Raw genomic sequence first — 57,671 nt, forward strand, 5'->3', positions numbered from 1 at the left:
GCCATGTCAAGTGTGATTTCCACAACTTGGTTTCGTTTAACAGAACTTATCTTTTGGAGATGATTGATCACTGTCTCGGCTTTTGTCCCTGCTACTATTGCTCCTTTTTGACCTTTAGCAGCTTTATTTGTCACCACAGTATAGAGTTCGCTTATTGATAAATTGACTTCATCAATAGATAAATATTGCCCCATATTTTCGGGGAATAATAACCATTCACTAGATTGCTGTCTTTGATTCCAGGTAGTAAAATTACTGAGATGTTTTTTATATTGTCGTTGTAGTTTCTTTCCGTTGATTCCAAAGAAGAAGTCAATAGTTTGACAATCATTTGCTTTAGTATCTATTAATCTCTTTTAAAAAATCCGCAAATTCTTGAGTCATGCGGGTTCCTTGTGCTATACTATTCCAATCACGTTTAATTATTGCTTGAGATTCTTTATCAGTCCATCTTCGTCGTTTAATATGTAAATAAACCGAATTACTTCTCAAAGTGAAATCTTGAATAGTGATTTCATTTAAGGATCTTTTAGGAATAAGTTGATGATTGTGATGTTCTTTTGGAAGTTGTACCTTTTCTCTCCGAAGTAGAGTTGTGTTTTCTCTTGTTCAATCTAGGTTTCAATAAAGTCAAAGTTTTACGGTTAATTAAGTAACTATGATTTTCAGCAGTTCTAGATACTTTTTTAAGACTTATTTTTTAACGGTACATCCCGGAAATATGTGTCTCTTCAATTTTTGAGATTGATCTAAATAAAGCCAACTACAGTTCAATATTAGGCTGTATATCTATTAACTAAAAAAGGCTTATACATAAATAATTGTATAAGCCTTTTTTTAAATTATAACGACAGTTTTTTAAGAGAACCATCTTTTTGACCAGTGTTTTTTTACAGGCTCTATATCTTCTCCATAACCATAGCCATAACCATAGTTAAAATTAGCTTTGCCTTGCATTCCATTTAATACATAAACAACGTTTTTTAATTTATTTTTGACCATTAAATCAGTCGAATATCGAATTAACTGTTTCTCTGTATAGTTATAACGGGTTGTATAGACTGTTAAATCAACTAAATTAGAAATTAGAAATGTATCATTAACATAGATTGTAGGCGCTGAATCTATAATAATGTAATCGTATTCTTTCTTAGCTTCATTCAACAACGTCTCTAACCTACCATTTGAGAGTAAATTTGATGAATTAGGAGGGATGATACCTGTAAACAATAGGTGTAAATCATTATTGTATGGATTTTTTGTGACTAATAGGTCTTTCCAATTAGTATCAATTTCATGCAAATAAGTAGACAAACCTTTATTATTATCTTCCATATAGAAAGCTTCTTTAAGTTTTGGCTTCCTCATATCCGCACCTATAATCAATACCTTTTTATTATAACTCGCTAATGCCAAAGATAAATTAGAAGAGATATATGTTTTTCCCTCTCCTTTTATTGAAGAGGTTACCAATATCACTTTTCCTAATTTGTTTTCATTAAGTGGTAACGAAAAGTTAATGTTGGAGGATAAAATTCTGAAAATTTCAGAGTGTATCGAACGCTCGTCTTTGTTTTTAAAGATTGGTTTATCTTCAAAATAAGGGATTTCAGCGACAACTGGAATGTTTGAAATTTGAAATTCAACTTCATCTTTAGATTTTATTTTGGTATCAAAAGTGAAATATAGATATAGTCCGCAAAATGGTAATAGCAGGCCTAACATTAGTGCTATAAGATAAAAATTAGATTTCTTTGGTGAAATAGGGTTTTTACTTCCATTTGCAAAATCAATTACTTTTAGAGAGGGTGAGGTAATTGCAAAAGCGATAGCCGACTCTTCTCTTTTTTGTAATAATAATAAATATAGTTCTTCTTTAATTTTTTGTTGTCGTTCAATTCCTCTTAGAAATTGTTCATCACTAGGGATTTTAGTAATCAGTCTATTAGCGTTATTGAACTCTTTTTCCTGTTGGGACAGACTAATTTTTAATTGCTTAGAATAGGTTGAAATTGATTGTTTGATATTGTTTTTTACCATTCCTATTTTGGAATCTAATCCTATTAAAGTTGGATTTTGGCTTCCAGCTGTTTTAAATAATTTATCACGTTCAATCACTAAAACATTGAATTCCGCGATTAATGTGTTGATAATTTCATTTTCCAGTCCTAGATTGGCAGGCAGAATGTTGGTCATGTTTTTGTCATCAATGGCATCTTTTAATAAATTGGATAGCGCTAATTGAGTTTCTACTTTAAAAAGTTCTGATTCTGATGCCGCCTTTTTTTCCATGTCCAAAGTAACATCCGCCTGAATAAAACTTAAATTATTAGATTGTTTAAATTGTTTCTTTTTATTCTCAATACTGTCTAGTTCTAGGCTTAGATATTTGAAACGGTCATGAATAAAATCAATGGTTCTTTTAGAGACTAACTGTCGGTCGTTGATACCATCTTCATTAAATATTTCAATGATTTTATTAACAACAGCTACTGATTTTTCAAAATTCTCATCTTCTATACCTACTATTAATATTTCGCTGTCACTTTTTCCATTCGTAGTCACATTTAATTTATCGGAAAGCATATTAACAGCACTTTTAGTCGGTATAATAGCTACACGGTAGGCTAATTCACTATTGATATTATCGTAATTAGGGTTGGGTTTAATTTGAATTTTTTGGTTATTAATTTTTGTAGTGGCATATTGACCTTTTACCTCAATCGTTTTTCCGTCAGTCTTTATAGTATATCCTTGTTTGGTTATTTCAATCTGAAATTCAATGGGTGGAAAATCTTTATTTTCTAATGGTTTTATTATGATAGGGATATTCCATAATTCAGTATTAACAAACTTTCCCTCATGGTAATATTTCGTCGTTAAATTTAAATCACTTACTACCGGCTCTAAAATTTTCCTGGAGGTAATCACTTCAATTTCATTATCTAAGTTCACTTTTGAACCAGACCACAAATCTGCGGCATCCTTAGGCATAAGGGAGGTTTTACTGTCATCCAGAATTTTTATTTTAGATTCAATACTATAGATATTCTTAGTATATCTTAAGTAAATAGTCATGGAGACGAGTGCTATAAAGGTCGTCACGGCAAATAATTTCCAATACTTTAAATATTTGAAGACTAAATTTTTTGTTGCAATTTGATTGTCAAAACCGAATTCATTTTCCATTAATTTAAAATTTGATAAGTAAAAAACTTGTTAACAATATAGACACTATTGAAAGTAAAGCACTAGGACTTGAGATCAGTCCGGCAGATTTAATCTTAGCCTCGTTTGGATTTACAATGATTACATCGTTTGGTTTGATATAGTAATAGGGTGAGCTAAACCAATCGGTTGACGTCAGATCAATATGAATGATTTTTTTTTCATCGTTTTCTTGACGAATCAGCATGATGTCATTTCTCCTTCCGTTAATAGTAAGATCGCCAGCTAATCCTATGACTTGTAATAAGGTTATATTTTTTTCTGTAAAATTGTAAGTACCAGGCGTGTTCACTTCTCCTAAAACAGTTATTTTTGAATTTAATAATCGAACAACTACAGTTGGGTTTTTCAAATGCCCTTGTGTAATTAATTTATTGGTCAAAAATAATTCTAGTTCTTCAGTTGATTTATCGATTACTGTGATAAGTCCTAATACAGGCAAAGTGATTTTTCCAGAATTATCTACTAAATAACCTACATCTGTAATAGAGGCTAAATTGTAGGGTGCTGAAGATTCAATATCTAAAGAATAAATTTTGACACTTAAGATGTCATCAATATTGATGTTTTTATCGATTCTGATTGCTTGCTGGTAATTCTTTTGCTCCGAATTTTGAAAGTACAATATATCCTTTTTTGTAGAACAAGAAAAAAAAGTATTAGTGACTATAAAGACGAGTAGTAATTTAAGACTAGTTGACATCGCTTTTTGTTTCATTATATTTAATTTGGTGTATTATAGTTTAAAGTCATAATGTAATGTTGGAAATATTTATAGTCAATATTACATTATAAATATCAAATTTAATGATTCTTCAATTTTAAATTTGCGACAAAAGTAGTACAAATTAAACCGAGATTGTTTTAAAAGTAATAAGTGTATTAAATGATGGGATAAGTGGTTTTGGTTTTGGTAAAGTAAATCAAACAATAGAAGAATTACATCCCACGTTTTATGTTAATTATTAATTTATAGATTTTAAAAAAAAAGCTTATTTTTTTGTAGTTAAATTATTGCAGTTTAGTTGTTTATGTATATCTTATTTGAACCTAGTGTTTTTATTTTAGTGATGGAGTTAATTTTAATAAATTTCATTTTACTGTAGTATCCAAGTTATTGTTATTTATATAAATTACCAATGTATTTATGATTCAACGGATAAACTTAATAAAATAACTCATATCAATTTCAAAATTGATTATGTGGTTTTTTTTTACAGCGTTAATTAGTATCCTAATCAAATCAACATAATTGGATGTTAAAAAGGGTTCGATTATATTAATACTCTTGAATTAGGATAAATTAGTCGAGAACTTTTGAGATATTTATTAATAACTCGTCATAGGTTTTTTATTTGTTGGTTTAGCATTAATTATTAAAATGATCCTTTCATTTGTATACAATTTGAAAGGTTGTATTTAAAAATGGGATTAAGATAAAAGAGTTATCCTATTTAACTATTTTTTGTATTGAGGTAGGAATGCGCATTCGATTTGTTGTACTGTACTCCTGTGTAATTATTTTAATGTGTTTAGGAGTTATGCTCGTTTGATTTTATTCATCAAGGAATTAATGCCTGATTAACGTTTAAAATTTTATTCAAATCGTCTAATTTTCTTTTAGAGACTGGAACAATTTTATTGTTTTCCATTTCACAGTAGCAACCATCAGATTTAATGACGTTCATTAGTTTATCGATACTAATTATATATTTATGGTGAATGCGACAAAATATTTCTGGGTTTAATATTTTTTGAAATTCGCCAAGATTCCTCGTTGCCATTTTAGTGGTTCCATTGTCCAAATGCACGATAGTATATCTACCGTCTGCTTCAAAATGCACAATTTTTTTTGTTTTTATTAATTCAATTTTTTTTGTAGACGTGATAGTTATGAAATTTTGATAATTATTTACCGGTCTCACATTTTCTAAAGTATTCGACTTTTGTTGAATTGTATATATTGTTTTTATTAATGAAATCATGAATTCACCAGTATCTATTGGCAATAATATATAGTCGCTAATATTACATTTTAAAAATTTTAAGGCATGGTTTTCTGAATTACTTAAAATAATTATTTTAGAATTATTTTTAACTTTATTTTTTAGGAAATGTAATGATTCTTCTATGAAATTGGATATATTGATTACAATCAAATGGTAATATTTTGTTTGATATTTTTTATCTGCATCAGTGAATTTATCACAATAATCAATTGTTAAAATAGCATTCGGGATTGTATTTAGTAAAGGGTAAATTTTATTTTCGTCTTTTTTATCGTCTATTATTAATACTGATAAATTCATTCTTTTTTAATTATAGTTATTTATGAAGCTCAATTAAATGTATCGTAATTTTGAAAAGTTTTTGGTCCTTTTTTTATAGAGGAGATTGTTTTTTGTTGGTTATATAGTTAGGTGTTTTTTAACTTTATAGGTCTCATTTTAATGTATTTAAATGGCTAGTAATAGTTGTTACTTTATATTGTTTAATTAATATTAATCGTTCGTTGTATAGCTTCGGTGTTAATTATAAATCAGTTATATATAACATGTACCTTGAAACCTTTAGGCTTAAAGGAATAATTATTTTCGGACTTTTTTTCCCAGTGCGAATCATTCTAACGGATAAAAAATAATCATCAAAACTTAATTATAATAAATAGTTTTATGATTTTAAATGCTTAAAACATTTGTTACTGTGATGTAATGTCAACTCTTGTTGTTGCTCAACAACGAATTGGTCTGCCAAATATAATGAAAAACCTTGGTGGTTAAGACGATTATTAGTACATCAATTTATTTTAAAAATGATTTATTTTATATAAATACAATTTATTATGATGGTACTGCATTAGATTTGTTAAAATTGATCGCCTAATATTTGTGTGTTTTTTTTCTTTCAAATATATAAGTAGTAGTGATTTTTATTTTTTAGCACTTATAGTAATTAAGATGACAGTTATTTTTAAAACTACTACATTTAATCAAATAATAGCTATTGTTTAGTTATTGGTTTTATTATATGTTAATTTCGCGCCAATTGTTTTAATATATAATAATGTTGTGATTCGTAATTTATTCTACACTTAAACTGGGGGAAAAGTTGTTTAGATATTTACAAAGAATTGGTAATGAACTGTATTGCCCGATGATTTTCAAAACGATATAATGGACTGATGCGAAGAAATCACTTGAAGTGCCTTTAGTTAAATACTATTTTTTTTGTATAAATTTCTAATAAGGTGAAAATGTTTTTTTTTTTTAACTCAGGAATGATAAGGTGGAAATTATAAACGTTGTTGGGTATTTAAGATCGATAATGCGTCTAGGTTACTGATTTACTAAGTCTTTTTTAAGTTTCGTTGTTGAAATAATTGTAGTTATTTTTAATTATTTGAAAGTGTTTTTTTATTAATGTTTCACAAATGTGATTCATTTGGCGGAGCCGTTGTAAAAACAGCCTAAAATGGCTGTTTTGTCCCTGAATTTCATCATAAATAAGTATTAGATTACTTACTTATTAATCTAGATTTTTAATTGAATTCAAATATGATATAAGCGTTTATATAAAATTATTAAAAATGTAATTTTTATATAAAAAAAAAAGAGACCTCTAACTATAGATGCTTTTATTTCTTTTTTAATAGATCAAATCGTTCGGCTGTCATTCAGTAAATGCTTGCTCGAACTATTAATGGAAGATGGGATTAAGAAAAGAAGCTTTTACTTAGAACTCTTTTAAAGAGTAGTTTTATAAAACATATTAATTACAATGTCAAATACTATAAAACACGAACAACGAATAATAAAATATGACTACACAAGCAAAAGTGGCATTTATTACAGGGGTTACAGGTCAAGATGGAGCTTATTTAAGTGAATTTTTATTAAAAAAAAGGATATATTGTTCACGGATTAAAAAGACGTTCTTCTTTATTTAACACTGATAGAATTGACCATTTGTATCAAGATCCACATGTGGACAACCGTAATTTCTTTTTACATTATGGGGACATGACCGATAGTACTAATTTAATTCGTTTAATCAAAGAGATAGCACCGGACGAAATTTATAATTTGGCAGCGATGAGTCACGTTGCAGTTTCATTCGAAACTCCCGAATATACTGGTAATGCAGATGGATTGGGAACATTGCGTATTCTTGATGCAGTACGTTTGTTAGGACTGGAGAGAAAGACCCGTATTTACCAAGCTTCTACTTCTGAGTTGTACGATAAAGTACAGGAAGTACCGCAATCAGAAACGACTCCTTTTTATCCACGTTCCCCTTATGCAGTAGCTAAGATGTATGCGTTTTGGATTACAGTAAATTATAGAGAGGCTTACGGTATGTATGGCTGTAATGGAATTTTGTTTAACCATGAATCACCTATTCGCGGGGAAACTTTTGTAACCCGTAAAATAACCAGAGCGACTTCTAGAATTGCTCTAGGATTACAAGATAAATTTTACTTAGGAAATCTAGATGCTAAACGAGACTGGGGACATGCCAAAGATTACGTTCGTATGATGTGGATGATTTTACAGGCGGAAGAAGCAGAGGACTGGGTTATCGCTACAGGGACAACCACTCCAGTTAGAGAGTTTGTTAGAATGAGTTTTGCTGAAGTAGGAATTGAATTAGAGTTTACAGGAGTAGGAGTTGATGAGAAAGCATTTGTTAAAGCATGCAACAACCCTGAATTCCAAATAGAAATTGGAAAAGAAGTTCTTGCAGTTGATCCTAAATATTTCAGACCAACGGAAGTTGATTTATTAATAGGGGACCCTACAAAAGCAAAAACAAAGTTAGGTTGGGAATGTAAATACGACTTGGCTGATTTAGTAAAAGACATGATGCAATCCGACCTTAAATTGATGAAGAAAGATCAGTTTTTAAAGGATAATGGATACACAACACTCAATTATTTTGAATAAGAAAATCTTTTTAAGTAACGATTTATTGAAGTTACAGTTTTACCAATGCTAAATAAAATAAAATCACATCCACAGTATGATAAAGTACTTCATTGGGGGAAATTAATTAGCATTACGGGTTCTGCTCAAATCATAGTACAAGCTGTAGGTTTTCTATCGGGGATTTTGATTATACGCTTATTACCAATTGAAGAATATGCTCTGTATACTTTGGCTAATACCATGTTAGGAACCATGACTGTTTTGGCTGATGGAGGAATATCTACAGGTGTAATGTCTCAAGGTGCTAAAGTATGGCAAGACAAAGAAAAGTTAGGTGCAGTTTTAGCAACAGGACTAGATTTAAGACGTAAGTTTGCTATAGGAAGCCTGATAATTGCTAGTCCCATATTAATTTACTTATTATTGCATAATGGTGCTTCTGAGTTGACTACTTTTCTTATTGTAATTTCTTTAGTCCCTGCTTTTTTCGCAGCTTTATCCGATTCATTATTGGAAATTGTACCAAAATTACATCAGGATATTTTACCTTTACAAAAAAATCAGGTTTTGGTAGGACTGGGGCGACTCTTACTTACTGTATTAACTGTATTTATTTTTCCTTGGACTTTTGTTGCCATATTAGCTAGTGGTTTATCTCGTATTTATGGAAATATTAAATTACGTAAAATAGCATATAAATTTGTTGATATAAAGCAACAATCAGATCCAGTAATACAGAAAGATATTTTACAAATGGTGAAAAGGATTTTACCCGGAGCCATCTATTTTTGTGTTTCAGGTCAAATAACGATCTGGTTGATTTCTTTTTTTGGAAACTCTAGTTCGGTTGCGCAACTAGGTGCCTTAGGGCGGTTGTCAATGTTACTTTCACTTTTAAGTGTTTTGATAGGGACATTAATTATACCACGTTTTGCACGGTTATCAGAAAACAGGAATCTTCTATTAAAGCATTATTTTCAGATTATGTTACTCTTGTTTTTGTTTATGATTGTTATTGTTGCAATTGTTTATATTTTTCCAGATCAAATATTATGTGTGTTAGGGAAAAATTATTTGGGACTACAGCGGGAATTTCTATTGAGTATAATTGGAAGCTATTTTAACCTTATAGCAGGTGTTTATTTTTCGCTTTATACTAGTAGGGGATGGGCAATTAATCCTCTGTTTTCAATTACAATTAGCTTAATGGCTGTAGTTATTGGTGCATTTTTATTTAATGTATCAACTTTATATGGAGTGTTAATTTTTAATATTTTTATAGCTATAACTCAGGTAGTTATAAATAGTGGTTATTGTCTAAAAAAAATAATATTTAATAAATGAAATCAGTAGTTTGTACCCTTTTTGAAGGGAATTACCATCATGGTGTTGCAGTTTTAATAAATTCTTTATTCAAAAATGGATTTCGAGGTGAAGTTTGTGTAGGTTATCGTGGAGAACTTCCAGAATGGACATGTAAAGCAGATAAAAATATTGATTTGAAATGGGAAAATGCCAGCCGATTAATTATAACAGATGACTTAATTGTAAATTTCTTACCTATTACTTTTGATTATCATATGACAAATTATAAACCTGATTTTATTATAGAATTATGGAATAGTATTGCTTATGATGCAGATGCAATATTTTATTTTGATCCAGATATTATTATTAAGTGTAATTGGAGTTTTTTTGAAAATTGGGTAGATCATGGTGTTGCATTAGTTCATGAAATTAGTTCTAATGACATGCCTATTAATCATCCTATCCGTGGTATGTGGAAGGGAATAATAGAAGATAATAATGAGAAAGTATGTAATGATGTTACATCATATATAAATGCGGGTTTTGTTGGATTAAGGAAAAAAAACATTCAATTTGTTGAGAAATATTCTAAATTCGTACATCTTTCTAAAAATAAGTATAATGTAGATGTCATAAATTTAAATTTCACTAGCAGGACTGATCCTTTTTCCGCAAAAGATCAAGATGCTTTGAATATTGCAGCGATGTGTTGTTCTGTACCCTTATCTGAAATGGGGCCAGAAGCAATGGATTTTATTCATGGTGGTTTTACAATGTCACATGCAATTGGTAGGTCTAAACCATGGAATAAATCTTTTGTTTTATCGGCTTTAAAAGGAATACCTCCTTCTTTGCCTGATAAAGTTTTTTGGCAAAATGTGGGAGAACCTATAGTTACTTTTGAAAAAAGAATAACCAAATTAAAAATTTTAAGTATTAAAATAGCTTCTTTTATTGGTCGTTTTTATAGAAAAAACTAATTATGAAAAGATTTTTTTCTGAATTTCGCTTATATATTTGTAATCATTTGATTTGTCATATTCCAAGTCATAGAGTTAGACTTTGGTTTTATAAAAACATAATGGATTTTCACATAGGTAAAGGAAGTACTATTTTTATGGATTGTAAATTTGATTGTGCAAAAGGGTTAACAATAGGCAATAATTCTGTTATTAATGCAAATTGCCGTCTTGATTCTAGGGGGGGACTAGAAATAGGGAATAATGTCTCCATTTCAGAAGATGTAATCCTTTTAACGGCAGACCATAATGAAGATCTTCTTGGTGTTGTTAATCGCGAAAAAAATGTGTATATTGATGATTATGTGTGGATTGGTACACGAGCAATGATTTTACCAGGAGTAAATATTAATAAAGGTGCCATTATAGCGGCAGGTTCCGTTGTTACTAAGAATGTAGAAGCACTTGTAGTTGTGGGTGGGATTCCAGCAAAATTTATTAAAATTCGCCCTGAAAAATTTGATTATACAGCAAATTATAAACGCTTATTCCAATAGGTTTTAAATGAAGTTTACTTATTTTACTCAGCAATCATTTTTTGTTCTTCGATTTAGATATTTAAAAAAAATAGCTAGTTTTTTTAGAAAAAAGCTATTGCAAATACAGGGGATGAGAATTGCAACTGGTGTAAATGTCCCTAAAATTTATACTACTTGGCCACACAAAGTTTTTCTAGGCAAAAATTGTATTTTGGAACACAATATTAATTTTAAATATGATGGTATTTGGTCTAAAGAACCCTCTATTATAATCGAGAATGATGTTTTTTTAGGTTTTGGATGTGAATTTAATATTAGTAGTAAAATTGAAATAAAACAATTTGCAATGATTGCTTCAGGTTGTAAATTTATAGACCACGATCATGGTATTGCACTTGATTCAGTGATGAATGGACAAAGCCCAATTGAAAAACCTATTGTGATTGAAGAGTATGTTTGGTTAGGATGTAATGTTATTGTGCTGAAAGGGGTAAATATAGGGAAAGGAGCTGTTGTTGCTGCAGGGGCTGTTGTTACTAAAAGTATTCCTTCAAATGAAATTTGGGCTGGTGTACCAGCAAAAAAAATTGGTAAACGAAAATAAATAAGAGTTTATAATATGCGAATTTTAACTTTAAGCAATTGTCCATTAGAGGAGTCTCAAGGCTCTGGATATGTAATATTAAATACAGCTAGATGTTTAGTAGACCAAGGTCATGAAGTTGATTTAGTTTCTGAGGAAGAGATTATCGTGTTTAAATTTTTAAAAAGCAGAGCTAGAATTTATAGAATTATGCTTGGTATGGCTTGGTGGTTAATTACACATAAAATAAAAAAATATGACCTTTTTATTTTTTATGGTGCTGAATCATTTTTAGCAGTTTTCTTGTTGAAAAAGTTATTTAGAACGAAATCCTTGTTGATATTGCATTCTAATGGTTTGGAGTTAATGGTAAGTGATAATATAAAAAAACATAGAATTAACCAAGAAAAGAAAAAATGGTTTCATTTTGATTTGTCCATGTCCTATAAGTATTGTTATAATACTGTTGATAAAATTATAACAGTGTCAAAATCTGAAAAAGAATTTGCTATAAATAGATTAGGATTGAAAAGTGATAAAGTATTTTATAATAACCTCGCTTTACCAGCTATTTATTTTGAAACAGAAATCACTAATGAAAAACAAGATATTATAGCATATTGTGGTAGATGGACAATTGACAAAGGTGCGCCAGCTATGGCTGAAGCAATAAATTCGGTATTAAAAAAACATTCAAATTATAGATTTAGGATGATTGGGGTCGGTGAAAATTTTGTTGTAAGCGATTTTTTCTGTGATGAAGTTAAAGAACAAATTGAAATCATATCATTTGTTGAGGATAAAGTTTTGCTTATGAATTTATATAGCGAATGCTCAATATTCTTATTTCCCTCACTTACTGAAAGCTTTGGTTTAGTAGTTGTTGAAGCAATGTATTGTGGTTGTGCAGTAGTTTGCGGGCCAACAGGATATGCAGCAGAAATCATAAATAAAAAAGAAGGAATAATATTAAATAAAATCAGTAAAGAAAATATCATTAAGGCACTAGATTTATTTATCTGTAATGAGAAGTTTAGGAAGGAAGTAGCTTTCAATGGTCAACAAAAGGTCAGTGAATTGACTTGGAGTAATTATTCTATTCGACTTAATAGTATAATGAAAACGGTTTAGTTTTTAGAATGTTTTCCTTGTCAAATTATCATATTTATATCGGATAACAGGTGCAGTTGATACAAAAGCAATTCCTTCAAATGAAATTTGGGCAGGAGTTCCCGCAAAAAAAAATAGGTGAACGAAAATAAAATATTTTTAAACATGCAAATTTTAACTTTAAGTAATTGCCCATTAGAAGAATCTCAAGGATCTGGATATGTTATCTTAAATACCACTAGATGTTTAGTTAAGCAGGGACATCAGGTTGATTTAGTTTCAGATGAAGAAATTTTAGTATTTAAGTTCTTGAAAAGTAGAGCTAGAATTTATAGAATTATGCTTGGTATGGCGGTTAATTACACATAAAATTAAACAATATGATCTTTTTATTTTTTATGGTGCAGAATCATTTTTAGCAGTTTTTTTATTAAAAAAGATATTTAGAACCAAATCCTCAATAATTTTACATTCTAACGGTTTAGAACTATTAGTGAGTGAAAATTTAAAGAATAATAGTATAAATGAAGAAAAGAACAAATGGTTTCATTTTGATTTATCCTTTTTTTTTATGTATTGTTATACTTCAGTTGATAAAGTTATAACAGTTTCAAAATCTGAGTGTAATTTTCTTATAAATAATTTAGGTCTGGATAATAAAAAGGTATTTTATAATAACCTCGCATTACCCGAAGTTTATTTCAATAATGGAATTCCTTTTCAAAGTGAAAATATTATTACGTATTGTGGTTCTTGGATAAGTAGAAAAGGTATTTATCCAATGGTAGAGGCTATGAAAATAATTTTGCAAAAACATAAAAATTATAAATTTAGAATTATTGGAGTTGGGGAAAATTTTGAGGTTCTAGAATGTTTTAGTGATTTCTTAAATCAAATAGAAGTAATACCCTTTGTTGAGGATAAAAAAGAATTAATGAATTTATATGGACAATCTTCTATTTTTTTATTTCCATCCCTAAGTGAAAGTTTTGGTTTAGTAGTAGCAGAAGCCATGTATTGTGGTTGTGCTTTAATTTCAGGACCAACGGGTTATGCTGCAGAGATTATAAATGGACAATAAGGAATAATATTGAATAAAATAAGTAAAGAAACTATTGTTAATGCATTAGATTTATTGATTGAAAACAAAGAATTTAGGGAGGATTTAGCTTTCAATGGCAAACAAAAAGTTAGTGAATTAACTTGGGAGAATTACTCTATTATGCTTAATTCTATAATTAAAACTATTTTATTTTTTTATAAAAATATTATAATTGATCACCAAATAATATCTATTATTTGAGACTTTACGTAGTACATATCTTAATATTATACTTTGCATTTCTTAGGGTGATTTTGTGTAAATCTGCTTGCGAGTTGAATTTTATGTAAACAGATGAAGCTTTAATAAGGCAATAAAAAATTTTATTCAAAATTATATTAACTACAATATTAAAAAAAAAAAACATTTTCTAATTCAGTTCCAATTTAATGATTCCAATTTATAAAAGATTACTATATTCGATAGGTTTGTTTTTTACTAAAACGACTCCTGTCTCATCTGAGGGACTTAGTGTAATTATTTTTAGTAAAGATAGACCAATGCAATTGGACGCTTTGTTACGATCAATAAAACATTGTGTCAGTGGAGAGTTCCAGGTAACAGTACAATGGCAAACGTCTTCTCTTAATTTTGAAAAAGCTTATGGAGAAGTTTTAGAAAAAAATGCTGATTTAATTTTTGAACACGTAAAAGAGAAAAATTTTAGAGAAGATTTAATAGAAGTTATACAAGGAGTTGAATTTTCACGATTGATGTTTCTAGTTGATGATATTTTATTTATCAATCCTTTTTCTATATCATGGTTAAATGACATTAATTTAAAAAAAAATGTGCCAAGTATCCGGTTATGGTCCGGTATAAACTACACACAGCCTAGTGACTCTATAAGTCCAGCACCTACATTATATCCTTTTTCAGTTAAACCTTGGTCTTTCTTTTCTTGGATAAAATCTTCTGGTTATTGGTCTATGCCACTATCCGTAGACGGAAATATCTTTCATACTAAAGAAATTTTATTTTTATTAAAAAGAGCTCAGTTTAAAGCGCCAAATACCTTAGAAAAAGCTTTAGGCCCTTATAGGTTTATGTTTAAATATCGCAATGGAATTTGTTTACAGTACCCAGTACTAATAAATTTCGCACTAAATCGTGTTAATATTGAAAATAGCGATTTTCCTTGTGGTGAAGAGTATACTTCTGAGAAATTGCTCGAGTTTTGGAACTTAGGCCGACGAATTGATATTGAAGCTATGAAAGCTATAGAATCTAATAGTTGTCATATTGTTTGTGATCCTATTTTTATAGATTCAAATAATTAGATTTATGAAGATTTTATTTTTATGTAGTTCTATTGAATCTGGCAAAGACGGTGTAGGTGATTATACAAAACATCTTTGTGGTGCTTTAATTAAAAAAGGTCATCAAGTAGCTATAGTAGCTTTATGTGACAAACATATTGAAGGCTTAGTAAAAGAAACAATAATCTTAGGGGATTTTTCATTTATAGTGACACGTATTTCAATTAATTCGTTACAGACTCAAAGGTTTGCTTGGACTCAGGAGACTATAAGAGCTTTAAATCCAGATTGGGTGAGTTTACAATTTGTACCTTATGGTTTTAATCCAAAAGGTTTACCATTTTGGTTGCCCTTTTTTTTAAATCGACTTAAAGGAAAATTTCTATGGCATATTATGTTTCATGAGTTATGGATAGGTAGAAAAAAAAATGTTGCATTTAAAAATAAAGTTATCTCCTATTTACAGCAAGTCATTATTAAGCAATTGTTAAAAAAAATGAAGCCACAGGTTATTCATACACATTTACCAGTTTACAAGGATAATTTAGAAAAATTAACATCCAATATAATACCATTACCTCTTTTTTCAAATATTAATCCACCAATTAATTTTTCACAAAACATTTCAGGTAATAACTTTAGATTTGCCTTTTTTAGTCAGGTGGATATAACTACTGAAATTATCCATTTTATAAATGTTTTTAATGTAGGACTTAAAGAACTAGGTTTTTTTCCTGAACTGATCATCATTGGAGGTAATGAAAATATGATGTCAGGATATATAGAAGAATTTAAAAAGAAATGTCCTTTATTAACAACTGTAACTTGTACTGGTTTTTTAGATGATAATGAAATTTCAATTGAGTTGAAAAATTGTAATATAGGGATTACTCCCATACCCCGTCATGCCCTTGGCAAAAGTGGAAGTACAGCTGCTTTTTTAGCACATGGAATTCCAGTTGCGGTACCTATTATTGCAAAAGAATATAGCGAAGAGGGTATTGGATTTTTTGATAAGAATTGGGGTGGTGCAATTATAACCAATCCAAATGTAAACGAAATTAAAAATGCACAAAAAATAGCTCAAAGTTATAAACACATGTTTACTGTAGAACAGATTGGTACTTTTTTTATAAATGATTTATGGTAAAATTCTTTGATGTTAAAACTAGTATATATCTTGATATAGTAAGATTTTTATGTGCGTTTGTTGTGATGGTTACTCATTGTTGTCAAGTTATATTTGAAATGAATTTTAATAGTCATTTTATTGGAGATATACAACACGGAGCTGTCATGATATTTTTTGTTTTATCAGGATATGTAATTGCCTATACTACGACTGTTAAAAAACGAACAATAGTAGAATATACTATTGCACGATTAAGCCGACTATATTCAATATTTTTTCCAGCGATAATATTGACTGTGATATGCGCTTTATTAACTAAGGCAGTAAATCCAAGTTTTTACGAAATTTATAATAATGGGAATGAAATACTTCGCTATATATTAGGCGTATTTTATTTAAATGAAATTTGGTTTTTATCCGCTGCCCCAAGGATGAATGGAGTTATATGGTCACTTGGTTATGAGTTTTGGTTTTATGCTGTATTTGGTATATTCTTTTTTAAGAAAAAGGGATTGAAAGGTTTTTTTTTACCATTTCTAATTTGTTTGTTAGTTGGTCCTAAGATTTTATTAATGATGGTTATTTGGATGTTTGGTTTTCTTGCATTCAGAATACAAAAAATTATAATATCTACTAAATTGTCTTGGTTTTTTGTGTTTGTATTTTTAGTGATATCTATTTTGTGTATGAGTTTTTTTTCTAGTATTCCTTTCAAGTTAGGGACATATCCATTATTTTGGGCAAGTCAATTTATAACGGATTACGTCGTAGGTGTCTTTTTTGGAATCTCAATTTGGTTTCTACCACTTAAGACAAAGAAAGTACAAAGTTCTCAGATCATATTAAAAAACCAAAAAATATTTAGAACCATTGGAGATTTAACCTTTCCTATTTATGTGTTACACTGGCCATTATTAATTTTATTCAAATCTTTAATGCCTATAGGGTTAGGTTTAAATATACAGTTTCTTATAATTAGTTTATCTACCTTTTTAATATGTATTTTTGTTGGGATGTATTTAGAATCAAAAAAGCAATTGTGGTCACTATTATTTAATAGAATTTTATTAAAATTAGTTGGGAAAAAAGATTTTGAGACATGATAGATATAAGATTAATAAGACGTATTAGAATTAAAATTACTACTGGATTTTGGACTGTTTTATTTTATTTTAAGGCAAAAGTTATATGGAAAATTCAAATTGGTAAAAATTGTAAGTTTAATGGTAAAACAATACTTGTTTTGAAAAAAAGAGATTCAATGGTCAAAATAGGTAATTATTGCCGTTTTGTTTCTGAATCGGATAATATTAACCTGATTGGTATAAATAGACCTTGTATTATTAGTACTCATTCTGATCAAGCAGTTATTGAAATAGGGAATAATAGCGGTTTTAGTGGAACAGTAATAGGTTGTTTCAAAAAAATAACTATAGGCAACAATTTTAAAGGAGGGGCAAATACATTTATAACGGATTTTGACTGGCATCAAGAAGATTTACGGAGTGGAGAGCCTAAAGAAGTCCATATTGGGGATGATGTATGGTTAGGTTTAAATGCAATAGTTTTAAAAGGTGTAAGAATTGGTGATAATGTTGTAATAGAGGCAAATAGTGTAGTAACAAAAAATATTCCTCCAAACGCAATAGCTGCTGGAAACCCATGTAAAGTTTTATATATTAAAAATGAAAATATTAATATTGTCACATAAATTTTCTCCTGATATTGGAGGAATTGAAAGTATATCTAAAATGTTCGCTGAAGAGTTTGTAAAGGCAGGTCATGAAGTACGAATAGTAACCCATTCGTTAGATACAGAAAATCAAAAAGGTTCTTACTTAGTATTTCGTCAACCTAAAACTAAAACTCTTTTTAAGCAATTTATTTGGGCCGATGTAGTGCTTGAGAATAATCCTTGTATGCGTTTAGCATGGCCATTGTTTTTTGTTCGACGTCCAAAGGTGACGGGTTTACAGACGTGGATTACTAGTGCTGATGGATCCACGGGGATTACTCACCATATTAAAAGATATTATTTGAATTTTTCGTCTTCAGTTACAGCTTGTAGTTATAGTTTACGGCAGAAGACCTTTTATAAAGCTCTTGTAATTGGGAACCCATACCAACATGAATTATTTAAAATTAAAAAAGAAATAATACGTGATAAACAGTTCGTTTTTTTAGGTAGGTTAGTTTCAGATAAAGGAGCGGATTTAGCAATTAAAGCATTATCTATAATTAATAATAGTAATCGAACTAGTTATTCATTATCGATTATTGGAAGTGGAGAGGAAGAGATAAAATTAAAAAAATTAGTTAAAATTTTAAATTTAGAAAATATAGTTACTTTCTTTGGATCTATGCAAGGTGAAGCTTTGGTAAATACCTTAAACCGTCATGAGTTTTTATTAGTTCCTTCAGTATGGGAAGAACCTTTTGGGATTGTTGCTTTAGAGGGTATGGCATGTGGTTGTTTACCAATAGTTTCAGATGGTGGAGGGTTACCTGATGCAGTTGGTAAAGCGGGTATGATTTTTAAAAGAGGAGATGTTGATGATATGGTTAAAAAAATGCTAAAATTACTTAAAGATCCATTACTTACTGCAACATTAAGAAATGAAATGCCAAAACATTTAACTTTACATACATCAGAAATTGTAGCCAGTAAGTATCTACAATTGCTCAAAATTGCTTTTGAAAGGAAATAAAATGAAAATAATATTATCTCATCCAACAGGAAATGCAAATGTTCGAGCTATCTCCAGTAAATTTGCTTCTCAAAAAATGTTATATCGTTTTTATACTTCTATTGCTTCTTATCCAGGTAATTTTTGGTACTGGTTAGGAGGTTTTACTCCGTTTAGTGAATTGCGACGCAGAACTTTTGATATAGCTTTAGAAACCTATTGTGATACTTTTCCATGGATGGATCTGGGAAGAACGGTTGTTCATAAAGTCGGATTTAGTAAATTATATGAGCATGAAAAAGGTTTTTTTTGTGTAGACAGTGTATATAAAGTAATCGATAAACGTGTTGCTGCTGATTTAATAAAAGCTAAAAAAAATGGAGTTAAAGCTGTGTATGCTTATGAGGATGGAGCATTGGAAACCTTCATAAAAGCTAAAGAGCTAGGATTAATTTGTATTTATGATTTGCCAATTGCCTACTGGGAAACTGGAAGAAAACTCATGCAAGAAGAGGCACAACGCTTGCCAGATTGGGCCAAAACCCTTGGTGGGGGGATACTTGATAGTGAAGTTAAATTAGATCGAAAAAGCAGAGAATTGGAATTAGCTGATGTGGTGATTGGCCCTGGTTCCTTTGTTATTAATTCTTTGCCTGTTTGGTCTGCTGATAAAATTAAGATAGTATCTCCATTTGGTTCACCACAAAATAATTCTAAAAAAAAAATAAGCAATAATAATATTGATAGACCTCTTCGAATTCTTTTTGTTGGTTCAATGGGGCAACGAAAGGGGTTGGGGGATTTATTTGCTGCAATAAATCTACTGAAAGGGGAACAGATTGAGCTTGTGGTTTTAGGTTCTTTGTTGGCTCCAATAGATTTTTATTACTCTCAATTAGCTACTTTTACTCACGAAACAGGGCGTTCTCATGAAGAGGTTTTAAAATTAATGCAAAGTTGTGATGTTTTTTGTCTTCCTTCTATTGTCGAAGGTAGAGCATTAGTTATGCAAGAAGCAATGAGTCAAGGTTTACCTATTATTATAACTCCAAATACAGGGGGAGAAGACTTAGTAATTGAAGGGGAAACAGGTTTCTTAGTTCCAATTCGTTCCCCAAACGCAATTGCTGAGAAAATAAAATGGTTTGTTGATAATAGAGATCAAGTTATTGAAATGGGAGATAAAGCAGCAGAACATGCAGAAAAATATACTTGGAATAATTATAGTACAACTATTACGGAAGAATTAAAAAAGATACTAAAATAGTATTTAAAAGCATTAATATTTTATCATCAAATGAACACATATAGTATAAATGAATTAAAGAAATCGGAACTAAATTCTATTCGTATTTTAAAACGTGGTGTATGGTTGTATTTCTTTTTTTTACTATTTGAAGGCGGGTTAAGGAAATGGATTTTACCTGGTTTAGCAACTCCATTGTTAATTGTTAGAGATCCTTTAGCCATTTGGATATTAATTGTAGCTTTGCAACGAGGTTTCTTAAAGAAAAATACTTATGTTGCCATAATTGTTGTGGTTGGGCTTATCGCATTTTTTGCGGCAATGTTCGTGGGGCATCAGAATCTCTATGTGGCTATTTTTGGGTTACGAATACTATTGATTCATTTTCCATTAATGTTCGTTATTGGTAACATATTTTCAAAACAAGATATTATTAAGTTAGGGCGTATTCTAATATATATCAGTTTTCCAATGTTGTTGTTAATTGCTTTTCAATTTTTTAGTCCACAATCTGCTTGGATAAATAGAGGGGTTGGAGGAGATATGGAAGGTGCTGGTTTTAGTGGGGCTATGGGATATTTCAGACCTCCTGGGACCTTTTCTTTTACTAGTGGTAACGCTCAGTTTTGGGCATTTGTTACCCCTTTTATTTTTTATTTTTGGTTAGTTCCTCAGAAAATTAATCGTTCGCTCTTACTTGGGGCGACAGGGGCTTTACTATTGTCAATCCCTTTGTCCATTAGTAGATCCGTATTTTTCGCAGTGATGTTAACTTTTTTGTTTGCTCTACTTATTTTTATCCGACAACCTAAATTTTTGGGGCGTATATTCATTTCAATTGTAGCCATTTTTTTTTTACTTGTGGCCTTAACTCAGTTGCCTGTTTTTAAAACTGGTAGTGAGGTGTTTATAGAAAGATTTACTTCGGCCAATAAAATTGAAGGAGGATTAGAAGGAGTTTTCCTAGATCGATTTTTAGGTGGGATGATTGGGGCTATTACGGAATCTCATGGTATTCCTTTTTTTGGCTATGGTATCGGCATGGGGACAAATGTAGGAAGTAAGCTTTTAACTGGTAAGGCTACTTTTCTTATAGCTGAGGGTGAATGGGGACGTTTGATAGGAGAAATGGGGGTTTTATTGGGATTAGTTGTTATTTTGACACGGGTTCTGTTTGTTTTTAAAGTTACACTATTGGCTTTCAAGAGAATAAAATATGGAGATATACTTCCTTGGCTGTTATTAAGTTTCGGCGCATTAGCTATATTACAGTCACAATGGGCACAACCTACTTCATTGGGTTTTAGTACCCTAATTGGAGGTTTGATCATAGCTTCGTTAAAAAAGAACAAATTTTGATTAAAAAAATAAAATAGGATTATGAAGATCATCATTTTTACACATCCTTTATTCCTTGGGTCGCAAAGTATGCCTCGATATGCTACTATGCTGGAACAGGGAATGTTGGAAAGAGGACATGCTGTAGGCCTTTGGACTGCTTCACCATTTTTTTTTAGGTTGCCTGTTCCTGTTCTTTTTAAAAAGTGGTTGGGCTATATTGATCAGTTCATTGTATTTCCGTTTCAAATTAATCGAAGACTAAAGAATCTACCTCAAAATACACTTTTTGTTTTTTCTGATCAAGCTTTAGGTCCTTGGGTACCATTAGCGGCCAATCGATTGCATGTGATTCATTGTCATGATTTTTTGGCACAACAATCAGCCAAAGGTATTATTCCCGAAAATAGAGTAGGCTGGTCTGGGATTAAATATCAAGAATTCATTAGAAAGGGATATAAGAAAGGAAAAAATTTTATTTCTATTTCTAAACAAACACAGACCGATCTTCATGATTTTATGGGGACAGTCCCTGCTCTTTCTAAAGTAGTTTACAATGGTTTGAATCAAAAATTTGAGCAATCAAATCCAGAATTGATTAGAGCGCAATTGACTAATGATTTGAAAATTAATCTCTCTTTAGGCTATATTTTGCATGTAGGTGGCAATCAATTTTATAAAAATAGAAAAGGGGTAATTGAAATTTATACCGCTTGGCGCAAATCTACTGAAATTAATTTACCATTATTATTGGTTGGTTCACATCCCACAATGGAGTTAGAACAATTAAGAGAGGAATCTCTTTTCGCATCAGACATTCACTTCTTAACTTCGATAAATGACGACTTATTAAAACAAGGATATCAAGGAGCTACAGTATTATTATTCCCTTCTTTAGCGGAAGGTTTTGGTTGGCCTATAGCGGAAGCTATGGCTTCAGGTTGTCCTGTAATCACGACTAATGAAGCTCCAATGACCGAAGTAGGAGGGCAAGCGGCTTATTATATAGATAAAAGACCATTAGATACAAAAGAAGTTGAAGAATGGGCAAAGCGATCTGCATTAATTTTGAACAATGTTATTAGACTAAATAACAAAGAACGACAACAATGTATTGATTTTGGTATTGAAAATTCCAAACGTTTTGAAACTGAAAAAGCATTGGATCAAATAGAATCTATTTATAAAAAAATTACTGAAAATAAATTTTAATGAAAATTCTTCATGTTATTTCTTCTATGCATCCCAATTCTGGAGGGACTTCCCAGGCGATTCGGAATATTATTCCAAGTCTTCAAAAAAATGACGTCGAAAATGAAGTAGTCTGTTTGGACAACTCTGATCTAGATTATGGAGCTACAGATGATTTTAAAATATATAAAATAGGGAGAGGTAAAACGTCTTATCAATATCAGTCCTTATTAGTAAAGTGGTTAGAAAATAATTTACTTACCTACGGTGCTGTAATAGTTCATGGAATTTGGCAATACCCTAATTATGCAGTATATAGAGCCATTAGCCGATTAAAAACACAAAATAAGTTAGTGCCAAAAGTTGTGATTATGCCCCACGGGATGTTAGATCCTTATTTTCAAAAGGCAACGGATCGTAAATGGAAAGCATTACGCAATGAGTTAGTATGGAAAGCGACAGAACAAAAAGCTGTTAATGCGGCGGACGCCTTGTTTTTCACTTGTGAAGAAGAACTGTTATTAGCTCAAACTACTTTTAAAGGTTATGATCCTAAAAAGGAAATTAATGTGGGGTTTGGTATTCCGCATCCACCTATTCGAACTGTTAGAATGCAAACAGTTTTTCATGAAGTACTCCCATCTTTAAAAAATAATTACTGGTTATTTTTGAGTAGGATTCATCCTAAAAAAGGAATAGATTTGTTGATTGAAGCTTATAGTCAACTATGCCTAGAGCATCCAATTTTACCTGAACTTGTTATTGCAGGTCCTACAGATTCTGTGTATGCTCAACAAATGATGACGCTAGCAAAGAATAACCCTAAAATTCATTTTACGGGGATGTTAAATGGGGAAGCAAAATGGGGGGCTTTTTATGGCTGTGATACTTATTTGTTACCGAGTCATCAAGAGAATTTTGGTATTTCGATTGTAGAAGCTATGGCTTGTCGTAAATCAGTACTTATTTCTAAAAACATTAATATTTGGAGAGAAATTGAAGCAGGTAATGGAGGGTGGGTGCTAGATAATCTGACCGTTAAAGCAATTGAAGCGCAGTTGGTTAAAATAGCAAAATTGGATATATTAGAATTAGAACTAAAAGATGCTCAGGCTTATGATACCTTTGAACAAAAATTCAGTATTGAAGTATGCGCAGCCGTTTTTACTAAAGTTATAAAAGAGTTGTAATGCTTATAAGTTCATTAATATAATATAATTTCAACTTTTTTAATAAAAATTAATTTTTATGTTAGGACATAATTTAAATGATAAAGATGCTTATAAGAGACCTGTTTTCTCGACTTCAAGTAAAATAAGACGTTTTTTATGGCAAATTACATGGTTTATTCTCTGTCGTTACTCACCAGCTCCATTACATAAATGGAGATGTTTTATTATTAGCGCTTTTGGAGCTAATTTAGGAAAGAATAATTTTATATATCCTAATTGTAAAATTTGGGCTCCTTGGCTTTTAGAAACAGAAGATGTTGCAACGATTGGCCCAGGGGTTGAGATTTATAATCCAGGAGGAGTGTTCTTAGGCCACCATTCAATTATTTCACAAGATGCCTACATTTGCGGAGCCACACACGACTATAATTCAAAACATTTTACATATTTGAGTAAAAAAATTATCATAGCACCATATTCCTGGATATGTGCAAGAGCTATAGTGTTGCCAGGTGTTATATGTAATGAAGGGAGCGTATTGGCAGCAGCAGCAATAACATCAAAAGACCTTGAATCATGGAGTGTTTATGGAGGTAATCCTGCAAAACGAATAAAAAAGAGAAACAATTTTTTGAATGATATTTAAGCAAAATTGAAAATGGACAATAGAATATTTGACCTATGTATAATAGGTAGTGGTCCCGCTGGTATTATTACAGCTCTTGAATACAGTAAACTTAATCCTGAGAAGACTATATTACTCGTAGAATATGGTAAGTCAGATACAGTAAAAAACCCATTGGATGACAGTATCATAATCTCCAATCTTACGAACCATCATCCAGTATATGAATGTACCAACAAGAAGTTTGGAGGGTCTAGCGAAACTTGGGGAGGACGTTGCGTAATGTATGATGAAGTTGATTTTATTGATCGACCAATAATTAACAATGGTTGCACATGGGATTTAGACTTGTTTGAAGAGGTAAAAAAATATTTATCGCAAACTGCTGCGTATTTCGAATGTGGTGAGGCTAAATTTAATCTAAATCAAATAGATAAATTTGAAAAAACACGTATTGCAGATGATTTTGATTCTGAAAATATATCGGACTCTGTCGTAGAAAGATGGAGTATGCCTACACGTTTTGGTATACGCTATAGAAAAGAAATATTTGCTAATAAAAATATTACCTTAATTGAGGGCTATGAAGCAAGATCTTTTGAAAAACCCATTGCCGATGGAAAAGTATCGCTTCTTGAGCTAGTTGATTGGGATAATAAAGTAAAACAAATAGAAGCTAGGGATTTTGTTATAGCTGCTGGCGCACAAGAAAGCACGAGGCTATTATTACGTAACCTGCAACTATTTAAAAATCTTAATGATGTTCCACATTCACTAGGCAAATATTACCAAGGTCATCTTAGTGGGAAAATTGCTTCGGTGCAGTTTTATGGAAATCCTAAAAAGACTGATTATGCTTTTTTGAGAGATGATGATGGGATTTATTTGAGAAGACGCTTTCAGTTTAAAGCAGATTACCTTATTGAAAATAATCTCTTAAATACAGCAATATGGCTTGATAATCCATTATATTATGATCCAAAACATGGTAGTGGGGCTATGTCGTTTATGTATATGGCAATGATTACACCTTTTTTAGGGAAAAAGTTGGCACCACCAGCAATTGCTGATTCAATAACAAAAGGGAAAGTAGAAAACTTAGATAAGCATTTATTGAACATCATAAAAGGATTTCCTTTTTCAATATCTAAACCCGCTATTATTTTTTTTAAACGGTTTATGTTAAAACGCAAACTACCTGGCGTCTTTCTTTATAGCCCTGAAAATAAATATGCGTTACACTTTCATTCTGAACAAATTCCTTATGAAGGAAATACAATTACACTATCTGAGGATGGAGATAAATTGTTAATAAATTATACACTTACGGATGACGATATAAATTCGGTTATAGCTCTTCATAAAGAGTTAGATCAATCCCTGCAAAAAAGTGGTTGTGGTAAATTAGAATATTGGTTCCCTGAAGCAGATTTATTTAATGAAATAAAAAAAATGTCGCGTGATGGAATTCATCAGTCTGGCACTACCCGAATTGCAAACTCTGCAGAAAAAGGAGTAGTAGACCGCAATCTTAAAATATTTGGTACAGCAAATATATATGTTTGTAGTAGCTCTGTTTTTCCAACTTCAGGACAAGCAAATCCTACTTTTTTTCTTGGGGCATTTGCAGTAAGGCTTGCTCATGAACTAACTTATAAAAAATAATAATGAAACAAATAGAGCTTGTGCCTGGAATAAAATCTTCAGTTTTAGGTTTTGGTTGCGCACCAATAAAAGGTTCAGAGGGTAATAATAAATCTGCTAGAGCATTAAGTGCTGCTATAGATTTTGGCGTAACGCATTTTGACATAGCTCGCTCTTACGGATATGGAGAAGCAGAAGCTTTTGTCGGTAAAATTCTTAGGCCATATAGGAAAGACATTATTATTGCAAGTAAATTTGGTATTAAAGCAAATAATAAAGCTAAATTATTAGCTCCTTTAAAACCTATTATACGTTTTGCAAAGAACCTGAATGGGAAATCGGCTGCTAAACCTTTGACTATACAAAATAACAATGTTGCATCATTAGGAAATAGGTTTCATTCTAGAATTGAAATTAATCCGTTTGAAATGAAAAAAAGTTTAGAAGAAAGTTTAAAAGCGCTAAAAACTGATTATCTAGATTATTTTTTTGTACATGAACCATTATATGAAATACAGGATGTTGCTGCACTTTTTGAGTTAGCTGAAGAGCTTAAAAAAGAGGGGAAAATAAGAGCTTTTGGTATGGCATTTATGCAAAATCAAAAAGAACTACATACTAATTATTTAGAGAGTTTTGATATTCTTCAGTTTAATAATTCCCCAGGAATACTAAACTACGAAGATGTTAAAAAAGACCGTTCTAATAAGGCAAATATTTTTTTTTCACCTATAAATGGAGTTGAGAATACACTTTTACCGGAAGAAAAGTTGTTGAAATTAAATGAGGATTTTCCTGAAAGTGTAATACTTTGTTCTATGTTTAATGAAAAACACCTTGCGTCTAATGTAAAGTTATTCTCTTAATTATAAATAATAATGCTAAATATAATCTTTGTTTAAAATGAAAAAGCATAATGAATGCTCTAATCGAATTGCGGACAGATTTACTAATTAAATTGTTTTGGTTTATTATTAGACGGGATAAAATAAATAGAATACGAAGTTAAGGTATGTATTTTGAAAACAAAAACAGAAGCAAAAGTGATTGAGTCACAGAGAATTTACTTCTATAGTAACTCTAATGAATCAAATTCAACGGATATTTTCTTTATTTCAGGAAATTTTGTGATTAAGTATTTTTTTTTGTGTTCAGCTGAAGCATTTATCATGACAAACATAACCTTAGGAGAAGGGGCAATAATAGTTGAAAGGTCTGCTGTTTTTAAGGATGTAGCAGCTTGGACTATAGTAGGAGGCAATCCAGCAAAATTTATAAAAGATAGAAAAATTGAATAAGATACCCATAACCGCTATAGTTTCGGTAAAAAATGAATCACTTAATTTGCCTAATTGTCTGATAAAATTAGAGCGTTTCGATCAATTAATTATTGTAGATTCAGGAAGTACAGATGATACCGTATCCATTGCAAAAGGGTTTGGTGCGGAAGTTATACAATTTGATTGGGATGGAAAGTTTCCAAAAAAGCGTAATTGGGCACTTCAAAATGTACATATAAAAAATGATTGGGTTTTATTTTTGGATGCCGATGAGTTTGTAACAGAAGCTTTTGTATCCGAAATTGAAGAAAAAACAAAAGATCCTAACTATAATGGTTTTACAATTCATTTTGAAAACTATTTTATGGGGAAAAAACTTCGCTATGGCTATGGTTTCAATAAATCGGCACTATTTAAAAAATCCAAAGGAGCTTATGAAAAAATAGAGGAAGATCTTTGGAGCCATTTAGATATGGAAGTACATGAACACCCAATCATCGAAGGGAATATAGGTGTTATAAAAGAAAAAGTAGTCCACAAAGATTTTAAAACACTCGAGCACTATATTAGTAAGCATAATGCTTATTCTAGTTGGGAAGCGCATCGTTACCTTCAACTGAAAGAAGGTAAAAATATTCAGTTGAGTCGAAATCAAAAAATCAAGTATTTTTTGATGAATACTGGTTTGCTACCCTGGGTCTATTTTTTTGGTGCTTACCTGCTTAAATTCGGTTTTTTAGACGGAAAAGAAGGCTTTTATTTGGCAAAGTATAAGGCTAATTACTTTTTCCAAATTCAAACAAAAATTATAGAATTAAAAAATAAACAATAAACAATGAAAAAAATATTAGTTACAGGTGGTGCAGGATTTGTTGGATCTCATTTGTGTGCCCGTTTATTAGAGGAAGGGAATGATGTAATATGTTTGGATAATTACTTTACAGGCGATAAGAAAAACATATTAAAATTATTGGGTAATCCTCGTTTTGAATTGGTCCGTCATGACATCACGGAACCTTATTATGCTGAAGTAGATGAGATTTATAATTTAGCTTGTCCAGCTTCTCCAGTTCATTACCAATACAATCCGATTAAGACTATAAAGACTTCTGTAATGGGGGCTATTAATACGTTGGGGTTGGCAAAAAGGGTAAAAGCAAAAATTTTACAGGCCAGTACCAGTGAAGTGTATGGTGATCCACAGGTGCATCCGCAACCTGAAAGTTATTGGGGACATGTTAATCCTATTGGGATCCGTTCCTGTTATGATGAAGGCAAGCGTTGTGCCGAAACCTTGTTCATGGACTATCACAATCAAAATAATGTAGCTATAAAAATTATTCGAATTTTTAATACTTACGGGCCTAATATGAATCCCGCTGATGGTCGTGTAGTTTCTAATTTTATCGTTCAAGCATTAAAAGGGGAAGATATCACGATCTTTGGTGACGGTATGCAAACGCGTTCTTTTCAATATGTGGATGATTTAGTGGAAGGTATGATTCGAATGATGAATTCAGATGATGCATTCTTAGGTCCTGTCAATTTGGGGAATCCTAACGAATTTACGATGTTAGAATTGGCAGAAGCTGTTATTGCATTAACAGGTTCTCAATCTAAAATTATACATTTGGCCTTACCACAAGACGATCCCAAACAAAGACAACCGGATATTAGTTTAGCGAAAGAAAAACTAGGAGGGTGGCAACCTAAAGTGGAGCTAAATGAAGGATTGATTAAAACGATAGCCTATTTTGAAAACCTCTTAAAACAAGAAGAGGTAAGTAGATAAACGTTCCCAAAAACAATCAAAAAGTAATGTTTTATTTCTATCAAAATCATAGATTTTGATAGAAATAAAAATAATAAAATTATGATAAAATTAAAAGAGAGAAATCATACAATTGATGCTTTTCGTGTTTTAGCTATTTTTGGAGTTGTTGCTATACATATTAAAAATGATACATCAAATGCAGCACTTATAGGTAATTTTTTCACCCCTTTGTCAGTTCCTTTTTTCTATATTGTTTCTCTTCTTTATTTTATTATTGGACTAAAATCAGTAGGGGATAATGTCGTAAAAAAGACTTTCCACAAAACTTTTTATAGAATAGTTTTGCCTTACCTAATCTGGACTGTGATTTATGTTTTATTACGGGTAATTAAAGCTCAATTAATAGGTGCTGAATCGGGGATAGTTTTTTGGCGAGCTTTTTTTTATGGAGAAAGTGCAGTTCAACTTTATTTTATACCCTATCTACTAAGTATGCAGGCTATCATACTGTCTTTGTACCTATTATTTAAAGGTAATGTTAAAAATAAATTTTATGGAATAACTTTATTAATATCTACAGCGCTATTTTTAAAAATTAGTATAGTTAATAATTGTTTTGGTAATTCCATTGGGTTTGTATTGATAGGGATTCCGTCGTATATTTCGTTTGCTTTTTTAAGTACCTTATTTTTATCAAATAGAATAAATATTAAAACTGTTTGTATTGGGGCAACAATTATAGCAGTTATTGTAGCTTTGATTGAAAATAAAATAGATCTAACTATTTCAGATTATTCAGCATTAAGTCCTTTGTTAGCATTTGGTTTGTTATTAATGGGTATTGGATTATATGATAGTATTCGCTTACCTTTAGTATTAACCTCGGCTACGTATGGCGTTTATCTTGCTCATATTTTGATTTTGGAAGGATTTGAATTTATAATTGATAAAGCACAAATTATTTTAAATTATGGTTTTTTCGAGAAATTACTTTTAACAGTATTCATTTTTGGTATTTCAATAATTCTATTATTATTGATTAGAAAATATTCTTTATTGCGTATTTTTTTATTGGGAGAAAAATAATTTAAGAAAGAATCCTGATTATTTTAGAAAAATAATACTTCCAGTATGATAAATAATTTGAAAAATTGCGTAAATCATTAGTTAAAAAAAGCAATAATCTGTATCGGTTATTTAGGACGATAGAACCCCTTTTTAAATTTGTCAATTGAATTGAATTCACCATGATTAATAAATGTTTGAAAAAAATAAGCCTACGCGTCTTATCGTTTTTTTATTTCTCGATAGTAATATATGTAGTTTTTTTTGCAAGAAGAAGACAGCAACTTGTAGATTTTAGGAATGAAATTAATTTATTTCCTTTTCAGGATAAAATTAATTTCATTCAGACAAGTAGTATCCGAAGTGAAGCTGATAAGTATGTGTTTTATTCTGATTTTTTAGGGAATATTGTTATGTTTATTCCTTTTGTTTTTGCTGTAGAATGGTTAGTGACTAAACAATATTCCAATCGTTTTCATATCTTAACATTGTTTTTATGTAGTTTTTCGATAGAAAGCCTTCAGTTCATTTTTAATATCGGAGTTTTTGATATTGATGATTTATTGCTGAATACAGTAGGTGGTCTTTTAGGCTTATTAGCCTTCAATTTTTTTAATTTTAAACGACTTAAGTCTTAATGAAAGTATCAATTATTACCATCTGTTACAATCGTGTTGCTACTATTGAAGCATCTATTTTAAGCGTGATTAATCAAGATTATCCTAATATAGAGTATATTGTTATAGATGGGAATTCTAAGGATGGTACTCAGGCTATTATCCAAAAATATACGGATGAAATCGCGGTTTATATATCAGAGCCAGATAAAGGCATGTATGATGCAATTAACAAAGGTCTTCAGTTGGCAACAGGGGATGTTATAGGTTTAATGCATTCCGATGATACTTTTTATGATACGAAAGTTGTGTCTAATATTGCCGCTACATTTCAAAAACAATGCGGCATAGATGGTGTTTACGGTGATGGAATCTATGTTACGAATGACGTAGAGGAACGTTTAGTGAGAAATAGAATTGGTGGGGAATACAATTTTAATAATATTTTGAAAGGTTGGTTGCCATTGCACCCTACGGTTTATCTTAGAAAAGCTTGTATTGAAAAATATGGAGTTTATAATTTAGATTTTAAAATAGCTTCAGATACTGAGTTTTTATTACGCTATTTATACAAACATAAAATTAAAATGTATTATCTAAATAGCTATGTCGTTAAAATGAAGATGGGTGGCCTAAGTACAGATTATAAAAGGGCTATTGCTGTTCTGAAAGAAGATTATACGATTTATAAATATCACAATATAAGCGCGCTAAAAGTTGTTTTCCAAAAGAAAGTACAAGCTTTACAGCAATATTTAAAAAAATAAAGTTTCCTTTTTACCAATAAATAAATTAGAATAATAGAACCTGTGGGGGTGAATTATAAAAAATAGTTCGATACATTATAAAAAATAAAATACAACGTCATTGGTTGTGTTGTATTCAAAAAAAGGAACACAAAAAGTGTCGAGAATTGTTTTTCAATATAAATTTCTACAGAAAATTACTTAAGCTGACGATAATTAATTACACCAACTGATTAAATCAACGAAATCATATGTCAATTTTACATAAACTAGTCCCCTTTCATATTTCCCGTTATTTTAAATTAATTTTTCTTATTTGGGATATTCTATTATTGAATGTATCTATTTGTTTTTCTTTTATGTTGCAATATGGTTCATTAGTACAAACAGATTTGAAGGAAGTTCAAACGATTTCATTGTTGTCTAATTTATTTTGGATTGGTATTTTATTAAACAAAGATGCCTATCGAATTATTAGAATTGAGCGAATAGAATCGATACTTTTTCGAATGATCAAACAATTAACGATACATCTAGCTTTAATTGCTATTTTTATTACTGTATTGAAATATCATGATATTTCTCCCATGCGACTTCTGTATTTTTATTTAATTTTCTTCATTTTACTTTTGTTTTCTCGTTTGGGCTTTATGAAAATGTTGAGGTACATCAGGTACAGGGGCTATAATTTTAGGACGGTAGTAATAATTGGGGCTAATGATAAAGGGGAGAATATCCGTAAGGTTTTAGCTAAAGACCTTACTTATGGGTACCGTATATTAGGATTTTTTGATGATGTTGTTGATCCTTTTGCTCTGATTTCTGGACCTCTATTGGGAGGCTTTGATGCGATTGAAAACTATGTTCTTAAGGAAAAAGTAGATGAAATGTATATTGCACTACATATTGAAAATATAGAAATAATCAAAAAAATGACAGCACTATGTGAACGAAATATGATTCGCATTAAATTTATTCCTGATTTTCTACAATACACTCGTGCACGCAAAGTAGAGATTACTTTCTACGAAAATATACCTGTCTTGATGTTACGCAAAGAACCTCTGGAAGCTACAGTCAACCGATTGTTGAAAAAAACTTTCGATATATTCTTTTCTTTGTTTGTTATTGTACTTATTTTTCCATGGCTATTTCCGATTTTATTTATTTTAATAAAATTAGATTCACCAGGTCCCATTTTCTTTAAACAGGAACGATCGGGTAGAGATAATATGGGTTTTTGGTGCGTGAAATTTAGAACTATGAGAGCAGATAAAAATTTTGACACCTCTAAGCAAGCTACTATTGAGGATAGTAGGGTTACCAAAATGGGCAGTTTTATGCGCAAGACTAACCTTGATGAATTACCTCAATTTTTTAATGTTTTGATTGGTAATATGTCAGTTGTGGGACCAAGACCTCATATGTTGAAACATACGGAACAATATTGTGAATTGATTAATAACTATCTAGTACGACACTATGCTAAACCCGGAATAACGGGCTGGGCTCAAGTAAACGGATTAAGAGGTGAAACAAAGGAACTTATTGATATGGAAAACCGAGTAGAATATGATATTTGGTACATTGAGAACTGGAGTTTTTTACTGGATATTAAAATTATTTTCAGTACTTTATATAATGTCTTTAAGGGAGAGAAAAACGCTTATTAATACTATTTATATTTGATGTGTTAATTTGTTTGGTGTTTTTTTGGAACGCTATTATTTTGTAATTATAATTTTTTATTAAGGTACTTTATATTATTTTTAAAACCTTGACTTGACTTTTTTTATTTGACGAATTGTTTTGTACTAAAATAATACCAGTAATGTTCAAAATATCAGTTTGAGTGCAGTCGAGAACTACTATTACATCTCGACAGCGCTACCTATGATGTTTTGGTTTAAATACGTGATTTATATATACTTAAAAAAAACACACCCCTAGCCCCTCTCAAGAGGGGAATTAGAAGTACTAACATTCAAATAACGTCATTTTATATTGCTTTTTTTAGAATAAAAATTACTCCTCAATGTGACAAAAATTAAATTGGACTATATTGAACTGGTTTTTGCTATAAGTCGACCTGTATAAAATTAAAAATCCCCACTGCTTTTATATTAAACCAAAAAGGTTATCATTAATTTTGAAATATTAAGTTCGATATTACATCGTGTTTATTGAATAAGGATTTAAGACTAAAAAGTTTATTGTCTTCGGAAATTTCGAAGTCAATAAACTTTTTTTATTTAAAGGTATAATTAATCCAATGACCAAATTCTAAGGTCATCAAATTCTGAGCTGGAGGATGCTAATGATAAGGCAATATTTTCTTTTTCTTTATGGTCAAAACCTGCTGATTTCAATTCGCCTACAAATTGGTTGTCAATAAATACAGATATTGTTTCTTGTTGTATAACAATCGTGATTTCGTACCAATGATTCAGTTCTAAATTGGTTTTAAACGTTTTAGACTTATCTTTTAATAATTCTTGAATCAGTTTTTTATCAACGCCATCTTTCCTTTTATTGTAAATATCCATGCCAAAAACTCCAGTTATTTGATCTGTTACCCCAATTTTATTTGGCGTAATACTCACTTGACAAATATGTCCCGCATGAGAAAGTTCTTTTGCTTTTGGGTCATTAAAATTGAGTTTAAAACCTTTTGGATTCAACATCTGGAATTTCACTTTTACAATCCCATCATCAAAAGGTGCTGAGTGTAAAATAGAGGTGCTATGATCGGCCTCTTTATACATTTCGATAAAGAGTTTTCCATCCCTCAAGTCCGCTTGTTTGTGTCCGCCAGCTCTAGTTTTGCTATTGGTTCGCCATCCTAATCCTAAATCTTCTATTGTTTCCTCTTTTTCATTTCGATTAAAATTATCTTCAAAAACGAGTTTTGCTTTAGAAATTAATTTGTTCACATCTACCGTTTGAGAATGCATATTTGTAAAGGTTATTAAAAAAAGGAAAAGGATATTTTTCATGAAGTTGGGTTTTATAGTTAAGTGAGTTTGATTTAAACTTTAGATGAGTTTGTTTGTCAATGGTTTAAAATATAATTACTGAAAATAATAAAGGTACTACTAGATGTTAATTTTTTCAATTGTTAAAGCAAAAACAACTCTCGGATACATTTTAAAAACGGACAAGGACATTGTAACTGTCGGTATTATACTCCAAAGGTTGTGAAATAGAAGGTGATAATAAAAGTAAATTTAGCGAAGCTATTGAAGTTGCAAAAAAATCTGATGTCATTATTTTGGCTATTGGAGAAGGATTTGGAATGTCAGCAGAAAACAGAAACAGAGCAGATATTAATATCCCAGGGGTTCAGGTAGAGTTGGCCAAAGAATTATCTAAGCTAAATAAACCAATTATTGTGGTTTTATTCAATGGAAGACCATTAACAATGCCATGGGTTTCAAAAAACATTCCTGTTATTCTTGAAGCTTGGTTCCCAGGTACACAAGGAGGAAATGCATTAGCGGATGTTATTTTTGGAGATTATAATCCTTCGGGGAAACTTCCTGCTTCTTTTCCAATTCATGTCGGACAAACACCGATGTATTATAATTATAAAAATACAGGACGTCCAATTAGAGAAGATGATTATAGATGGCAAACAAAGTATTTGGATGTGCCAAATAAACCAATGTATCCTTTTGGATATGGCTTAAGTTATACCCAATTTAAGTATTCTGATTTGAAGCTAAATAAAAAAGAAGTTCAATTTAAGGAAGTACTTGAGGTAAGTGTTAAACTTAAAAATTCAGGAAAATTTGATGGTGCTGAGGTTGTTCAACTTTATGTTCGTGACCTTTTTGGTAGCGTTACGCGTCCTGTCAAAGAATTAAAAGGTTTTGAAAAAGTATTCCTAAAAGTGGGAGAAGAAAAAGTAATCAGCTTTAAATTGACAAGTGATGATTTGAGATTTCATGACATAAATATGGATTTTGTAGCAGAATCAGGAAAGTTTAATGTTTTTGTAGGTGGTAATAGTAATGATGTACTACAATCGGACTTCAGTTTAGTAAAGTAATATTAGATTATGGTTTGTACTTTTTTCGAATAGAATTATCACAAGGTATTTTAAATCAAAATAAATATTAAAAGATTAGTTCAAAATTTGGTTGTTTTGAAAGGGATTGTTCTTCGGGATAGTCCCTTTTTTTGGTGTGCCAAATAACTCTCAGATACATTTTAAAAACGGACAAGAACATTAGAACGGTATTAATTATAGAGATTTGTTATCATTTTATAAAAAAATAACAATTGCATAACACTATTCACGTACAACTAGAATCTTTGTTTTTAGTACACTATAAAGATTGGTGTTTTTTGTCCTACTCTTATTTAAAGGACAAAGAAGAAGCAGAAGAGATAGTTCAAGATGTATGCGCTAAAATACTTTTGAAAAAAAAAGAGGAGGAGATCTTAAATCTAAAAGCATATATCATTGTTGCGATTAAAAATAGTTGTTTAAAAAAAATAAAATTCCAACAAAAGTTTAGTAGCCTATCAGAAACAGAATTAGTTAATGATTTTGAAACTATTGATGAACAAAACCAATCCTTAGAGCAGCAAACAGGAAAATTATTAAAGGTTATTGAAAAGCTACCCCAGCCTGCAAAAAATGTCTTTGTGAGATGTGTTATTGACGGTGAAAAATATCAAGAAGTGGCAGATACATTAGGGATATCTGTAAATACAGTTAAATATCATATAAAATCAGCCTATAAGAAAGTTCGCTTAGAAATGGTAGAATATTCTCTTGTTACGCTTCTATTATTGAAATTTATTAGGAAATAATCAAGTATAGAATTGGATTTGAATATCCTAAATAAGGATAAGTGTTTGGTTTTCAGACGATTATTGTGGTTGCTGCCTTTTTTTTGCCTTTTTTTATTTTTTTGACTACCCGATTATACTTTTTCGAGTCTTTATTATAACTAGTGTAAACTATGATTATAATTATTAGACTATGGACATAATAGATTTGATTGTCAAAAAATTGCATACTATTCCTCTTTCTAAACAAGAAGAGCAGTTTTTTATAGATTGGATTCAGGAATCAGATGAAAATGCTGTTTTCTATAGAGAATTAGAATTACTTAAAGATCAAGAGTCAGAGGAAGATCCATTTCGAGATCTTAATCCAGAATTGGCTTGGCAACAAGTATTATCAAAATACAAAAAAGTTTCCAAAAGGAATTCGATTCAGATTTTCATGAAACGAACTTTTAAATACGCTGCGATTTTTATAATTGCTTTGTCAGTAGGCTATTTTATTAGTGATTTTGTATTTAAACCGACCACTGTCTTAGTACCGAAAAACGAAGTCACTTTAGAATCGGAAAACGGTACTATTCAAGTACTCTCTTCGGATATAATTTACGGAATAAAAGACACGCAGGGGCATGTTTTAGGCGCAAAAAGTGGTAGTAAATTAGATTTTAGAGGCGTGAAGTATGTGGATAAATTAGTTTATAACACGTTAAAAGTTCCCTATGGGAAAAAATTTGAAATTACATTATCAGATGGAACGCTGGTCTATCTTAACTCAGGTTCTTCCTTTCGATTTCCAATCAATTTTATAAAGGGAGCTTCTCGAAAAGTTTTTTTAGAGGGTGAAGGATTTTTCGAAGTAACCAAAGATAAAAAACACCCTTTTATTGTAAGTACAGTTCCAGTAAATATTACTGTTTTGGGTACAAAATTTAATATATCTGCATATCCAGAAGATTTATGGGTAAACACTGTTTTGGTTGAAGGTGCAGTACAGCTTTATTCAAACGATAAAATAAACAAACACCATAAAAACATACGACTGCATCCTGGTGACCTAGCCAGCTGGAGTATCAATTCGAGTAAATCCAACTTACGACAAGTAGATACCGATATTTATACCAGCTGGATTGACGGTCGAATTGTATTCAAAAATCAAAAATTTGTGAATATCATCAAGAAGTTAGAGCGTCATTATGACGTAAAAATTAACAACAACTACAAAGAATTAAATTCAGAATTATTTACAGCAACTTTTGATGTAGAAAATATAGAAGAGGCTTTAAACTCATTTGCTGAAAACATACCTTTCATTTTTAAAATTAAAGAGAAAACCATAACAATTACTAAACCCTAAATATAAATCATGAAAAGAAGAAAAATTACAAACATTAACTAACCAACAAAAAAAACTAAAAAGGATTATGAAACAAACCACTCGTTTAAGAACCACTTCATTTCTTTCATCTCGATTGAAGTTGACATGGAGTTTAACTGCAATTTTCTGCATGGGAACAGTCGTTTCCAAAAGTGCAACAAGTTATTCTCAAAGTGTAAAAGTATCTTATGATTTCAATAATGTGAAAATCACATCCGTTTTTGAAAAAATAGAAAAAGATACCAAATACAAATTTTTATTTAACAACGAAGAAATTAAGGCTGACCGAATGATATCTGTTAAAGCCGATAATGTAGACCTTAAGACTGTATTAGAAAATATTTTTTTAGATACTAACGTTTCTTTTAAGGTCAAAAACAAGCAAATTATTCTTAAAGGAGAGAAAAATAACATTGATACTGAAGTTACAAGTAAAGCAATACAACAAATTCCGATAAAAGGAACCGTAAAAGATGCTGATGGAATGCCTATACCTGGTGCAAATGTTATGATAAAAGGAACCACAGTTGGAACCACAACAGATATAGATGGAAATTATGTATTAGCTGTTCCTGAAACTGCCAAAATTTTAGTTTTCTCCTATTTAGGTCTGCAAACAACCGAAGTTGCTATAAATGGCAAAAAAGTAGTCAATGTATCTTTAAAAAGTGATGCCGCTGCTTTGGATGAAGTTATCGTAATTGGATACGGCACAGTTAGAAAATCTGATGTTACAGGTTCATTATCTTCTGTAAGTACAGAGGATATGAATAAAACTCAAAATGTTTCTATAGCACAAGCTATTCAAGGTAGAGCTGCTGGAGTTTCAGTTTCCAAAAGTTCAGGGGGACCTGGGTCAACGCCGAGTGTGCGTATTAGAGGTGTCGGCACAGTTAATAATGCTGATCCTTTATATGTTGTAGATGGCGTACCTATTGTTGATATTTCTAGTATTAATATGGCGGACGCTAAATCGGTAGAGGTTTTAAAGGACGCATCTGCTACAGCTATTTATGGTTCTAGAGGTGCAAACGGTGTAATTCTGATCACAACAAATAGTGGGCGCAAAGGTAAGCCTACAATTTCTTATTCTACCTATACTGGTATTGAAACCAGAATTGATAATTTAGAAATATTAAATTCTGAACAGTGGGCAACTCTATACAACGAAGGTAATATTAATGATGGTAGGGTTGCCGATCCGGATTTAGCCAATCCAGCATCATTGCCTAATTATAATTGGAAAGATGCTGTTTATCGAAATGGTTCTATCCAAAGTCACCAAGTGGCAATTTCAGGAGGTAGTGAAAATTCTACCTATTATGTATCTGTGGGGAATATTTCTCAAAAAGGTATTATTGAAAACACATCTTATAAAAGAACAAATTTCAGGGTTAATAATACATACAATATAGCTTCTAAAATAAAAGTAGGACATAATATCCAATATGCAAAAGCTGAACAGCAATCGGTACCTTCGTTTGGTGGTAATTCAACTTCTAAAACTGCTTTTGTAGGGTATTTATTTGATCCTATTACTCCTTTTTATAATACAGATGGATCTTATTCTTTAGCAACGTACTCTTCACAAGCAGTTAATCCATTAGGGTTAGCAAGATATGGACAAAGCCCTCAAGTAAAAGAAAATTTTTTGGGGAACATATTTTTAGAAGTTAATATTCTAGATGGTTTAGTATTTAAATCAAATTATGGTTTAGAAATTACGAATACAAAAGTAGATAATTTTAAACCAGCATATTTTGTAGCATCAAACTTCAATTCGCCAGTGAGCACATATGATTTAAGTAGAATTGAAAATAGAGTTACGGTTCTTACCAATACTTTAAATTATAATAAAAAGTTAGCTGACAAACATAATATAACCGCTTTATTGGGACAAGAAGTTCAAGAGATTAATTGGAATAGTGTGGTTGCTCAACGTAGTGGAATTCCAGAAAGTGTTACAAGTCCAACGTTAGGGTCTGGTTCAGCTTCATCTGCCACAAATAATGGAGACATTACAAAGTCAAAACTATTATCTTTTTTTGGAAGAGTTAATTACAATTTTGATGATCGTTATTTGTTAACAGGTACCTACAGGATGGATGGATCGTCACGTTTTGGAGAAAATAACCGATGGGCAAAATTCCCTTCAATGGCTTTAGCGTGGAATCTTCACAATGAAAAGTTTTTTAATGTTGAGGCTATTAGTCAATTTAAATTTAGAGCTGGATGGGGAGAAACCGGAAATCAAAATATTCCCAACTCTGCAGCTTATAACACTCTGAATGTGGGGACAAATTATTTATATGGAAACGGTGAAACTACCAATTTAGGTATTGCTCCATTAAGACCAGGTAATGCCGATTTGAAATGGGAAACAACAATAACTAAAAATATTGGTCTTGATATAGCGTTATTGAATAATTCAGTAACATTTACTGCTGATTATTTTATCAAAAATACTTCTGATATGTTGATGGCAGCACCCATTTTACAAACTTCGGGTTATTCACAAGATCCCTATGTAAATGCGGGCGAAATAGTCAACAAAGGCTTAGAATTTACGGCTAACTATAAAAAGATAATTAATGACTTTTCATTTAGTGTAGGTGGGAATATATCTTTTATCAAGAATGAAGTGGTGAAACTAACTACTGAAGGCAGTATTATTCAAACCGGAGATGGTAACAATATGTATGGAATTAGTAGAACGGAAGCAGGACATTCATTAGCTTCTTTTTATGGATATAATATGCTCGGACTTTTTCAAAATCAATCGGAAATAAATAATTATGCAGCATTTCCAAACGCTAAGCCGGGTGATGTGAAATATGAGGATGTTAATGAAGATGGAATTATGGACGATAAGGATAAAGTTTATATAGGATCTCCTTTTCCTAAATTCACCTACGGAATCAATTTAGATATGTCATACAAACAATTTGACTTTTCTGCCTTTTTTCAAGGTAGTGAAGGGAATCAAATTTTCAATTCAACAAGTTATTGGTTAGATACTGATTTAGGATCAAATTCAACTACTAAAATTTTAGGGAGATGGACAGGTGAAGGAACATCTAATACGATACCTAGATTGACTTTTACTAATTCAAATAACAATGCAGTTGTATCAAGTAGATTCGTAAAAGACGGTTCTTATCTTAGATTAAAAAATATTCAAATAGGATATTCATTTTCAAAAAGTCTTTTAGATAAAATAGCATTAGATAAAGTTCGATTATATGTCTCAGGTCAAAATTTATTAACATTAACTAAGTATGACGGATTAGATCCTGAGCTAGGAGTAGATGATTCTCAAAATAATCCATTAGATATTGGAATCGATAGAGGAAGATACCCTTCTTCAAGAACTATTTCTGTAGGATTAGATATTAATTTTTAAAAATATTAAAAATGAAATTAAATAATAGTATTAAAAAGTATTTGAATTATTGTACCCTAATTCTAGTTGCAGGAGTTGTTTCCTGTGCAGATAACTATCTTGAAGTAGATTCGTACGGAGCACCTGTTCTAGAGAATTTTTATAAAACACCATTGGATGCTGAACAGGCTTTAAACGCGGCCTACTCACCAATGAGAGAGATGTATGGTGTAGAAAATTTTTGGGGTGTAATGGGAACGGATATTATTTTTGGAGATATTGGAACAGATGACTTTATAAAAGGAGGAAATAGATTAGTTGATAATCTTCCCTTATATCAAAAAGAAACGTATGATATTCCTACTTCAAACATTGCAATTGAGCAAATATGGAAAGTAAACTATAAAGGTATTTTGTATGCTAATTTGATATTAGAAAAAGTGCCAAGTATAGAATTTACTAATGCAAATAGGAAAAAAGAAATTATAGCTGAAGCTCATTTTTTGCGTGCTTATTATTTCTTTGATTTAGTTAATACTTTTGGAGGTGTACCATTAGTAGATAAAGTATTAGCTGCTGGAGAATATAATATTCCACGTTCAACTAAAAGTGAAATTTATGCTTTTATTGAGGCTGAATTACAAAAAACCATTGCCGATTTGCCATCCAGATTTTCAAAAGACTTATCTTATTTAGGTCATGCGGATAAAGGTGCCGCTATAGGGTTAATGATGCGTGTCTCATTGTATCAAAATAAAATGGGACAAGTAAAGACTTATGGTGAACAATTATTTTTAATACCACAATATGAGTTAGTAGAATATAAAACTATTTTTGAACCAGAAGGAGAGTGGAATTCAGGTTCTATTTTTGAAATTAACTTTTCATCAAATACTAGTGTTTTAGGAACAGGTATAACGCAACGAATTAGTCCTAAAAGCAAAAAAGGAGGAGGCTTTATGCAGGCAAAAGAAGGTTTGAGAAATGAATTTGAGCCAAATGACCCTAGATATTTAGCTACGTTTTATAATGTTTCAGGAGGTTATGGAACTGGTTGGTATGTGAAAAAATATTCTTGGGCCCCTTTTAGCAATAATCCAAGTCCTACGATTGGCGGAAATAACAACAGTGCCAATAATATTCGAGTTATTAGATTAGCAGATGCTTACTTAATGTATGCTGAGGCGATTTATAATATAGATCCAGTAACCTCTGTAAAGTATGTCAATAAAGTGAGGACTAGAGCTAGAGGTGCCCAGCCACTTACAGTAGTGCCAGATTTGCCTGAAACACTTAATGGGCAAGCTTTATTAGATGCAATTTATCATGAAAGACGTGTGGAATTAGCAGGTGAAGGATTTAGATATCAAGATTTATTACGAACAAATAGAGTAGATGCAATATTAGTTCCTTTGGGATTTGTTAAAGGTAAGCATGAAGTAATGCCTATACCTTATTCCCAAGTTACGTTATCAAAAGGTATTTTAAAACAAAATAATTATTAAGGATTGATTAGTTAAAATTGGTTGTTTTGAAAGGGATTGTTCTACGGAGCAGTCCCTTTTTTTTATTACTAAAATTATCAGTAGAGACATTATAAATACCCTCAGGCACATTTTACCTTTTTTAATGGAATAGATTTGTTTTAGTATAAGTAAATATTCAATAATGAATTGTGTATTATTTAACACATGTAGTTTTTTGAAACTCAATCTAATTATAAAAAAATGAAAAAATTAATCTACATAGGAATATTGTTTTTTATATTCCAAGGCTATTCACAAACCAAGAAATATGAGGATAATTGAGAGTCCATTAGAAGCGGATATACAATTCCAACTTGGTTTAAAGATGCCAAGTTTGGTGTTTTTTTGCATTGGGGACCCTATGCTGTACCAGAGGTAAGCAGTGAAAAATATCCAAAAGGGATTTACCAAAAAAGTTGGAGAGAGGGAGAAGTTTGGGATTTTCATCGTGCCAATTATGGTGACCCTTCCAAATTTGGTTACAAAGATTTAATTCCACTTTTTAAAGCAGAAAAATTTAACGCCGACGAATGGATACAATTGTTTAAGCAATCAGGAGCAAAATATGTAGTTCCTGTGGGAGAGCATCATGATGGATACGCCATGTATAACTCTCATTATACACGTTGGAACGTGGTGCAAACTGGTCCCAAAAAAGATATAATGAAATTATTATCGGATGCTTGCAAAACACAAGGGATGAAATTTGGAATATCTTCACATTATGCTTTAAATAGAGCTTATTACAGTCATGAAGATCCAACTTGGGATACCAATAATCCTGAGTTTTACGATTTATACAATGAACCGGTAGAACGAAACTCTTTACCAACCAAAAAGTTCTTAAATATGTGGTGGAATAGAACTACCGACATTATTGATAATTACCAACCAGATTTATTGTGGTTTGATTTTGGTTTGGATAAACCAGGTTTTGAATCGGTACACAAAAAAATATTGTCGTATTACTATAATAAAGGACTGGACTGGAATAAAGGAGTTGTTTTTCAAGATAAAAACATGGGGAACGAATCGTTTCCTAAAGATTTAATAGTACTGGATATTGAACGTGGAAGAATGGACGGTATTTACGAATTACCTTGGCAGACGGATACCTCCATTGGAAAAAAATCTTGGGGATATATTAAAGATGAAGAATATAAAACGTCCAACTATTTGATAGATGAGTTAATAGATATTGTTAGTAAAAACGGTTGTTTACTACTGAATATTGGACCAAAGGCTGACGGAACAATTCCTGCTGAAGCTAAAAAGATTCTAACGGAAATGGGAGAATGGCTGAATCCTAATTCAGAAGCTATTTTTAGCACCAGACCGTGGAAAATTTATGGTGAAGGACCAACAAAAGTTAGTAAAGGACATCATTCTGAAGGCGAAAATGCCGAGGCTACTTTTGAGGATATTCGCTTTACCACAAAAGGGGATATCCTTTATGCAATTGCGCTAGATTGGAGTAAAAATGGTAACTTCAATGTAAAATCATTAGCTACGGGGAATAAATTGGAGCTGAAAAAAGTAAAATCAGTTGAATTGATTGGCGGAAAAAAAGTCAGTTGGAAGCAAACTTCTGAGGGGCTTCAGATTAAAGTCAATGAAGATAAATCCAAACAAGCAGCATTAGCATTTAAAATTGAATTTAAAAACTAAAAAAAAAGTGTGGTAGAGTTTGCTTTACAAGGATTATTCGGCAAACTTTAAGGTAATTTTCACTATTTAATTTTTATTAAAAAAAGGTACATGAAAAATATTTTTCAACTGATTATTCTCCTGAGTTTCAGTTTTTCGATAAACGCTCAAAATAAAATTAAAACACCCGAATTTTCAAAAGCAGGTTTTTTTGAAGTGAAAGATGGTGGACGTACTGTTTATAATTTCAATATTGGTTGGCGATTGTTTTTAGGGGAAAGCGAAGATGCGTTCAAAAGCGATTTTAATGATGCTGATTGGAAAATTGTTAACTGCCCAAACGGATTGCAATTAAATGCGAGTGAAGCAAGTGGAAGTGTTAATTATCAAGGTGTGGCTTGGTATCGAAAGTCATTTACACCTAATAATTCATCGAAAGGTAAAAAAGTAAAAATACACTTTGAAGGTGTTATGGGGAAATGTAAAATTTGGTTGAATGACCAAGTTTTAGGAGAACATTTTGGAGGTTATCTTCCTTTTGAAATGGATGTTACAGACAAATTAAAATGGAATCAAAAAAATATAGTAGTTGTAAAAGCTGATAATAGTGATGACCCCTTGTACGCTCCTGGAAAGCCGCAAACACGTTTAGATTTTGCTTATTTTGGTGGGATTTATAGAGATGTTTTTTTAGTAGAATCATCAAAAGTGTACGTTACTAATCCTAATGCGGTAGACAAAATAGCTGGTGGTGGAATTTTTGTGCATGTTGAAAAAGTTTCAAAATCTCAAGCCACGGTAGCAATACAGGTTGATATTCAGAATGATTCACCAAGAAGCGAAAAGATAAATGCAACCCTTCTTTTAATTGATCATGCAAACAAGGTGGTTTCTAAATCAATTCAAAAGTTAAGTGTATCAAAAGGGAATTCGACAAAAATTAAAACGACTATCAACGTTGAAAATCCAAAATTATGGTCACCTTGGTCACCTACTTTGTATCGTCTGGAAGTATTGTTAACAGACAATAATCAACAAAAATTAGATGGAGTGGCAACACGAATTGGATTGCGAACCATTGAATTTAAAGGAAAGGAAGGTTTCTTTTTGAATAATGAGTTGTATCCTGGGAAATTAATTGGAGTAAATCGCCATCAAGATTATGGTTATGTGGGGAATGCTTTGCCTAACAATGGTCAATACAATGATGTTTTAATTATAAAAAACGGAGGCTGTGATATCGTTCGTGCCGCTCATTATCCTGCTGATCCCGCATTTATGGATGCTTGTGATGCATTAGGCTTGTTTTATATTGAAGCGACTCCAGGTTGGCAATTTTGGAATAGCGAAAATCCAATTTTTGAAAAACGAGTGTATCAAGATATTCGAAATATGGTACGCCGTGATCGAAATTATGCTTCGGTTATTATGTGGGAACCTATTTTGAATGAATCGCAATATCCAGATTATTTTGCAAAAAAAGCACATGATCTGATACATGAAGAATATCCTAAACAAGGAGCATATACGGTTTGTGATAAAAAAGCAGATGGTCAAGAATATTACGATGTCATTTACGAGCACGATTACAATGTTGATTTGGTAAATGAAAACAGATGTTCTTTTACACGTGAATTTGGAGATAATGTAGATGATTTTAGTTCACAAAATTCAACAAGTAGAGTGTCACGGGGTTGGGGAGAACAACCACAATTGATACAAGCACAATTTTATGCTGACGTTCCTTATGAGCATACTACCATTGAGACTTTATACAATATGGCTCCGCAACATATTGGGGGCACGTTATGGGCTGGTTTTGATCATCAACGTGGTTATGCTCCTGATCCTTTTTATGGAGGATTAACAGATGTTTTTCGTCAAACGAAGTATTCCTATAATATGTTTAAAAGTCAGCGAAATGTATCAGAGAAGGATGCGCCTTATATTTTTATTGCTCACGAAATGACTCCTTTTTCTAGTAAAGATGTAACGGTTTATACAAATTGTGAAGAAGTTCGATTGACCCTGCACGACGGTATGGAAATAATTCAAAAGCCAGCAACAAAGTCAGAAGTTGAGTTGAAATTAGTAAAAAGAGGCGAACCAAAAATAAGAATCGCCAAACCGTATAAAAAAATGCCCCATCCCATTGTGAACTTTGAAAATGTATTTGATTTTATGGATACTAAAAATTTACATAGGTCGGGCGGTAAAAGTAAATCAAGTATACTCGCAGAGGGGCTCATAGGAGGGAAAGTAGTCGTTTCGTCAAGAAAAACAGCTTCTAAAAAACCGACTAGAATTCAATTAACCGTTGAAGATCATGGGCAACAACTACAAGCAAATGGTTCCGATTTTGTGGTAGTGGTAGCTTCAATTATAGATGAAAGCGGAGTTGTTAAACGTTTAAATGATAATGCTATTCGATTTAAAATTTCTGGTGAAGGTGAAATAATTGGTGATGCGTCTATTGAAGCAAATCCTAAAAAATTAAGTTGGGGCACCGCTCCCTTATTGGTAAAATCTACCTTGAAATCAGGTAAAATAAAAGTTATAGCATCGCTCGTGTCAAGCGGAATAAACACACCATTGGATGGGGAAATTGAGTTTGAAAGCATTCCTTCAAATGATTTGTTTATACAAGATGAAATTGGGTCAGAAAATGAAACAGTTGCTGTTAAAAGCTCTAAAACTGACAGAACTATGGATGATTTGACGCGAAAGAATAAAGAACTTTTGAAGAAAATTATTGACTTAGAGTTGAAAAAGGAAGAGAAAAATCAATTAGAGTACGATAAAAACCGTTAATTTTCTAGTGCATTACTAGAGATTACTATTACGTGATAAAAATAAAAACATAACAATCAAGATGATAAAAAAAGGAATTTTAATAGTCGTAAGTGTGTTAGGTTTGCTAACTACTTGTCATAGTCAAAATGCTCAAAGCAGACCCAATATTTTATGGATAATGATTGAGGACTGGAGTCAAAATTTATCGTGTTACGGGACAAAGGGCGTCTATACTCCCAATATTGACCAGTTGGCCAAAGAAGGGGAAAGGTTTACAAATTCATTTACCACCTCTCCAGTTTGTTCTACCTCTAGATCTGCCATGATGACGGGATTTTACCAAAATTATATTGGAGCAAATCAGCACCGAACATACAAAAAAGTGCCTTTACCTTATGGTATAAAGCCCATTCCGAAATTACTAGAAGAAGCGGGATATTTTACTTCGCTAATGAGTTGGAAAGTAGATTGTAATTTTCTTCCAGATAAAAAAGAGGAATTGTTTATGGATACCTCTGATTATACTAAGAAGAATCAAATAGGATGGCGTAATAGAAAAAAAGGGCAACCTTTTTTTGCTAGTATTACGTTTCAAGATACGCATAGACCTTGGGATAGAGACAGTATAAGACCTATTAATTTAAACGATGTAGTGGTGCCTCCTTATTATGCAAATACAGATTTGGTAAAAAGGGATTGGGCCAATGGCTTAGAACAAGTTCAGATCGTGGATAGGCAAATAGGGATATTACTAGACCTATTAAAGAAAGATGGTTTGGCTGATAATACGTTAGTTTTTTTTATATCAGATCACGGTGGTTGTCATATCAGAGGGAAACAATTTTTATATGATGAAGGAATCAAAATTCCCATGATTATGAAATGGCCAGGCAAAATAAAACCCAATGTAGTCAATGATGATATGGTCATGTCGATTGATATTTGTGCCACTATTTTGGAAGCCGCAGGTGTAAAAGAACCAGTCCCTTTGCATGGTAAAAGTTTATTTAGCAAAGAAGTGAAGGATAGGAAATACATTTTTGCAGCAAGAGATCAAATGGACGAGACTCATGATGCGATGAGAGCGGTGCGTTCCAAAAAATACAAATTGATTCACAACTTAATGCCAGAGCGTCCTTATTTACAATTTAATAGTTACAAAGAAGGAGCCTATCCCGTTTTGGCAGAAATGAATGTTTTGCATTTAGAAGGAAAATTAACAAAAGAGCAAGATCAGTTTTTCTCGGCTACCAAACCTGTTTTTGAATTATATGATATCGAAAAGGATCCTTATGAATTAAGAAACTTAGCCGATGTCGCTAGTTATAAAGTGATAAAAGAAGATTTGATAAAAGTCTTAAACAATTGGAGACAAAACGTAATTAAGGACAAAGGAATATCTGAAGATTTTAAAGCGAATGGCATATTTCCGGATAAGTGCCCAACTCCAACAGTTGACGAATGGGTAGTTAAAAACAAGGATAATTATGATTTTGAAAAATATGGTTGGCCAAGCTGGTATCCAACTAAAACTTTAGAGGAATGGAAAAGAGTTAAACAAATTTGGGTTCCTTATGTATATAGAGAAGCTAACAATCACATGAAAAGACCGCAAGTTTCTTTATCAGATAGTAAAGAACATTAATAGTGCTCCATAAGTATTTATAGAAAATGGTAAAGTAAATCCATTACCAGATCGAGCTATTGGGAACCCCGATGGTAAATATGATGTGTATAGAACAGGTGTTGCTGGATTAGATTTTAAAATTGAAGAGATTAGTCCGTATTTTTTCGAAAAATCTGTTGAGTACATGATAAAGCAAGCCAATAAAAAAAAGACTTTCTTTTTATATTTAGCATTGCCGTCACCGTATACACCCATTTTGCCTATAAAAGAATTCCAAGGAAAAAGTGAATTGAACCTTTATGGTGATTTGAAAGGTAAAAAACAAAAAAATGATGATTATACAAGTAATTGGGAGCAGATTGAATTCTAAAAAGAAATGAAGCATTAACTACATTTATTTATCAAATAATTTTAAAGCAAAATAATTACTAAAAATATTTTTCAAAATTTGGTTGTTTTGAAAGGGATTGTTCTTCGGGACAGTCCCTTTTTTTGGTGAAGTTACCTAGACTTTTTTTAATAACCCATCTATTGTATTGTGAAGCACATATGTTAGAATTACAATGTAGAGTAGTATTTATATTTGTAAAGCTGTATTTTTTGGTGTTTTAAAAAAGTAAAATTACAGTTAGTTATGTTTATTAATCAAAATTGATACAAGCATGAAAGTATTTCTATATTTAGGTATAGTTTTTAGTCTGTTCTCCTGTGGGAAACAATTGAACCAAGTTAGTGATAAAGCACAAAAGCCTTTTCCATTATATTTAAAAGATTTAGATCCAAATAGAAAGTTAAGCTCAGCTACGGAACGAAGTCTTAAAAAATATGACGCTCCGCTATTATTGGACAATGAGCTGTACACCAATTTTAGATACACAGAGCTGGAAGGTTTTAATTATAACAATGGAGATGGTACCATTTCAAGAAGAGATCCCTCCAGAATGATTTTTGAAAACGGAAAATACTATGTTTGGTACACCTATCGAGAAACCGCAACTCCTCCAAGAGGATACGAAGGCTCTAGTGAAACTATCCCATATAGAGATTGGGATTTGTGTGAAATTTGGTATACTATAAGTACAGAAGGCTTTACCTGGAAAGAACAAGGGATTGCCGTTAATCGTCCCGATAGTCCTAATATAGGTCATCTTTCTGTTGCGACTGCAGATATTTTAAAATGGAAAGGAAAATTTTACTTGTATTATTAAGCATTTAACGATCCAAGTGGAAAACCTACTGCAGATATTGGAGGGGCAACAGACATTTGTCCTGTAGCAATGTCCTATGCTGATTCGCCTGATGGACTATGGAAACCTAGTAATAAAGTAGTTATTCCTTTTGGAGAAGCAAATGAATGGGATCATAGAGTAATTCATGATCCATCCCCACTTATTCATAACGAAAAAATATATTTGTATTACAAATCTGGTTTAGATAAAAGAGACGCTAATAATAAATATTGGGATTGCTGGGGGCTAGCTATTGCTGATTCACGACAAGGGCCATTTGTAAAACATCCACTTAATCCTGTGAAGAACTCAGGGCTATTGTTGGTACGGATGGAGTAGAACATTATACTATTCAATATGCTAAAGATTGGGTGAATTTCGAAATCGCTTCTGTAACTAAATTGATTCCAACGGCTGCAGGTGTTTTTTCAAAAGATGCTTTTACTGATAACAAAAATGCAGATGGTATTACTTGGGGATTAGCGCACTTTACAAATGTAGCGCATGATAGTCAAAAGGATTATTCTAAACTAGGACGATTTGACTGTGATTTGAGTCAGAAAATAAATGATCCCAGCATGAAACAATCCAATCTTATGGATGCTAATGAACTATATTTTAAGCAAGGATTATCAAAAGCTCAAAAAGAACGAATTCTAAATGATAATAAGCTTTTTTTGAAGAAATAATATAGAATTTTAGGTGCTTAATTAGGGCTTTATAGATGCCGAAATAGTTAAAACTATGTACTATAGTGCATTTCGCTTTTACCTTCTAAAAATGTACATTTGATATATGAATTTTCAAAGGACAAATAGACTTATAATATCAAGATTAACGGTTCATATAGTTTGGGTTGGAAAATATAGATATGCCATTTAGCAAGAAGATATAAAAATTCGCTGTAGAACTATTTTGATACAAATATGTGAAGCGGAAGGAGTTAAAATATTAAAAGGAGTTATGTCGAAAATGTTTACATGCACATTGAATAGCGACCTTCGCAAGATGTTAGCACTTTAGTTAAATTAATGAAAGGACGTTCTTCAATAAAACTCCAAATAGAATTCCTAGAGCTTAAAAAAAGATATTGGGGTCGTCATTTTTGGGCAATAGGTTTTGGGTGTTGGAGTACAGGTAATATTACAGATGAAATGGTAAATCAATATCAGGAACATCATCGAAACCCGAATGAAAGTAATAATGATAACTTCATAATTGAAGACTAGCAACATGCAGACTTTAAGTCTGACAACCAAATCTATGGACTTAAAGTCCATAGTGGTTTAGTTTTTGAAACTCATGTGTTCGCCCTAGTGGTTGACTGCGTAAAGTGCCAAAGTAAATAAAAAAGAGTTTTATATTTATATAAATGTAAAACTCTTTTTGGTATTAAATATTTGTGATTGATTCCTCAAATTTTGAGGGATTGAAGCGGCATCCTTTTTGGTCTGGCTTTTGCCAGACCAAAAAGATATAGCGAAAAGGCCCGACCCGATTTTTACTCGTCCCGATAGCTACCGGGAGCCCAGATTATTTTCCTTCGATTAACCAATTTTTGAAATCGTAGAAATTCTGTGGTGCTACTCCGTGACCTACAGGGTATTCTTTATAGGTGGCGTTGATGTTCAAGTCTTTCAAAAAAGGTCCCGTTTTACGAGCCCATTCTACGGGAATCACCTGGTCTACGGTTCCGTGTGAGTGGAATATTCTTAGGGTGCTAAAATCGTTGTTTTGGAAATTAGCTTCCATGATTTCGGCATTGGCGTAACCACTTAGTGCAATAACATTTTTTATTTTTTCTGGGTGTGAAAGAGCAATGGCATAACTTAAAATAGCACCTTGACTGAAGCCTAATAAACAAATATTATCGGTGTCAACAGGGTAATTGGCTACCAATTCTTCAATAAAATTAGCGATTATATCACGAGATTCACGAGCTTGATCAAGGTCGGAAAATTTGTTTTCGTTGGCGTCAAAATTGATGGCATACCACGCATAACTGCCGTATTGCAGGTCATAAGGTGCACGAGCGGAGATAATGTAATATTCCTCTGGAAGCTCGGATGCGAACGAAAATAAATCGGCTTCGTTGCTGCCGTAACCGTGCAATAGTAAGATTAACGGATTTTTATCAAGTTTTGTTTTTGGTTCTCTGATGAGGTATTCTAATGATAAATTCATTGGCATTATACGTTTTTAAATATTTTTTGGAATTGCGCTCCCAAAAGTGGAATCAGCTTTGTTTCGCCTTGTAAAGCACCAATAAATCCGTAGATCCAAAGAATGAAATAAAATAAATAAAAGGCTGATGAGATGGTCCAACTGTCAAAATAGCCAATGAAATAGCCGATTAAGAAAAAGGATAGAAAAATACCTAAGGCTTGACGAATATGAAAAGATGCAAAAGTGTATTTTTTGTCGTTGTTCATAAATAGAGCAATGACAGCTCCAATAATGGTAAAATAGCTAATAATGGCTATGTTTTTACTTTCTTTATTCATGTTTAAAATTTAGTCTGCTAAAATTAATTGTCCTTGATTGTAAATTCCATATGCTTTTCCTTTAGTTTTCATACTTAAGAAAGCGGAATTTTTAGATTTTGAAAGTATCGATGCTGTGCTAAAAGTGTTTTTGCCTTCTGGGTTAAACAAACTTAAATTGGCAATAGAACCTTCGGCGATAGGTTGTGATACGATAGAAAAAGTAGCTTTTCCGGCGGTTAATTTATCTATGACGATTTCCAATGGTAAAATGGTAAGCAAAGCACCAAAAGCACTTTCGAGACCTACGGTTCCGTTTTTGGCCATGTCAAATTCCATTTTTTTATGTTCGATATCAATCGGGTTGTGGTCTGTGGTTATCATGTTGATGGTTCCGTCAAGAACGCCGTCCAACAAAGCTTTGCGGTCAATATCGGTACGTAACGGTGGACTCACTTTGAAACGGCTGTCAAATTCTTCTAGTTTTTCGTCGGTAAAAACCAAGTTGTGAACAGCTGCACTTGCGGTAACTTGCAATCCTTTGGCTTTGGCGTCACGAATCATTTGAACCGATTTGGCCGTTGAAACCGTTGGAATATGCATTTTTCCACCAGTATATTCTAGTAAAAAAAGATTACGGGTTATTTGCAATTCTTCTGCAAGGTTTGGAATCCCTTTGAGTCCCAATCGAGTAGAAACCACCCCTTCGTTAACCACCCCGTTTCCTTTTATTTTTTCGTCTTGTGGAAAAGCAATGACTAATCCGTCAAAATCTTGTACGTATTGCAAAGCGATTTTCAACATATTGGCGTTGTCTTGGCTTTTATTATAATCACCAAAAGCAACGGCTCCAGCGTTTTTCATGTCGAATAATTCGGCTAAGTCTTTCCCTTCGCTTCCTTTGGTCAAAGCACCAATAGGGTAGAGCTGGGTTGCGCTTCCGTTGGCTTTGTTTTTTACAAATAAAATTTGCGATTGGTTGTCAATCACTGGGAAGGAATTGGGTTGCAAAGCAATAGCGGTAAAACCACTTTTGGCTGCGACTTTTAGTCCGTTTGCAATTGTTTCACGGTCTTCAAAACCAGGTTCACCTAGAGAAACGCTAGAATCGAACCAACCTTGAGAAACGTGAAGGTTTTCGAGTTTTAGTTCCTCAGTATTATCTGTATTAGGAAGTGCTGTTCCTATTTTTGAAATGCTGCCATCTTCAATTAAAATATCTACAATTTGAGTATCAAAAGTACTTTGAGGGTCGATAATTTTTGCGTTTCGGATGATTAGTTTCATAAAGTAGTGCTGTTTTTTTATTTCAAAAATCGAATAATTGCCATTTCAGCCAATAGAAAAAGCAGTGCAAAGATAACAAACCATTTCCAAATTTGACTGTCTGTGCGGTCGGTTTGTAATTGGTTAATCACGGTCGAAATAGATTCTATGGTTTTATAGTCAGATAAAGTAACTTCATTGGCGGTACTTTGTTGGCTTTCAGTTCGGTTGTAATTGAAGCTGATGTTTTCTACAGGATTTTTTTGATTGTAAATTTCGTAGTTCCCTGCTTTTTTTGGGTAGTCGTTGAAGCTCAGTTTTACTTTATCGTTTATCGCTTGCTGTACCGGAATGAATTCTTCGTTTTTATTTTTAACACTCAAAACAGCATCTTTGGACAAGGTTGCAGATACCAAATACGGACTACTATGGCCGATAATGCGAGCGTTGATGCCGTTATTATTGTGTAAGGTGGCCATTTTATAAAATGTTGGCACAATCAAGGGGGATTGCTGAAAATTGGTGTTAGTCGTATTCAAAGATGCGGAAAAAATGGAAATAGAACTAACTGAATTCACTATCGAAGTCAAGAAACTACTACTGTCTTCATAATATAAAGCAACCGAATTAGTACCTATAATATCAAAATTACTTTTGGTTTTTGGGTATTGAAAATTGCTCACTTTACTCTCAAAAACGGATCCAAACAAAGGATGAGCAAAATTGATTTTTGTAATTTGCTTTTCGGTCATCGCCAAAGGTTTGACTTGTATGTTTCCAATCGCATTTAGGAATTCATTCAGGTTTGCTGTGGTTGCTTTTTGCGAAGGTATCACGACTAAATTCCCGCCTTTTTGAACAAAAGATTTCAGAGTAGTTTGTAAGGCAGTCGGAATCCATTCAAGTTCGTTTAATACAATTGCATTTTGCTTTTCAATGGTATTGTAGTTCAAGGAAGCAAGCGGACTGTTTGCAAAATTAAATTCGTCAGAGGTGTAGATTCGATTTAAGAAATTGCTTTTGTCAGCTTCGCCAATGCTTAGAACGGCTGTTTTTGTAGGTTTTAAAATACTAAAATAGTAGTAGTTATCGAATGTAAGTCCGTTGTCTTCGATGGAAACTTTTCCGTGAAATTCTTGTTTCGGAATCGTAAAGGGAATCGTTTTTTTATTTTTATCGAAAGTCACGATGGTTTTCGCAATCAATTTATTGCCGTTATAAATCGCAATCGAACTATTTTGATTGGGATCGCCTTGGCTGGACAATTCGACGTTTAACTCGTAGAAATTCTCCAAAGTTTCTTGAATGAAAACACTGTCAATAGCAATGTTGTTTTTTTGTTCTGCTTTCGGAATAATGAAATAAGCATTGTCTTCTTTTCGAATGCTTTGCAGTTGTTTTTTTTCTAATCCAACCGCATCGGTGATGATGATGATGTCTTTTTTGAAAGCCGATTTGTGTGCTTGCACTTGCGTCAAAAGGGCTTCTGCTTGAAACGGGATTCCGCTATAATCCAGATTTTGCAAATCCGACTGAATTTCTTTTTTGGTGGTATTCCAAAAAGTTTCAGAATTGGTTAATAGTGAAAAAGTAGTTTTTTCAGGAAGGTTCTCCAATAATTCTTGTACGGCACGTTTTAGCAATTCGCCTTTTTGTCCTTTGGCTTGCATGCTTAGGGAATTGTCAAGAATAATATACAATTCGTTTGTACTGTTTTTGCTGTCTTTGGCTTCGAAAAAAGGTTGTGCAAAAGCCAAAATTATTAAAGCCAATAGGAGTAACCGGCAAGCGAGGAGTAACCATTTTTTGATGGTCGAACTTTTGCGGGTTTGGATGGAAAGTGCTTTCAAAAACCGAACATTGGTAAAATATTCTTTCTTAAAACGTCTCAATTGAAACAAATGAACCAAAATTGGTACAATCAATAAAAACAGAAAGTATAAAAGTTCGGGATGTTTAAAGTGCATTTAGTATTTCAATTATTTATTTGAAAAGAGATATTGATTCTCCAAAAATACAAATTTGTAAAGAGTTTTGAATAGAGAGCGTCTGTTTTTTTGCCACGAATTACACGAATTAGCACGAATGAATTATTTGTAGCAGTAATTCGTGCTATTATTTTTTTAGTTTTTTAAATTCGTGACAATTCGTGCAATTTAGTGTCTGCTTTTTTTAAGATGGTTTAATTTTTTATTCTGTATTTTAGCTTTTCTAAAAACTAAAAATAATGAAAACTAATTTTTCTGTTGTCGTCCTTTTTTTGTGTTCTTTCTTTATTCAAGCACAATCAACTACTTACAATTTAATCATCGGAACTTTTAATGCTAATTGCGAGAACAAAGGTGTTTTTGTATATGAGTTTGACACGCAAACAGGTGATTTTAAATTTAGGACAGAATCTGAAAAAGTCGCTAACCCAAGTTTTGTGTCTGTTTCAAAGGATAATAAGTTTGTATATGCGGTGAATTCTGATGGGGCAAATAGTTCGGTAACGGCTTTTGGATATGATTCGAAATCTGGGAAATTAAATGTGTTAAACCAACAAAAAACAACCAGTGAAAATCCGTGTTACATTACCAATGACGACAAAAATGTCATCACAGCCAATTATACTGGTGGAAGTATTTCTGTTTTTGGAAAAAACAGTGATGGTAGTTTAACTCCCTTAAAACAATTGGAGCAACACACAGGTAAAGGTCCAAATGCCAAACGCCAAGAAAAAGCGCATGTGCACATGGTGCAGTTTTCTCCAGACAATAAATTCTTGTTGGGAACAGATTTAGGAAGTGACAAAGTCTATTCGTATGCTGTAAGTGATGACGCCGAGAAACCTTTAGAATTAAAAGTTACGAATGACATTAAAGCAGGAAGCGGTCCAAGGCATTTTACCTTTAGTAAAGACGGGAAAAAAATGTATTTGTTGCAAGAGTTGGTCGGAACTTTATCTGTCTTTGATTATAAAAAAGGAAAACTTAAATTATGCCAAGAACAAACGATTTTGGCTCCAGATTTCAAAGGGAAATTTACAGCAGCCGATATTCATATTTCACCAGATGAAAAATTCTTATACGCAACTAATAGAGGTGATGCGAATGATATAAGCTGTTTTAAAATACTTAAAAACGGTAAACTAGAGTTTGTAGAAAGAGTTTCTACTTTGGGCAATGGTCCTCGTAATTTTGCGATTGATCCTTCTGGGAATTTCTTGTTGGTAGGACATCAATATTCGAATACGGTTATAATTTTCAAAAGAGATAAATTGACTGGGAAATTGACTGATTCTGGTAAAAAGATTGAATTGTGCTCACCTGTTTGTTTGGTGTTTACCGCAATTTAAAAGTTATAAGTCAAAAGTTGAAGGTCAAGTTCAAAAATCAATTTCAATAAAAAAAACCATTAAGAAATTTAGAGCAAATGCATCTGAATTTCTTAATGGTTTTAAAGTTTTGTATAACTTAGCAACTATTAAAAGGCTATTTTTTCTTTTTCTTAGCTGCTCTAATTTTTAACATATTTCTATTTACAGAACCGTGTGTTTTCTTTTTAGTTTTTGAAGGTCCACCTAGGTTGACTTTGGTATTCTTTTTAGATTTATCGTGAAAAGCTCCATCACCGTCTGGTTTGTTCTTACGCACAAATTTGATTGCTTGGCGCTCTTTCTCAGGTTCGATTAGTTTTGATGAGATTTCAACTTCTTCGGGGAAATCCTCAATGTCGAGTTCCATATTCATCAAGACTTCGATTTCTACTTTAGATTCTTCTTCTCTAGGAGTAATAAAACTTATCGCAGTTCCTGTTTTATCTGCACGACCGGTACGACCGATACGGTGCATGTATAATTCGCCCGCATCTGGCATCTCAAAGTTGACAACATGGGTAATGTTCGAAATATCCAAACCTCTCGCCATAATATCTGTTGTAATCAATCCACGAAGATTTCCAGCTTGGAATTCGGCCATGGTAGTCAAACGATAGTTTTGAGATTTATTGGAGTGAATAACACCAAATTGTCC

49 protein-coding genes and 2 pseudogenes (2 of these 51 cut by a window edge) are annotated in these 57,671 nt (G+C 31.8%); 41 read left to right on the top strand and 10 right to left on the bottom strand.

The window, feature by feature from the left end:
- From ABZP37_RS09140 to ABZP37_RS09155, 4 genes are all read right to left on the bottom strand, one after another.
- Window positions 1-194, bottom strand: partial view of a transposase gene (locus ABZP37_RS09140; RefSeq protein WP_366182373.1) — the 5' portion only. 112 nt of this gene lie to the left of the window's left edge; only the first 194 of its 306 coding nucleotides appear in the window; its start codon is at window positions 192-194; its stop codon lies off the left edge, out of view.
- Window positions 195-858: 664 nt separating this feature from the next.
- Window positions 859-3,189, bottom strand: a complete 2,331-nt coding sequence (locus tag ABZP37_RS09145; RefSeq protein WP_366182375.1) for a polysaccharide biosynthesis tyrosine autokinase — start codon at window positions 3,187-3,189, stop codon at window positions 859-861.
- A 4-nt stretch (window positions 3,190-3,193) separates the two neighbouring features.
- Window positions 3,194-3,946, bottom strand: a complete 753-nt coding sequence (locus ABZP37_RS09150; RefSeq protein ID WP_366182377.1) for a polysaccharide biosynthesis/export family protein — start codon at window positions 3,944-3,946, stop codon at window positions 3,194-3,196.
- An 844-nt stretch (window positions 3,947-4,790) separates the two neighbouring features.
- Window positions 4,791-5,537: a LytTR family transcriptional regulator DNA-binding domain-containing protein gene (locus ABZP37_RS09155; RefSeq protein WP_366182379.1), complete on the bottom strand. Its 747-nt coding sequence runs from the start codon at window positions 5,535-5,537 to the stop codon at window positions 4,791-4,793.
- 1,508 nt (window positions 5,538-7,045) lie between these two features.
- On the opposite strand from ABZP37_RS09155, the pseudogene gmd reads away from it, so the two are divergent.
- From gmd to ABZP37_RS09290, 27 genes and pseudogenes are all read left to right on the top strand, one after another.
- Window positions 7,046-8,171: pseudogene (gene gmd / locus ABZP37_RS09160) on the top strand (GDP-mannose 4,6-dehydratase).
- A 45-nt stretch (window positions 8,172-8,216) separates the two neighbouring features.
- Complete coding sequence (locus ABZP37_RS09165; RefSeq protein ID WP_366182381.1) at window positions 8,217-9,497, top strand: polysaccharide biosynthesis protein; 1,281 nt, start codon at window positions 8,217-8,219, stop codon at window positions 9,495-9,497.
- Window positions 9,494-10,441, top strand: coding sequence for a hypothetical protein (locus tag ABZP37_RS09170; protein ID WP_366182383.1), 948 nt, complete (start codon window positions 9,494-9,496; stop codon window positions 10,439-10,441). The genes ABZP37_RS09165 and ABZP37_RS09170 overlap by 4 nt, the downstream gene beginning before the upstream one ends.
- 2 nt (window positions 10,442-10,443) lie before the next feature.
- Window positions 10,444-10,977 carry an acyltransferase gene (locus ABZP37_RS09175; protein ID WP_366182385.1) on the top strand — a complete coding sequence of 178 codons (534 nt, stop codon included), beginning with the start codon at window positions 10,444-10,446 and terminating at the stop codon, window positions 10,975-10,977.
- Between the two features lie 7 nt (window positions 10,978-10,984).
- Window positions 10,985-11,563 carry an acyltransferase gene (locus ABZP37_RS09180; RefSeq protein WP_366182387.1) on the top strand — a complete coding sequence of 193 codons (579 nt, stop codon included), beginning with the start codon at window positions 10,985-10,987 and terminating at the stop codon, window positions 11,561-11,563.
- Between the two features lie 15 nt (window positions 11,564-11,578).
- Entirely contained in the window at window positions 11,579-12,673 is a 1,095-nt protein-coding gene (locus tag ABZP37_RS09185; RefSeq protein ID WP_366182388.1) for a glycosyltransferase family 4 protein, read from the top strand.
- Between the two features lie 117 nt (window positions 12,674-12,790).
- Window positions 12,791-13,021 carry a hypothetical protein gene (locus tag ABZP37_RS09190; protein WP_366182390.1) on the top strand — a complete coding sequence of 77 codons (231 nt, stop codon included), beginning with the start codon at window positions 12,791-12,793 and terminating at the stop codon, window positions 13,019-13,021.
- A 124-nt stretch (window positions 13,022-13,145) separates the two neighbouring features.
- On the top strand, window positions 13,146-13,733 hold the full coding sequence (locus ABZP37_RS09195) for a glycosyltransferase family 4 protein (RefSeq protein ID WP_366182392.1): 588 nt from the start codon (window positions 13,146-13,148) through the stop codon (window positions 13,731-13,733).
- Window positions 13,734-14,143: 410 nt separating this feature from the next.
- Window positions 14,144-15,034 carry a hypothetical protein gene (locus tag ABZP37_RS09200; RefSeq protein WP_366182394.1) on the top strand — a complete coding sequence of 297 codons (891 nt, stop codon included), beginning with the start codon at window positions 14,144-14,146 and terminating at the stop codon, window positions 15,032-15,034.
- Between the two features lie 4 nt (window positions 15,035-15,038).
- The gene (locus ABZP37_RS09205; protein ID WP_366182396.1) at window positions 15,039-16,163 is read left to right on the top strand and encodes a glycosyltransferase; all 1,125 of its coding nucleotides are present in this window, start codon (window positions 15,039-15,041) and stop codon (window positions 16,161-16,163) included.
- Window positions 16,157-17,248, top strand: coding sequence for an acyltransferase (locus ABZP37_RS09210; RefSeq protein ID WP_366182397.1), 1,092 nt, complete (start codon window positions 16,157-16,159; stop codon window positions 17,246-17,248). Before ABZP37_RS09205 ends, ABZP37_RS09210 begins: the two co-directional genes overlap by 7 nt.
- The gene (locus tag ABZP37_RS09215) at window positions 17,245-17,856 is read left to right on the top strand and encodes an acyltransferase (RefSeq protein WP_366182398.1); all 612 of its coding nucleotides are present in this window, start codon (window positions 17,245-17,247) and stop codon (window positions 17,854-17,856) included. The genes ABZP37_RS09210 and ABZP37_RS09215 overlap by 4 nt, the downstream gene beginning before the upstream one ends.
- Entirely contained in the window at window positions 17,831-18,853 is a 1,023-nt protein-coding gene (locus ABZP37_RS09220; RefSeq protein ID WP_366182399.1) for a glycosyltransferase family 4 protein, read from the top strand. Before ABZP37_RS09215 ends, ABZP37_RS09220 begins: the two co-directional genes overlap by 26 nt.
- The gene (locus ABZP37_RS09225) at window positions 18,840-20,099 is read left to right on the top strand and encodes a glycosyltransferase (protein WP_366182401.1); all 1,260 of its coding nucleotides are present in this window, start codon (window positions 18,840-18,842) and stop codon (window positions 20,097-20,099) included. The genes ABZP37_RS09220 and ABZP37_RS09225 overlap by 14 nt, the downstream gene beginning before the upstream one ends.
- Before the next feature lie 30 nt (window positions 20,100-20,129).
- Window positions 20,130-21,437, top strand: coding sequence for a hypothetical protein (locus ABZP37_RS09230; RefSeq protein ID WP_366182403.1), 1,308 nt, complete (start codon window positions 20,130-20,132; stop codon window positions 21,435-21,437).
- Window positions 21,438-21,458: 21 nt separating this feature from the next.
- Window positions 21,459-22,628, top strand: a complete 1,170-nt coding sequence (locus ABZP37_RS09235; protein WP_366182405.1) for a glycosyltransferase family 1 protein — start codon at window positions 21,459-21,461, stop codon at window positions 22,626-22,628.
- Complete coding sequence (locus tag ABZP37_RS09240; protein ID WP_366182407.1) at window positions 22,628-23,797, top strand: glycosyltransferase; 1,170 nt, start codon at window positions 22,628-22,630, stop codon at window positions 23,795-23,797. Before ABZP37_RS09235 ends, ABZP37_RS09240 begins: the two co-directional genes overlap by 1 nt.
- Window positions 23,798-23,855: 58 nt before the next feature.
- Window positions 23,856-24,425 (top strand): putative colanic acid biosynthesis acetyltransferase, encoded by a 570-nt coding sequence (locus tag ABZP37_RS09245; RefSeq protein WP_366182408.1) that lies wholly within the window; start codon window positions 23,856-23,858, stop codon window positions 24,423-24,425.
- A gap of 12 nt (window positions 24,426-24,437) precedes the next feature.
- A complete protein-coding gene (locus ABZP37_RS09250; protein ID WP_366182410.1) occupies window positions 24,438-26,069 on the top strand; it encodes a GMC family oxidoreductase in 1,632 nt (543 codons plus the stop codon).
- Between the two features lie 2 nt (window positions 26,070-26,071).
- On the top strand, window positions 26,072-26,914 hold the full coding sequence (locus ABZP37_RS09255) for an aldo/keto reductase (RefSeq protein WP_366182412.1): 843 nt from the start codon (window positions 26,072-26,074) through the stop codon (window positions 26,912-26,914).
- Between the two features lie 153 nt (window positions 26,915-27,067).
- A complete protein-coding gene (locus tag ABZP37_RS09260; RefSeq protein WP_366182413.1) occupies window positions 27,068-27,346 on the top strand; it encodes a hypothetical protein in 279 nt (92 codons plus the stop codon).
- The gene (locus ABZP37_RS09265) at window positions 27,339-28,160 is read left to right on the top strand and encodes a glycosyltransferase family 2 protein (RefSeq protein ID WP_366182415.1); all 822 of its coding nucleotides are present in this window, start codon (window positions 27,339-27,341) and stop codon (window positions 28,158-28,160) included. Before ABZP37_RS09260 ends, ABZP37_RS09265 begins: the two co-directional genes overlap by 8 nt.
- Window positions 28,161-28,163: 3 nt before the next feature.
- Window positions 28,164-29,120, top strand: a complete 957-nt coding sequence (locus ABZP37_RS09270) for a UDP-glucuronic acid decarboxylase family protein (RefSeq protein WP_366182417.1) — start codon at window positions 28,164-28,166, stop codon at window positions 29,118-29,120.
- Between the two features lie 81 nt (window positions 29,121-29,201).
- Window positions 29,202-30,188: an acyltransferase family protein gene (locus ABZP37_RS09275; protein WP_366182419.1), complete on the top strand. Its 987-nt coding sequence runs from the start codon at window positions 29,202-29,204 to the stop codon at window positions 30,186-30,188.
- A 176-nt stretch (window positions 30,189-30,364) separates the two neighbouring features.
- Window positions 30,365-30,805, top strand: coding sequence for a VanZ family protein (locus ABZP37_RS09280; RefSeq protein ID WP_366182421.1), 441 nt, complete (start codon window positions 30,365-30,367; stop codon window positions 30,803-30,805).
- Window positions 30,805-31,551 (top strand): glycosyltransferase family 2 protein, encoded by a 747-nt coding sequence (locus ABZP37_RS09285; RefSeq protein WP_366182423.1) that lies wholly within the window; start codon window positions 30,805-30,807, stop codon window positions 31,549-31,551. The genes ABZP37_RS09280 and ABZP37_RS09285 overlap by 1 nt, the downstream gene beginning before the upstream one ends.
- Before the next feature lie 230 nt (window positions 31,552-31,781).
- A complete protein-coding gene (locus tag ABZP37_RS09290) occupies window positions 31,782-33,203 on the top strand; it encodes an undecaprenyl-phosphate glucose phosphotransferase (protein ID WP_366182425.1) in 1,422 nt (473 codons plus the stop codon).
- A gap of 591 nt (window positions 33,204-33,794) precedes the next feature.
- Here ABZP37_RS09290 and ABZP37_RS09295 read toward each other — a convergent pair.
- On the bottom strand, window positions 33,795-34,526 hold the full coding sequence (locus ABZP37_RS09295) for a family 16 glycoside hydrolase (RefSeq protein ID WP_366182426.1): 732 nt from the start codon (window positions 34,524-34,526) through the stop codon (window positions 33,795-33,797).
- A gap of 206 nt (window positions 34,527-34,732) precedes the next feature.
- On the opposite strand from ABZP37_RS09295, the gene ABZP37_RS09300 reads away from it, so the two are divergent.
- The 13 genes and pseudogenes from ABZP37_RS09300 to tnpA all read left to right on the top strand — a co-directional run bounded on the left by ABZP37_RS09300 (window position 34,733) and on the right by tnpA (window position 51,138).
- The gene (locus ABZP37_RS09300; protein ID WP_366187514.1) at window positions 34,733-35,581 is read left to right on the top strand and encodes a glycoside hydrolase family 3 C-terminal domain-containing protein; all 849 of its coding nucleotides are present in this window, start codon (window positions 34,733-34,735) and stop codon (window positions 35,579-35,581) included.
- Window positions 35,582-35,814: 233 nt separating this feature from the next.
- The gene (locus ABZP37_RS09305) at window positions 35,815-36,351 is read left to right on the top strand and encodes a sigma-70 family RNA polymerase sigma factor (protein WP_366182428.1); all 537 of its coding nucleotides are present in this window, start codon (window positions 35,815-35,817) and stop codon (window positions 36,349-36,351) included.
- 172 nt (window positions 36,352-36,523) lie between these two features.
- On the top strand, window positions 36,524-37,684 hold the full coding sequence (locus ABZP37_RS09310; protein ID WP_366182430.1) for a FecR domain-containing protein: 1,161 nt from the start codon (window positions 36,524-36,526) through the stop codon (window positions 37,682-37,684).
- A 67-nt stretch (window positions 37,685-37,751) separates the two neighbouring features.
- The gene (locus ABZP37_RS09315; RefSeq protein WP_366182431.1) at window positions 37,752-41,108 is read left to right on the top strand and encodes a SusC/RagA family TonB-linked outer membrane protein; all 3,357 of its coding nucleotides are present in this window, start codon (window positions 37,752-37,754) and stop codon (window positions 41,106-41,108) included.
- An 11-nt stretch (window positions 41,109-41,119) separates the two neighbouring features.
- Window positions 41,120-42,592, top strand: a complete 1,473-nt coding sequence (locus ABZP37_RS09320; RefSeq protein ID WP_366182433.1) for a RagB/SusD family nutrient uptake outer membrane protein — start codon at window positions 41,120-41,122, stop codon at window positions 42,590-42,592.
- Between the two features lie 327 nt (window positions 42,593-42,919).
- Window positions 42,920-44,281, top strand: coding sequence for an alpha-L-fucosidase (locus ABZP37_RS09325; protein WP_366187515.1), 1,362 nt, complete (start codon window positions 42,920-42,922; stop codon window positions 44,279-44,281).
- A gap of 90 nt (window positions 44,282-44,371) precedes the next feature.
- Window positions 44,372-47,071, top strand: a complete 2,700-nt coding sequence (locus tag ABZP37_RS09330) for a glycoside hydrolase family 2 TIM barrel-domain containing protein (RefSeq protein ID WP_366182434.1) — start codon at window positions 44,372-44,374, stop codon at window positions 47,069-47,071.
- Between the two features lie 61 nt (window positions 47,072-47,132).
- Window positions 47,133-48,698, top strand: a complete 1,566-nt coding sequence (locus ABZP37_RS09335; RefSeq protein WP_366182436.1) for a sulfatase — start codon at window positions 47,133-47,135, stop codon at window positions 48,696-48,698.
- Between the two features lie 85 nt (window positions 48,699-48,783).
- Window positions 48,784-49,050 (top strand): hypothetical protein, encoded by a 267-nt coding sequence (locus ABZP37_RS09340; RefSeq protein ID WP_366182438.1) that lies wholly within the window; start codon window positions 48,784-48,786, stop codon window positions 49,048-49,050.
- Window positions 49,051-49,342: 292 nt separating this feature from the next.
- The gene (locus ABZP37_RS09345; protein WP_366182439.1) at window positions 49,343-49,888 is read left to right on the top strand and encodes a hypothetical protein; all 546 of its coding nucleotides are present in this window, start codon (window positions 49,343-49,345) and stop codon (window positions 49,886-49,888) included.
- Window positions 49,889-49,957: 69 nt separating this feature from the next.
- Window positions 49,958-50,248: a hypothetical protein gene (locus ABZP37_RS09350; protein WP_366182440.1), complete on the top strand. Its 291-nt coding sequence runs from the start codon at window positions 49,958-49,960 to the stop codon at window positions 50,246-50,248.
- Between the two features lie 32 nt (window positions 50,249-50,280).
- Window positions 50,281-50,598, top strand: a complete 318-nt coding sequence (locus tag ABZP37_RS09355) for a hypothetical protein (RefSeq protein WP_366182442.1) — start codon at window positions 50,281-50,283, stop codon at window positions 50,596-50,598.
- A 106-nt stretch (window positions 50,599-50,704) separates the two neighbouring features.
- Window positions 50,705-51,138, top strand: a pseudogene (gene tnpA, locus ABZP37_RS09360) (IS200/IS605 family transposase).
- A 304-nt stretch (window positions 51,139-51,442) separates the two neighbouring features.
- Here tnpA and ABZP37_RS09365 read toward each other — a convergent pair.
- Genes ABZP37_RS09365 through ABZP37_RS09380 form a run of 4 tightly spaced genes read right to left on the bottom strand, consistent with a single transcriptional unit; the run spans window position 51,443 to window position 55,625 of the window.
- The gene (locus tag ABZP37_RS09365) at window positions 51,443-52,093 is read right to left on the bottom strand and encodes an alpha/beta hydrolase-fold protein (RefSeq protein ID WP_366182444.1); all 651 of its coding nucleotides are present in this window, start codon (window positions 52,091-52,093) and stop codon (window positions 51,443-51,445) included.
- Between the two features lie 5 nt (window positions 52,094-52,098).
- Window positions 52,099-52,413 carry a hypothetical protein gene (locus tag ABZP37_RS09370; RefSeq protein WP_366182446.1) on the bottom strand — a complete coding sequence of 105 codons (315 nt, stop codon included), beginning with the start codon at window positions 52,411-52,413 and terminating at the stop codon, window positions 52,099-52,101.
- Window positions 52,414-52,422: 9 nt separating this feature from the next.
- Complete coding sequence (locus ABZP37_RS09375; protein WP_366182448.1) at window positions 52,423-53,679, bottom strand: dihydroorotase; 1,257 nt, start codon at window positions 53,677-53,679, stop codon at window positions 52,423-52,425.
- Between the two features lie 17 nt (window positions 53,680-53,696).
- Entirely contained in the window at window positions 53,697-55,625 is a 1,929-nt protein-coding gene (locus ABZP37_RS09380; RefSeq protein WP_366182450.1) for a BatA and WFA domain-containing protein, read from the bottom strand.
- A 260-nt stretch (window positions 55,626-55,885) separates the two neighbouring features.
- On the opposite strand from ABZP37_RS09380, the gene ABZP37_RS09385 reads away from it, so the two are divergent.
- Entirely contained in the window at window positions 55,886-56,995 is a 1,110-nt protein-coding gene (locus tag ABZP37_RS09385; RefSeq protein WP_366182452.1) for a lactonase family protein, read from the top strand.
- Window positions 56,996-57,131: 136 nt separating this feature from the next.
- Here ABZP37_RS09385 and ABZP37_RS09390 read toward each other — a convergent pair whose 3' ends face one another.
- Window positions 57,132-57,671: the final stretch of a DEAD/DEAH box helicase gene (locus ABZP37_RS09390; RefSeq protein ID WP_366182454.1), read on the bottom strand. It continues 804 nt past the right edge of the window; 540 of the gene's 1,344 nt are visible here — the last part of the coding sequence; the start codon falls outside the window, past its right edge; the stop codon is at window positions 57,132-57,134.

Source organism: Flavobacterium ovatum (assembly GCF_040703125.1).
GTDB classification, from domain to species: domain Bacteria; phylum Bacteroidota; class Bacteroidia; order Flavobacteriales; family Flavobacteriaceae; genus Flavobacterium; species Flavobacterium ovatum.

Excerpts from the sequence above, each read along its gene's own strand:
- ABZP37_RS09215 (WP_366182398.1), top strand. The coding sequence starts at position 17,245 with ATGATAGATATAAGATTAATAAGACGTATTAGAATTAAAATTACTACT.
- ABZP37_RS09285 (WP_366182423.1), top strand. The coding sequence starts at position 30,805 with ATGAAAGTATCAATTATTACCATCTGTTACAATCGTGTTGCTACTATT.
- ABZP37_RS09145 (WP_366182375.1), bottom strand. The coding sequence starts at position 3,189 with ATGGAAAATGAATTCGGTTTTGACAATCAAATTGCAACAAAAAATTTA.
- ABZP37_RS09205 (WP_366182396.1), top strand. The coding sequence starts at position 15,039 with ATGAAGATTTTATTTTTATGTAGTTCTATTGAATCTGGCAAAGACGGT.
- ABZP37_RS09320 (WP_366182433.1), top strand. The coding sequence starts at position 41,120 with ATGAAATTAAATAATAGTATTAAAAAGTATTTGAATTATTGTACCCTA.
- ABZP37_RS09185 (WP_366182388.1), top strand. The coding sequence starts at position 11,579 with ATGCGAATTTTAACTTTAAGCAATTGTCCATTAGAGGAGTCTCAAGGC.
- ABZP37_RS09200 (WP_366182394.1), top strand. The coding sequence starts at position 14,144 with ATGATTCCAATTTATAAAAGATTACTATATTCGATAGGTTTGTTTTTT.
- ABZP37_RS09335 (WP_366182436.1), top strand. The coding sequence starts at position 47,133 with ATGATAAAAAAAGGAATTTTAATAGTCGTAAGTGTGTTAGGTTTGCTA.
- ABZP37_RS09345 (WP_366182439.1), top strand. The coding sequence starts at position 49,343 with ATGAAAGTATTTCTATATTTAGGTATAGTTTTTAGTCTGTTCTCCTGT.
- ABZP37_RS09250 (WP_366182410.1), top strand. The coding sequence starts at position 24,438 with ATGGACAATAGAATATTTGACCTATGTATAATAGGTAGTGGTCCCGCT.
- ABZP37_RS09385 (WP_366182452.1), top strand. The coding sequence starts at position 55,886 with ATGAAAACTAATTTTTCTGTTGTCGTCCTTTTTTTGTGTTCTTTCTTT.
- ABZP37_RS09380 (WP_366182450.1), bottom strand. The coding sequence starts at position 55,625 with ATGCACTTTAAACATCCCGAACTTTTATACTTTCTGTTTTTATTGATT.
- ABZP37_RS09210 (WP_366182397.1), top strand. The coding sequence starts at position 16,157 with ATGGTAAAATTCTTTGATGTTAAAACTAGTATATATCTTGATATAGTA.
- ABZP37_RS09315 (WP_366182431.1), top strand. The coding sequence starts at position 37,752 with ATGAAACAAACCACTCGTTTAAGAACCACTTCATTTCTTTCATCTCGA.
- ABZP37_RS09245 (WP_366182408.1), top strand. The coding sequence starts at position 23,856 with ATGTTAGGACATAATTTAAATGATAAAGATGCTTATAAGAGACCTGTT.
- ABZP37_RS09365 (WP_366182444.1), bottom strand. The coding sequence starts at position 52,093 with ATGAATTTATCATTAGAATACCTCATCAGAGAACCAAAAACAAAACTT.
- ABZP37_RS09255 (WP_366182412.1), top strand. The coding sequence starts at position 26,072 with ATGAAACAAATAGAGCTTGTGCCTGGAATAAAATCTTCAGTTTTAGGT.
- ABZP37_RS09235 (WP_366182405.1), top strand. The coding sequence starts at position 21,459 with ATGAAGATCATCATTTTTACACATCCTTTATTCCTTGGGTCGCAAAGT.
- ABZP37_RS09170 (WP_366182383.1), top strand. The coding sequence starts at position 9,494 with ATGAAATCAGTAGTTTGTACCCTTTTTGAAGGGAATTACCATCATGGT.
- ABZP37_RS09375 (WP_366182448.1), bottom strand. The coding sequence starts at position 53,679 with ATGAAACTAATCATCCGAAACGCAAAAATTATCGACCCTCAAAGTACT.
- ABZP37_RS09180 (WP_366182387.1), top strand. The coding sequence starts at position 10,985 with ATGAAGTTTACTTATTTTACTCAGCAATCATTTTTTGTTCTTCGATTT.
- ABZP37_RS09330 (WP_366182434.1), top strand. The coding sequence starts at position 44,372 with ATGAAAAATATTTTTCAACTGATTATTCTCCTGAGTTTCAGTTTTTCG.
- ABZP37_RS09165 (WP_366182381.1), top strand. The coding sequence starts at position 8,217 with ATGCTAAATAAAATAAAATCACATCCACAGTATGATAAAGTACTTCAT.
- ABZP37_RS09310 (WP_366182430.1), top strand. The coding sequence starts at position 36,524 with ATGGACATAATAGATTTGATTGTCAAAAAATTGCATACTATTCCTCTT.
- ABZP37_RS09350 (WP_366182440.1), top strand. The coding sequence starts at position 49,958 with ATGTCCTATGCTGATTCGCCTGATGGACTATGGAAACCTAGTAATAAA.
- ABZP37_RS09175 (WP_366182385.1), top strand. The coding sequence starts at position 10,444 with ATGAAAAGATTTTTTTCTGAATTTCGCTTATATATTTGTAATCATTTG.
- ABZP37_RS09220 (WP_366182399.1), top strand. The coding sequence starts at position 17,831 with ATGAAAATATTAATATTGTCACATAAATTTTCTCCTGATATTGGAGGA.
- ABZP37_RS09290 (WP_366182425.1), top strand. The coding sequence starts at position 31,782 with ATGTCAATTTTACATAAACTAGTCCCCTTTCATATTTCCCGTTATTTT.
- ABZP37_RS09230 (WP_366182403.1), top strand. The coding sequence starts at position 20,130 with ATGAACACATATAGTATAAATGAATTAAAGAAATCGGAACTAAATTCT.
- ABZP37_RS09295 (WP_366182426.1), bottom strand. The coding sequence starts at position 34,526 with ATGAAAAATATCCTTTTCCTTTTTTTAATAACCTTTACAAATATGCAT.
- ABZP37_RS09270 (WP_366182417.1), top strand. The coding sequence starts at position 28,164 with ATGAAAAAAATATTAGTTACAGGTGGTGCAGGATTTGTTGGATCTCAT.
- ABZP37_RS09275 (WP_366182419.1), top strand. The coding sequence starts at position 29,202 with ATGATAAAATTAAAAGAGAGAAATCATACAATTGATGCTTTTCGTGTT.
- ABZP37_RS09240 (WP_366182407.1), top strand. The coding sequence starts at position 22,628 with ATGAAAATTCTTCATGTTATTTCTTCTATGCATCCCAATTCTGGAGGG.
- ABZP37_RS09370 (WP_366182446.1), bottom strand. The coding sequence starts at position 52,413 with ATGAATAAAGAAAGTAAAAACATAGCCATTATTAGCTATTTTACCATT.
- ABZP37_RS09150 (WP_366182377.1), bottom strand. The coding sequence starts at position 3,946 with ATGAAACAAAAAGCGATGTCAACTAGTCTTAAATTACTACTCGTCTTT.
- ABZP37_RS09155 (WP_366182379.1), bottom strand. The coding sequence starts at position 5,537 with ATGAATTTATCAGTATTAATAATAGACGATAAAAAAGACGAAAATAAA.